Raw genomic sequence first — 57,671 nt, forward strand, 5'->3', positions numbered from 1 at the left:
CACATGGGGACCCCGGATCCACAACTCTCCCACTTCGCCGGGCCCGACGTCGCGATCCTCGCGGACTATTCGAACTTCCACGTGGAAGAGCGGACTGCCCACCGACCCTGGCTTGCGGTGGGTTTTTTCGTCCGGGAGCCAGAAATTATTGGGCCCAGCCTCCGTCAATCCGTAGCCGGTCTTGAAGGGGACGCCTTTTTCAAAGAAGCGCTCGAAAACTGGCATGGGGCATGGAGCGCCGCCGCTGATCACGATGCGGCACCGGGAGAAATCCGATCGCTCCCATCGAGGATGCTGCTGGAGGCGAATGAACATTGTCGGCACGCCGAAGAAGAGCGTGACCCGTTCCCGCTCTAGCAGGTCGAAGACCTGATCGGGATCAAAGGTCGCGCAGAGAATGGAGGTACCGCCGATGTGAACCAGTGGAGTGGTGAAGACATTGAGGCCGCCGGTGTGAAAGAGAGGAGCGTTCAAGATCGCGACATCGTCCGATCGCAGCCCCCAGCTCATCACCGTGTTGATCGCGTTCCAAGTGATGGTGCCGTGCGTGAGGATCGCGGCCTTCGGCAAGCCCGTCGTCCCTCCGGTGTAACACAACACCCATGGATCATCCGGAGCGAGAGAAACTGGAGCCGGAGGCTGATCCGACGCTCGCTCTTGTAGGTCCGACCATCGCTGGTGAGTGCTCCGAACGGGCTCGTCTAAGGCGATCATCACTGGAGCGGCTTCCTCCAATGCCGCGGCTTTCTCCGCGAGATCTCCGCTGTAGATCAGCGCGCGAGGCGGGATGTCCTGCAGCAGGGCTTGGAGTTCAGGAATCGCCAGTCGGAAATTCAGAGCCTGAAGGATCGCGCCGCTCTTCTGGCACGCAAAGAGCACATCCAGATATTCCAGCCGATTGGTCGAAAGGATCGCCAGCAGATCCCACTTGCGAAGTCCTAAGGCTTGCAAAGCATGGGCGGCGCGATTAGCCCGCGCGTTCCACTCGGCATAGGAAATTCGTCGCCCAGTAGCAGCTTCGATCAGAGCGATGCGATTCGGGGAGAGGCTGGCTCGCTTTGCCAGCCAATCAGCGACTCGGATCATGGGGAGATCTCCTCGCCTTTCAGGAACGCGATCGCCATCCGATTGAACGCTTCGGCTCGCTCAATGAAGAAGAGATGACCCGCTTCCGGAACGATCACCAAGCGGCTATGAGGAATGCGGGCGTGAAGACGCCGAGCATTCTCCACTGGGACCACCCGATCCTCCGCTCCATGAGCAATCAAGGTGGGGGCGTGAATCTCGTGAACTCGTCCCTCGAGATCGAAGGCTAGAGCCGCCGCCAATTGGCGTTGATAGGCATGAGGCGACTGTGGGTGAGCCACGCGCCAGGCCACATATTCCTCCAGCACCTCAGGGTGCTCGCGGAGAAATTGCTCCGTCACCGAGACCGTCCACACCCGTCGCAGATCGGTCTCCGGATCGCCGGTCCGATAGGCGAAGACGGCCAAGCTTTCGGGGGGCATAGGAATCACATTCGGACCCCCAAAGGACGTGCCGCAAAGGATCAATCGGTTCAAGCGATGGGGATGGCGCAGGGCGAACATCTGCGCGATGAACCCCCCCATGGAAGCTCCGACGACATGGGATCGCTCGATTCCGAGGGCGTCCAGCAATCCGGCCACATCGTCGGCCATCTGCTCAATCGAGTAGGGGACGTCCGGTTGGTCCGACTGGCCCGCGCCGCGATTGTCCATGGCGATAGCTCGGAAGTGCGCCGCGAAGGCCGGGACCTGGCGGTGCCAGAGAAAGTGATCTCCTCCGAGGCCAGGAAGGAAGACGACCGCCTCTCCGCATCCTTGCTCCATGTAGAAAATCTTGAGGTCGTTCACCGTGACCGTTGGCATCGTCTCGCTCCATAAGCATCGCGTGACACATGAATCGTCTCTCATACTAGAGGCCAAAAAATAGTTTGTCAAGGGGAACGGCGATTATACGGGATGATGAGCAGGCGCACCTCGTTGACCGACGGAAGCGTTTGCAGTCAAAATTTCGTCCTTTGAAAGGCTCTCCTGGAAGGAGGACGCGGAATGCGAACGTTGGAGGAACTGCGGCGATTGCTCAACAGATTGGACGGGCGGGGATACAAGGCGTACGAAGAGATCGAAGGGGCCTACGAGGGATCCGGTTGGGTGCTCTACATCGATCACGTGCAAGGCGATCCGTTCGCTCCTCCCTCGAAGATGCGGGTGCGCGTGGACGGGCGCTGCGCGGGGTTCCCAATGGATCTTTATAGCACGCCGGTTCGCCGCTTAGCGCTTGAGGATTTCCTAGCGCGACGGGTGCGTCAGAGCATTGAGGTGGTGAGTCGCGGGCATCGGGGCTCGGGCAAGAGTGGATTGATTCGGGTGGATGCTGGCGGGCAAGAGGTGTTGGAGCGAACGGCTGTTCGCGTGCGGCCCGAATGGATCGAGTGCCGGTTCCAATTGGGGCTGCCAGCGGCTGGACGCACCGTGCTCGGGCGACAAGCGGAGGAGATGCTCTGTCGCGAAATCCCGGAGATCATGCGGCGGAGCTTGTTCTGGTCGGAGATCCCGCAGTCGGAGTGTCGACGTTTCGTCGAATGCGTGGAGAACCAGGAGGCGATTCGGGCACAACTTCGCGAGCGACGGCTTGTAGCTTTCGTCGCCGATGGATCCATCCTGCCGCGCCGCAGCGGCGTGAGCGAATTGCCTCTTGAACGCGCGGTTCCCTTTCGTTCGCCTGAGTCCTTGCGCGTAACGTTCGCTGTCCCGAATCCCATCTCTCAAGGCGGGCGCGCGCAAGACGTCCTCACGGGGATGGGGATCCCTGAGGGGGTGACATTGATCGTCGGTGGTGGGTATCACGGGAAGTCCACGCTGTTGCGCGCGCTGGAGCGGTGTGTTTATCCGCATATTCCGGGCGATGGGCGCGAATACGTCGTCACACGCGATGACGCCGTTACGATTCGCGCCGAAGATGGACGACGCATTGAGCGTGTAGACCTGACGCCCTTCATCGGTGAGCTGCCCTACGGGCAGCGCACGGATGACTTCTCGACGGAGAATGCGAGCGGGAGTACGAGTCAAGCGGCCAACATCTTGGAAGCGTTGGAAGCTGGAGCGCAATTGCTGCTCATTGATGAGGACACGTCGGCGACGAATTTCATGGTGCGGGATGCGCGGATGCAGGCGCTCGTCGCCAAGGAGTTGGAGCCGATCACGCCATTTGTGGATCGCGTGCGCGAGCTGTACGAGCGATTCGGCGTCTCGACGATCCTCGTCATGGGGGGATCGGGGGATTATCTGGATGTCGCCGATACGGTCATCTTGATGCGAGAGTACGTGCCGGAGGATGTGACGCAGCACGCGCGACGCATTGCGCGCGCGTTTCCCACAGAGCGACGCCGCGAAGTCACGCGGCCCCTTGAGCGACTGATCGAGCGTATTCCTCTAGCTGAGAGTCTCGATCCGTCGCGCGGACGTCGCGAGGTGAAGATCGAAGCGAAGGCCGTGGATCTCATCCTCTTCGGCGAGACGGTCATTGATCTCCGCGCCGTGGAACAAATCGTGGACATCAGCCAGACGCGGGCGATTGGCTATGCGCTGCACTGTGCGGCAGAGCGGTTCATGGATGGGCGTCGCACCGTGCGCGAGATCTTGGATGAATTGGAACAGCTCTTCGAACGCGAGGGATTGGAGGTGCTCGATCCCTTTCGGCGAGGCGATGCTCATCCCGGGAATTTCGCTCGCCCGCGCCGATATGAGATCGCCGCTGCGCTCAATCGCCTTCGGACCGTTCGCATGCGACAGCGGCGCGCGTGATCCTCTCCTGACGCGCGATTTTCAATAACGGTCGCTGAGCCCGCGGCTTTTGATCCAATTCGGCGAAATAGCCGTGTCGTCGCTTCTTCGGATTGCGAGCGAACCATCGCTCGGAATGACCTCTTCCCCTCATGCGTCGGGGGAAAGCGCGTCCTTCTTCATCCCTCGCGGTCAGAAGCGTTCAAAGAAGAAGTGACCTCCATCGTCGAGCTCTGGTGGGGTAAAGACGCTCTCGAGAGGAATCAGCGCGCCGACTCTATCTTGCCCATCTCCCGTAGCCCCCGGCTACGTCAGCCACTCCGAGACCCCTCATTCCGGACATTGCGCTTCTGTGAAGCGAATCCACGAGAGGATGTCCTCGACAGAGGGGAGCGCTCCGCCTTCTTCGATCCTGCTGATGAAGTAAATCTCGCCGTAACGGTCAGCGACGAAGAGCGCTCCGATCGCCATCGCACCGTACAGGCGCTGAGTCCGCCGGTCTTCATCCCACAAGAGGGGGAAGGGGAAGGAGCGCACGCGAGCGAGCGCTTCCATCGCTTCGCGCGGACCGGGGACGATCGCGAGGACCTCGGCCTCTTCTTGACGGACCTCCGCGTACCGATCCGCGAGCGCCATCAGGAGCTCCCGAAGAGCCGCGTTCGGCGACTCGCCGAGCACCACCAAGACGAGCGCGCGACGCCCGCGGTAATCCGAGGGGCTCACCCACTCTCCCGATATGCTCCTCAAGCGGACGTCTGGAAGCATTTCGCCAACGGCTACATTCGCCACGACGCTTCCCTCCTTCGTTCGCCTCGCGTTCGCGCGCTCTCCGGGGTGAGAGAATAACACTGTCTCGAAGCGAACTTCAATGTCGGTTGGCGTGACTCGGCGTCCCTTCGGGTTATGGAACGCCCCCGATAGGGGCTGCTGCGATGTGATTGGATGAACGAACGCCTCATTTGGGCTTGTCGCACACGAGCAGCACTTCTTACCATTCTTCCCTTATGCGGTGGCCGCGATCCAGTGGCATCCTCCTGCACATCACGTCGCTTCCGAGTCGGTGTGGGATCGGAGACCTCGGCCCGGAGGCATATCGGTTCGTGGATTTCCTGGTCGAGACGGGACAGCGCATCTGGGCGATTCTCCCACTCGGTCCGACGGGATATGGGGACTCCCCGTATCAGTGTTTCTCCGCCTTCGCGGGGAATCCTTTGTTGATCAGCCTGGAACGCCTGGTTGAGGAAGGATTCCTCCTGCCCGCAGACATCGAGGGCGCGGATTTCCCGGAGGAGACGGTGGATTACGGGCGCGTGATCCCGTTCAAGATGGCGCGGTTGCGCGCATCCTTCGAGCTATTCCAGGCACGCGCATCGGATCGAGAGCGCGAGGCGTTTGAGGCCTTTTGTCGGGAGAACGCATGGTGGCTTGAGGACTATGCGCTTTTCATGGCCGTTAAAGCCGCTCATGGTGGGGCGATTTGGACCGAGTGGGATCCTCCAATCGCCCATCGAGAGCCGGAGGCTCTGGCGCAATGGCGGGAGGCGTTAGCCGATGAGATCGCGATGCGGAAATATTGGGAGTTTCAATTCTTTCGCCAATGGGACGCGCTGCGCGCCTACTGTCGGGAGCGCGGCATTTGGATCATGGGCGATCTTCCGATTTATGTCGCCCATGACAGTGCCGACGTTTGGGCGCATCGCGAGCTGTTCCATCTGGACGAACGGGGTAATCCCACGGTCGTCGCCGGAGTCCCGCCGGATTATTTCAGCGAGACGGGGCAATTGTGGGGGAACCCCATCTATCGGTGGGACGTCATGGCCCGTTCGGGATACGCGTGGTGGATCGCTCGCGTGCGATGGATGTTGCGACTGGTGGACATCATTCGACTCGATCATTTTCGCGGATTCGAGGCGTATTGGGAGGTTCCGGCGACGGAGCGAACGGCTGCGCGAGGCCGGTGGGTGAAAGGTCCGGCTGAAGCGTTCTTCGAGGCATTAGAGCGCGCTTTGGGCCAATTGCCCATCGTGGCGGAGAATCTCGGCGTGATCACTCCCGAAGTCGAAGCGCTTCGCAAGCGCTTCGGATTCCCTGGTATGGCTGTCCTCCAATTCGCGTTCGGCGGCGATCCGCGCACGTCGTCATTCCTGCCGCATAATCATGAACGCGATCTCGTCGTCTACACGGGCACGCATGATAACAATACGATCCTCGGGTGGTGGAGCGAAGAGGAGAGCACGCTCGCGCCGGAGCAGGCGCAGCGCGAGCGCGAATTCGCCTGCCGGTATCTTGATCTCGACGGTCGGCCTGTGCACTGGGCGTTCATCCGTGCGGCGCTCGGATCGGTGGCCGACATCGCGATCATTCCCCTTCAAGATGTGCTCGGATTGGGAAGCGAGGCGCGCATGAATCGCCCAGCGCGACCGACGGGGAATTGGCGATGGCGATTCCGTCGTGAGGCGTTGACGCGCGAGATTCGTGAGCGGTTGCGGGAGCTGACATGGCTCTATGGCCGGTTCCCCGAGAGTGTTCATTCCTGAGAGTTCGCGGCCATGCGACCGGCGCCCGCCGAGTGAGATCAAGTGATTTCGCCTAGTCCCCTTTTGCCTCCATCCAATTGCGTCCCATGCCGATCTCGACGACGAGGGGGACGGTCAAGCGGTGTACGTTTTCCATCTCGGTCTTGACCAACGATGGGACGATCGTCTGTTCGTCTTCGGGAACCTCAAAGAGCAATTCATCGTGGACCTGGAGCAAGAGGCGGCTCCTCAAGCCATGTCTTCGCAACGCCTGATGGACGCGGATCATCGCGAGTTTCACCAGATCCGCGGCTGTCCCTTGGATCGGAGCGTTGATCGCCTCGCGTTCGGCGCGGGCGCGTAAGCTCGGGTTCTTATTGGCGATATCCGGGATCGGGCGGATGCGCCCGAAGAGCGTGCGCACGTATCCGGTTCGCCGCGCTTGTTCGGGCGTCTCCTCCATGAACCGGCGGACGCCGCGATACGTGCGATAGTAGTTCTCGATCACGCGTTGGGCTTCTCGACGCGAGAGGCCCGTGCGTTGCGCCAAGCCGAAGGCTCCGATGCTGTAGGCGATGCCGAAATTGACGATCTTGGCCAGACGTCGCAGTTCTTGCTCCTGTTCGGGCGTTTGCGCGCCGAAGATCGTTCGAGCGACGTGCGCATGGATGTCGAGGCCGCGCCGGAAGGCTTCCGTCATCTCCGGATCGCCCGTGATGTGAGCCAGGAGGCGCAGTTCGATTTGGGAATAGTCGGCCGAGAGTAGGAACCATCCGGGTTCGGCGATGAAAGCCCGGCGAATGCGACGGCCCAAGGGCGTGCGCACCGGAATGTTCTGCAGATTAGGGGAGGAGGAAGAGAGCCGCCCCGTCGCTGTTCCCGTTTGGTTGAACGTCGTGTGCACGCGCCCGGTCGTGGGATCCACGAGCCGAGGAAGGGCATCAATGTAAGTCCCCTTCAACTTCACCAGCTCGCGATATTCGAGGATCAGGCGGGGCAGTTCGTGCTCCTCGGCCAATTCCTCTAGCACGTCGGCGCTCGTCGAGATACGCCCCGTCTTCTTAGTCCGTCGCGTGACAACCAATCCGAGGGCTTCTAAGACTTCTCCCACCTGTTGCGGCGAATTGATGTTGAACTCGCGTCCCGCCGTGTGATGGATGCGCCGCGTGAGTGCCTCGATCTCGCGCTCCAGCTCTTCCGAAGCTTCTCGGAGCCCCTCGACGTCCACTTTAATGCCGATCCGTTCCATCTCCGCCAGGATCCCGATGAGCGGGAGTTCGATCTCGCGGTAGACGCGCTCAAGCTCCATCTCGGTGAGTTTCTTCATCAGCACGTTCTGCAGGCGAAGGATCACATCCGCTTCCCGAGCCTTCGCTCTCCAAAGTGTGGATTCTTCGTCCCATTCGATGCGCAGGTATTCACGGGCGAGCGCGCGAAGATCATATTTGCCACGATTTGGTTCGAGGAGCCAGGCGGCGATCATGACATCGTCGAGAACGCCCTCCGGCTCGATCCCCTGTGCGGCGAAAACTTTCCATGCCGATTTCGCGTCATGTGTGCTTTTGGCGAGCAATCCATTCTCGAAGATCTCGCGCATGATGTCCCACGCGGCCGGCAACGTCGCGAGATCCACGTAGACGGCCGCATGGGGATCGAGCGCTAGGGCGAGGCCTCGAATGCTCCCCTCCGAAAACGCGAGGGAGAAGGCGAAGCGGTCCACCGCCCACACGCGCTCCATCCATTTTCGAAGTGCGGGTTCGTCCGAAAGCTGGAGATAATCTCCGGCGATCTCTCGGACGACGACTCTCGGGGCTTTCTCGGCGGCGATCTTCTCCGCATCCACGAGGTCTTTGAGCAGAGAGGCGAACTCGAGTTCGGTGAACACCTCATAAGTGCGATGCGCATCGGGACCCCGATACCGCAAATCCTCCAGATCGATCTCCAGGGGGAGATCGGTCCGAATCCTCACCAGCTCGCGCGAGGTGAGGATGAGATCGCGATGGTCGCGAAGCGATTCCCGATAGGACTTCTTCTCGACGTTCTCCCAGTTGGCGAGCGCGCGTTCGAGCGTGCCGAACTGGCGAATGATTTGGATGGCGCCTTTCTCGCCGATGCCTGGAGCTCCGGGGACGTTGTCCGTCGCATCGCCCCAAAGGGCGAGCAGGTCGACGACCTGATCCGGTCTCACCCCTAATCGTTCCTCGACGCCCTTCTCATCGTAGTACACGTAGGTCTGGCGATCGGCCTTGAGGATGCGGATGTTCTTGTCCACCAACTGGCAGAGATCTTTATCGTTGGAGACGATGACGACCTCCATCCCTTGATCCGCGGCGCGTCGGGCGAGCGTGCCGATGACATCGTCGGCTTCGTAACCGGGAATCGCGAGGATGGGAACGCCCAATGCCTCGCACACTTTGTGGATGTACGGGAGTTGCAGCGCGAGATCGTCGGGCATCTCCGCGCGATTGGCTTTATATTGGGGGAAGATCTCGTGTCGGAACGTCGGTTCTCTCGTATCGAAGACGACGGCGAGATAATCGGGCTTCTCCTCGACGATGAGCTTGCGGAGCATGGTCGTGAAGCCGTAGATGGCATTGGTGGGGAGACCGCGCGACGTGGCCAGACCGCGAATCGCGTAGTAAGCGCGAAAGACGTTGGACATGCCATCCACCAGGAAGAGCCGCCGCGCCATAGATCCTTATTGTATCCGCGTCCCTTTTCCCCTCACAATGCGGAAGGCACTTGCCAGAATGTGCATGTCGGTCATATTGACAATGCCCATCGAACCCTGTAAGCTCACCCACCTCACTGAGAACACAAGCGGGGGAGATGAACGCATGTGGAGACAGAAGATCGTTCTGAAAAACGTGCGCGTCTTGTGTCTCATGGGGCTCATGCTTGTTCCACTGCCTTTCCCGAAAGGCGATGAAGCGTCTCGAGCGCAATCGGCGCTTCGACCGATCATCACAGGTCGCAGTCTCGCCTTTTCGCCCGATGGGCGATTCATCGCCACGACGGGAGAGTACGGATGGGCCTTGCTCTTCCGCATCGCGGATGGGAGCTTCGTTCGGTCTTTCTGGGGGCATATTGGTCCGACGGTGTTCGTCGCGTTCTCACCCTCGGGGACATTATTGGCGTCCGGGAGTCTGGACGAAAATTTCCATCTTCATCGAGTCTCCGATGGACAGCTCATCGTGACCAAAGTCGGCCATCAGATGGGGATCAATTCGATCGTCTTCACGGCCGATGAGAAATTGATGGCCTCGGCCAGCTCGGATTACGAGATTCGCATTTGGCGCGTCGGTGAGAACCCTTCACTGCGGATCCTGCGGGGACATCGAGCGCCCGTGGAAGCGCTCGTTCTGACACCGGATGAGCGTGAACTGATCTCGGCGGGCTTCGATGGCTTCATTCGCTTCTGGAGTTTTCCGGATGGGCGCGCGCTCGAGGCACTTCCGGCTCATCGGGATCGCATCTTCGCGCTCGCGCTCTCTCCCGATGGCGAATGGTTGGCTTCGGCGGGAGCGGACCGGGCGATCAAGATTTGGAAACGGCGAGAGCGGACGCTCGTGATGACGCTGGAGGGGCACACGGGGTCGGTGAACGCTCTGGCTTTCTCCCCGGATGGGACGCTCCTGGCTTCCGCCAGTGATGATCGGACGATTCGTCTGTGGCGTCTTTCCGATGGGACGCTCGTTCGAACGATCTCCGCTCATGCGGGTGAGGTGTTCGATGTGGCGTTCTCGCCAGATGGAACCTTCATGGCTTCGAGCGGGAGGGATCGAACGATTCGCCTCTGGAGGGTGGATGACGGGAGCCTCCTCCGCGTGATCACCTCACCGTGAGGCTCGAGGGTCATCTCACTCCCGCGCTGGAAGTGGGGCGTGAGGGTGAGCTCGTCGAGCTTGGAGACGAGATGATGATCTCGACGCGTTGATTGCGGCGATGCGCGCGGGGAGCCGTCCCTTTCTCCAGAGGGGCTTCCGCACCTCGACCGATCGGCTTCAGCAATTCGCTCGGCACGCCTTTGGACATAAGGTAGGCGGCGACGGCCGCGGCGTTTGCCTCCGAGAGCGCCTTGAGTCGCTCCGGCGATCCGGGCCCACTCACGTGTCCTTCGATCACATAGGTCCCCAAGGAGAACGTCGCCAGGATCGTGGCGATGTAATCGAGCTTCGGTAAGACATCCCGCCTGAGCTGCGGTGTACCCGGCGTTCGGGTCGGGACGAAAAGCTCCTCGTTCGGCAAGACGAGGATGAAGCGATCGTCCTCGTCGCGCGTCTCCGCGACGCGCGCGAGGGCCAGTTTCGCGCGATGCTCGTTGATGGAGATGCTGCTCAAGCGCAGGACGCGCAATTCTTCCGCGAGGGTTCTCGCCCGCGTTTGCTCCTCGATGAGCTGTCGAGAGAGTCGCTCGATCTCCTCTCGATAGCGTCTCTCGGATTCGGCACTTTGAGCCGCGCGTCGTTCCGCTTGCGCGAGCGCCGCGCGTACCCCTTCGAGCTGAGCGTGCATGTCGCGGAGGTCGCGCTCGCGCTCCTCCAACTGTCGGCGGAGTTCATCGCGCTCGATGGTGATGCGGTTGAGATTCTCGCGCAGCTCCTTCACCTGATCGTCCAGATCGGCGAGCGCCATCTCGCGCTGTCGTTGTTCGGCAGCTTCTCGCCGTTCGCGAGCGAGTCGGCGCGCGATCTCCGACATGACGATGGCGCGCCGCGCCAGAATGGCTGCCCGCTCGTCGAAACCGCGCTCGAAAGCGCGCTCGGCTTCCTCCAAAAGCGCTTCCGCTCGGCGAGCCTCCTGATCGGCGTGTTCGCTGACTCGGAAGAATCGGATGAGGTCCAACGCGCGCCGCGCTTCGAGCAGCTCGACCGGCATCTCGCGGTCGCGCTCCGTGCTCACGCGCTCCTCTCGCCAGGGAACGCTCTCCATGCCGATATCGCCACGAAAGTGGACTTCTACGGGCTCGGTCTCCAATCCCTCTTTCTCATCGGGAGGGAGGCTCGCCAGCACGACTTCGCGGCTCGGAGCTTCCACGAGGAAATGCGGTTCGGCTGTCATCACCAGACAGAATGTGCGATGCCGCGTCGCCGTCTCGATCGTTCCTCCCCACGAGCGCGCGAAGATGCGAAGGATGCTCGTCTTTCGCGGACGAAATTCTCCGATGTTCTCCACAAGCCCTTCGGGCGTGACGGCCCAGAAGACGTACGTCGTGTATTGTCGATGGGTCGGCGGATCGAGGTCCTTCACTGTGATCGTGAGTCGCGCGATCCCATCCTTATAATGGACTGTCGCCGTGCCCGAGGTGCGACTGTAGCGCGTCGTCCCGCGCAATCTCAGCTCGACCTTGCGATCGGAGGGGAACGTCGCCGCCGTCGCGCGAAAGACGAAGTCGCTCCGCTCTTGGGCGAACGTCCCGGCATGAAGGGGGATCCAGAGAGCCCAGATGATCAATGGCCATCGCGTCATCGCACTGCTCCTTTCCACGCGCTACGGGGCTTTCGGCGCGAAGTATCCCGCGCGATGGCGCACGGTTAGGTTGGGGCGCCCGATGATCTGCACGTGGAGGCGGCGAAAGCTCCCATCGCGCGCGGTGTTCGTCGGATAATAGGCGGCCAGAAACTGACTGCTCAAATCCTCGGCGATACGGTGGAACGCCTCCTCAAGTGCGCGTTCATTCTCCGGATAATACGCGCGTCCGCCCGTCAGCGTGGTGAGGGCATCGAGGGTGCGCGCGTTGACATCCGCGAAGCGGAAGGAATCGCTCAAGCCGATGGCGTAGATCAGAATGCCGGCGCGCTGCGCTCGCGCGATCACTTCTTGTTCGGATCGTCGACTGCTCGTATCGTGACCGTCGGTGATGAGGATGAGAGCGCGCCGAACGCGATGGTCATAGCGATTGAGCAGGCGTCGTCCCATCGTGCCGTCGAGGACTTCCTCGATGGCGATATAGGCCGCGTCGTAGAGAGCCGTCCCCTGACTTGCGTATCCCGTGTCCTCGCGCACGAGCCTTCGCAGGGCCTCTTGCAATCGGCCTTCGTTGCTCGTCAGGCCGCAGTGGAGATACGTCGCGCTGCGGAACGTGAGGAGCGCGGCATAGTCCTTCCCCCAGCGGAAGAATCGGGAGAAAAAGCGCTCGGCTGCCGCCCGCTCTTTTGGCCAATTGAATTCCTGACTCCCGCTGAAATCCACAGCCAGAGCGACGAGCATCGGCAGATCCTGGGTCCGCCCGAAGAATTCGATCCGCTGCTCCACACCATCCTCCAAGATGCGCACGTCATCGCGCGTCAGGTCGGTGATCGGTCGGTTTCGTTCGTCGGTGACGGTGAAGATGACGTCCACCAAGGTGCTCTCCAAAGAGACGGTCGCTTCCTGTTCCGACGGGGGCGGAGTCGGCACGGGAGGCTTTTGCTGCCCCAGCGAAGGGCAGAGAAGATACCCCCAGAGTAGCGCGAGGACAGCGCCGCTCACGCTCCTTTTGTCACGCGCCCGCATCATAAGGGATAGTGTAGCACATTCAGCGGCGCGCGGCGGGTTCATTGGAAGAACGGTTTCCACTTTTCCTCGGGCGGGGGCGGGGTGAGCAGGCTGCCCACGATCAGACCGAGCAGCGAGATCGCTAGCGCCGGATAGATCGTCTCGATCCCCGTCCGCTCGGTGAGGCCAGCGAAATGCCAAATGAGCGTCACGAGCATCCCGCCGAGGATGGAAGCGATGCCACCGGTTGTTGTGGCGCGCTTCCAGAGGAAGCAGGCCAAAAGCGCTGGCGTGATCCCCACGCCGTACATCGTGTAGGAGAAGAGCGCGGCTCGAAGCACGGTCTCGAAAAATTGGATGAGGATGTACCCCGCGACGCCCAAGGCGATGACCGCGAGGCGGGAGTAGAGCACGATCTGCCGCTCGGTCGCGTGCGGATTGAGGAATCGCTGATAGATGTCTCGAACGATATTGGTGGCGGGAACCAGGAGGAAGCTATCCCCGGTGGAGACGATGATGGCGACGGCCGCCGCCAGCAAGACGCAGCCGGCCACCACGGGAAGGCCTTCGCGCGCCGCGTACAGGAGCACTTGCTCGCTTCGTCCCGCCGCCAGCTCGGGGAAAAGGCTCGAGCCGATGACGGCGAGCACGATGATCATCGTCTCGATGAACACCGTCCCGATGATCCATCCGACGACGGCGTGACGAGCGGCGCGAGCATCGCGAGCGGAGAAGAAGCGCTGATACATGTTGGCCAGACCGAGCATCAGTAGCAGCGTTGGCAGCGCATACGCGAGCGCTTCCGTCACGGTGAAGCGCCCCATGAGGCTCAAGCGTTCGGCGGCGATAGCTTCCCCCCAATGGGCCGTCAGACGCTCTCGCACGCCTTCCCATCCGCCCGCGCGAGCGATGAGGAATGGATAGGCGAAGAAGATGCCTCCGAGCATCAAGATGCCGTTGAAGATGTCCGTGTAGGCGATCGAGAGCAAGCCCGCCGTCGCCGTGAACGCCGTCACGAAGAGGAAGGTGATGAGCGTGCCCGTCCCCGGATCGAGGCCGGTGACGATGTTCAGAACTAATCCACCCGCGCGGAATTGATATGAGGCGATCACCGTATAGGCGACGATCGTCACGAGCGTGCCCAGAAGCCGCGCCCATCGGTTGTAGCGCAATTCGAGGACATCGGGGACGGTCAACTGTTCGAGCTTTCGCGCTCGGCCTGCGATGAAGTAGATCACGATGAGGGCGACCCACACGCCCGCGTCAAACCATAGCGCGGCGAAGCCTTCGCGGTAAGCCAAGCCCGCTCCTGCGATGATCGAGCCCGAGCCGATCCACGTCGCCAGCAGCGTGCCGACGAGCACTGGCGCGCTCAGTTTCCGCCCGGCGACCATGAAATCAACCTCAGTCCTGACGATGCGCGAGGCGTAGAGGCTGACGCCGGTCAGAAAAGTCAAATACACTAAGACGACGCCAAGATAGACGTTCATGAGGCGCTGAGAGTAAGGCAGGACGGGAGGATTTGTCAATAGATAGGCATCGAATCAAAACCGGGAATGCGAATCTTCGCGGAGATCGGCATTGTTCGCCGAGCGCTCTACAATCGCGCCAGGAGATTCTCAGAATGCGAGAGCCAGTCGCTTGTTCATCGTTCACCTTCGTGGTGGTGGTTCACGCGCTCCCAGGGGTGGGCACCACGTCACGGGGCATATGCCCTGTGAGCCATCCGGTGTGAGACGACAACAAAATTCGGACTCGAGCTTGGATTGAGAGCCAGTGACCGGCCATTCTCGTGGCGGGTCAGAGATCATGCGGCGTCGTGTCAATGAGCGTAGCATGCTCTCCTCTTGATTAGGGCGGTCAATTCCGCTATAGGGAAGCGGACTCTCTCTCCCTGTCTGTCGAACCCTCGTGATTCTTCAGGGCCAGGGAGCGGTATGGGCGTAGTAGGGAAAGGCAACGATCTTTCTCGGATCTCGCGCCAACGCTGGCGAGGGCATGTCTGGCCGAAAGGCCGTCGCGTCAGACGAGGTGCTCTCAGCGGACTCGCCGAGAGCTTTTGGGGCACATGGCCCATCTTGCGACGGGGATTTTCTTGACAGAGCGGAGATGGAGCTGATATAAGTTTCCCTTGCAAACGAAGGGTTTTGAGGAGGGAGAGAGTGGCGCTGATCATCGTCAACGAAGGAGAGTCCATCGAGAGCGCTCTTCGGCGCTTCAAGCGGAAGGTGCAGCAGGAGGACATCATCAAAGAGATCAAGAAGCATTCCTTCTACCTGAAGCCGGGCGAGAAGCGGCGATTGAAGGAGGCATTGGCGAGAAAGCGGCTGCGCCGTCGCCTGAAGCGCGAGATGGGAGAGTGAGGACACTGCGACGATCGTCGCATTGAGTTTCTTCCCCCGAGTGTCTTCCCGAGCGGCTGCGTGCCGCTTGTTTTGTGGGCTCTTGAATCTCTTCATTCCCGACCCGGGACGACGAGCACGGGGCAGGGCGCATGTCGGGTGACGCGCACGGTCGTCGTCCCGATCACGGTTGCGTCGAAGAAGCGCTTATGATGGGCTCCCAGGACGATCATATCGCTTCCGAGGGCGCGCGCCGTCTCGATGATTTGCTCCGCGGCATTCCCGCGTCGGATGAGCTCTTTCATTTGGCAGTGCGCGCGTACGTCTTCCGGAACCCATTCGCAGAGGCGAGCGAGCGCCTCCCGGTCGGAGGCTTTTTGTGCCTCGTCCTCCAAAACGTGCACGACCGTGAGTTCCGCGTTAAAGCACCGGGCGATGGCGACGGCATGCTGCAGGGCCGTGCGCGCGATGGGCGTGTAATTCACTGGGCATAGGAGATGCCGGACGGAGACGTGGGGGGTCGGCAATGCCTCTGCCTTGTATCGAATGGTCAGCACGGGTCGGTCGCTCTCTCTCAGAACGCGCTCGGTGACCGAACCGAGCATCACGCGGCTCAGTCCGCTGCGTCCATGAGTGCCCATGACGATCAGGTCGGCCTCGCGTTGCCGAGCGGTTTCGAGAATCGCTCGCGCAGGGGTGTCCTCCACGAGCAGGGGTTCCACATCGGGCTCCGTCCCCACGACGTTTCGCACGTATTCGGTGAGATAGCGACGCGTCGCCGCCTTCGTGCGCTCCAGGGCTTGGAGCATTTCCTCGAACTGTCCCGCCGTGAGATAAGGAGGGGGGAGGAAAGGATCGGCATGCATCACCAGTAGCGAGGCCTTCGAGCAGCGGGCTAGTTCCGCCGCGTACCGGAGGGCGAACGTCGCTAGCTCGCTGAAATCCGTCGGACAGAGGATACGTCGTGGGGGAAAGATGGCCGTGGAATCAGTGGTCATAGGTTGCCTCCATTCTCGTCTCGCCAAGCCCCGTGGGCTCTCCCGCCGGTCGCTCAAGCGCGCGCTGCTCGCTCAGGTAATAAAGCACGGGCACGGCCATGCGCGAGAGCAAGAGCGACGCCACCTCGCCGGCCATGAGCGAGAGGGCGAGCCCTTGAAAGATGGGATCGAAGAGAATGACGGCTGAGCCGACGACAACAGCCGCCGCCGTCAACATCATGGGACGGAAGCGCACGGCGCCCGCTTCGATCACGGCTTCGGCTAGGGGGACGCCCTGTCGCCGTCGAAGCTCGATGAAGTCGACGAGGATGATGGAATTCCGCACGACGATACCCGCCCCTGCGATGAAGCCGATCATCGAGGTGGCGGTGAAGAAGGCATTGAGCGCCGCGTGCGCCGGCAAGATCCCCACGAGGGAGAAGGGGATAGCGGCCATGATCGTGAGCGGGGTCTTGAAGGATTGGAACCATCCGACCACGAGGATATAAATGAGCACGAGGACGGCGGCGAAGGCCAAGCCGAGATCGCGGAAGACTTCGTAGGTGATGTGCCATTCTCCATCCCACTTCATCGCGTAGCGATCGGCGAGGAACGGTTGGCGCGCGACGTAACGTTCGAGCCGATATCCTTCGGGGAGACGCAATTCCTCGATGGCGCGGTTGAGCTTCAGGATGGCGTAGACCGGACTCTCCTCTTCGCCCGCCACGTCGGCGGTCACATAGACGACGGGCATCAGGTTCTTATGGTAAATGCTCTTGTCGGCTACGACCTCTTCAACCCGCACCAGTTCGCTGAGGGGAACGAGCCGGCCTGTCGCTCCCGCGAGTTTCAACGAGAGCAAGTCGGTCAAACTGGAGCGCTCCTCGCGAGGCAAACGGAGGACGATCGGCACGTCTTCCTTCTCCGATGCCTGATGGAGCAGGCCGACGGGGAGCCCCTCCAACGCCAATCGCAGGGTTCGCGTGACCTGCTCGGTTGAGATCCCATTGAGGGCCGCTTTCTCTTTGTCCACGACGAAGCGATATTTGGGCTGATCATCCTCGACGAACCAGTCCACATCCACGACGCCCGGCGTGCGCTCGAAGAGTTCGCGGATCTGGCGCGCGATTTCGATCTGGCGCGTGTAATCGGGGCCGTAGACTTCGGCGACGAGCGTTTGCAACACGGGGGGGCCCGGAGGGACTTCGGCGATCTTCACCCGCGCCCCGTATCGCGCGGCGATCTCCTGAATCGGCGGACGTACGCGCCGCGCGATGTCGTGGCTTTGCGCCTCGCGCTCGCCTTTCGGCATGAGGTTCACCTGAATGTCCGCCACGTTCGGCCCTCGCCGGAGGAAATAGTGGCGCACCAGTCCATTGAAATTATGCGGGGCGGCCGTCCCGATATACATCTGCAGATCGGTCACTTCCGGCACCGTGCGCAAGTACTCGCCGATCTCCCGCGTGACGCGAGCCGTGTGTTCCAGCGTCGTCCCCTCTGGCATGTCGATGATGATTTGAAACTCGCTTTTGTTATCGAAGGGGAGCATCTTCACGCGCACGACCTTCAGAGGCAGCAGCGCGAGCGAAGCGAGCAGCAAGACGAGGACGCCGAGGAGAAATCCTATGCGCCAGCGCCGATTGTGGATCAGCGGGGTCATCGCTCGGCGATAGAGGCGCGTCGTCCATCCCTCTTCGTGCGTCGTCACTCCGGCTTCGCGGGGGAGGAAGCGCAAACTCGCCCATGGGGTCACGATGAAGGCCACAAGCAGAGAGAAGAGCATGGCCGCCGAGGCCCCGATCGGGATCGGGCGCATATAAGGCCCCATCAATCCGCGGACGAAGGCCATGGGCAGGATCGCCGCGATCACGGTGAGCGTCGCCAGGATTGTGGGATTTCCCACCTCATCCACGGCCCTCACGATGACCTCGCGGATCGGGCGACCGCGATTCTCCGGCAAGCGGTAGTGGCGAATGATGTTCTCAACGACGACGATCGCATCATCCACCAGGATGCCGATCGAGAAGATGAGGGCGAACAGGGTCACTCGATTGAGCGTGTATCCGGACAGGTAGAAGACGGCGAGCGTGAGCGCGAGCGTCACCGGGATGGCGATGGCGACGATCCCGGCTTCGCGCAGGCCGAGCGCCAGTCCAATGAGCGCGGAGACCGAGAGGACGGCGATCAGCATGTGGAAGAGCAGTTCGTTCGATTTCTCCGTCGCCGTCTCTCCGTAATTGCGCGTGACGGTGATCTGCACATCGTTCGGGATGAGCGTCCCGCGCAACGCCGTGACCTTCGCGAGCACGCGATCCGCGATCTCAATGGCGTTCGTTCCCTTTCGCTTCGCAATGGAGAGCGTGACCGCTGGCCAGATCCCTTCGCGAGGTCCTCCTGTCGTCCCGAGCTGATGACTGAATCGGGCGGCCGGACCATGCGCGAAGAGGACGTAGTCGGCGGGCTCTTCCGGTCCGTCCACGATCCGCGCAACGTCGCGCAGATATACGGGACGATCGCCGAAAACCCCGACGACGATGCGGCTGACGTCCTCGGCGTTTTGCAGGAAGCCGCCCGTTTCGACGAGAAGCTCTCGGTTCCCCGTGGAGAAACTTCCCGCGGGCAGTTGCTGATTCGCTTGCTCCACGCGCCACGCCACGAGCGCGGGATCCAGATGATAAGCCGCCAGGCGCGCCGGATCGAGCAACACGCGCACCTGCCGACGCTGTCCTCCGATGATCTTCACCTCTGAGACGTCTTCGATCTCCTTGATCTGATCATGAAGTTGAGCGGCTAACCGTCGCAGCGTGAAGTGATCGTAGCGTTCGCTCCAGAGCGTGAGCGCCAGGATCGGCACATCATCAATGGAGCGCGGCTTGATGAGCGGCGGGCTCGCTCCTGGGGGGATGAGATCGAAGTTGGCGAACATCTTCTGATTGAGCCGCACGATGCTGCGCTCTTCGTCTTCGCCCACGCGAAACCGAACGATGGCCAGTGCATATCCCGGAGCCGAGGTCGAATAGATGTACTCGACGCCGGGGATCTCCCAGAGCAGTTTCTCCATCGGCTTGGTCACGCGCTCTTCCACTTCGCGCGCGGATGCGCCGGGCATCTGGACGAAGATGTCGATCATGGGGACGACGATCTGCGGCTCCTCTTCGCGGGGCAGAAGCCACGTCGCGCCCGCGCCCAGCAGGATCGCCGCCGCCATCAGCAGCGGAGTGAGTTTAGAATCGCTGAAGGCGTGCGCCAATTTTCCGGCGAGCCCAAGGCCGTTCCTCATCCTTCACCCTCTCCTTACGGTTGCACGCGACTTCCCTCACGAACGACGTGAGGATTTTCTGCGACGATTCGCTCCCCCTCCGTGAGTCCTGAGAGGACTTCCACGCGATCGCCATGGACCTTCCCCAGCGTGATGAGGCGAAATCGCACCTGGTTTGAATCCTCCACGACATACACACCGATCAACTGGCCGCGTTCGAGAACAGCCGCTCGGGGGATCGTGATCGCGCGCCGCTGTCCGATCCGAAATCGCGCCTTTCCATAAAGTCCCGACCGGAGCGCGGCGGCCCTATCGGTCGGCAGATCCACTTTCACCGTGTAGCTGCGACTCATGGGATCAGCCGCGGGGATGATCTCGGCGACGCGCCCGAGAAGCGGAGACGACCCTAAGGCATCAATCTCCACAGGCACGGCGTCTCCTAAGCGCACGGCCGCGATCTGCGACTCGGGGACGGTGACCTCCAAGCGATATCGGGTGTCGTCCTCGATGGTGAGCAGTGGCGTGCCTGGCGTCGCGAGCATGCCCACCTCGATCGACTTCGCCGTGACCAGGCCGGTTATGGGGGCGGTCACGCGCGTGTGGGTGAGAGCGACCTGCGCGGCGGTCAGATCAGCTCGCGCCTGCTCGATCTTGGCCGCGACTTGCTCGCGCTTCGCGCGAAGCGAGCGGAGCAGTTCATCGGCGCGCTCGACCTCAGCCATCGCCGCTCGATAACGCGCCCGCACCTCATCGAACTCTTGTGCGCTCACCGAACGGCGTTCGAGCAAAGCCTCGTAGCGGCGAAATGTCGCCGCGGCCAGATCCGCGTGTGCGCGCGCAGCCTCGCGCGCCGATTCTGCCGCGCGGATGGCGCGTTCGATCTCTTCCCGTGCGTTTTCGGCCTCGCGCCATCCCGCTTCAGCCTTACGCACCTGCGCCTGCGCCTCGCGGTCATCGAGCTGGACGAGGACTTGGCCCGATCGCACTCGATCCCCCTCTCGGACGAGGACGGCGAGGACGTGACCTACGACCTTTGCCGAGAGCACGACCGTCGTTCGGGAGCGCACGGTGCCCACGGCCTCATAGACGTCTTCGATGGGAGTTTTCGTCACCGTCTCCACGCGCGCTTTCACGACGGCAGGTGGGCGATCGGCCGCCGCTTCTTCCCGCTGCCCGCAGGATGCGGCGGCGAGCGCGAGCGCACTTGTGAGGAGCAGAAGTCGCTGCGGATGTCTCTTCATGATGTCCTTCCTCCTCAGATGAACGGTCGGATGTCGGTCAATCGTCCGGTGGCCAACAACACGGTAGCATACCCGACGACGTACTCGTATCGCGCCGTGAGCGCGTTCATCCGGGCGCGGACGAGCGCCGTCTGCGCCCGCAGCACTTCGGTGATCGTCGTCAGCCCTTCCTGGTGCCGATCTTGGACGATCCGGAGCGCTTCTTCGGCCTGTTGAACGGCCCGCGCCGCGACCACCAATCGTTCGCGCGCCGAACGATAGTGTTCGAATGCGCGCACGACGTCCAGGCGAATTTGGTTGACGAGTTGTTCCGTCTCCGCTTCGGTCAGTGCGAGCGCGGCGCGCGCCTGTCGCACGCGAGCCGCGCGCCCCCCATCGAACACCTCGAACGTGAGGCTCGCACCTATCGTGTAATCGGCGCTTCCGCTCAGCAGCCCGCGCCCGGTCGCGCCCACGGTGGCGAAGAGGTCAAGTCGTGGGAGATATTGCCCGAGAGCGCCGCGCACGCCGTGCTCGCGGGAGCGCACGGCCAACCGAGCCCGCACGAGGTCGGGGCGGTGCTGCAGGGCGAGACGCATCAGCTCCTCTGGCCCCTCCACTTCGAACGTGCGCTCGATCAGCTGTCCTACCACGCGGTGTGGGGCAGTCACCGGAAGTCCCAACGCCGTATTCAGCCCCGCGCGCGCCGTCACCACATCTCCATCGGCCTGGATCAGCTGTTGGCGAAATTCGGCCAGTTGCACTTCCGCCGCCAAGACGTCTGAGATGACGACCAATCCCGCCTCGAACATAGCGCGAATGCGTTGCACATCGGCTTCGGCCATGCGCACGGCCTCATCAGCTACGCGCTGGCGTGCCTCGGCCGAGAGCACGTTATAGTAGGCTCGAATCACCTCGAAGCGGATCTGCTGCTCGATCCAGGCCGCTTGGGCGTCCGCGCGGCGCACCTCCTCTTCGGCTTGCGCGTGGCGCGTCTCCGTCTGCCAACGGTCGAAGAGAGGGACGCGCAGCGTCAGCGCTGTGCGAAAGACATTGAGCGACGGAGGGTGATTCAAAAAGCGGAGATCGAAATTCGCTGGCCCAAAACGCGCTTGCTCCAGGAGCGAGCCGAAGACAAAAACGGGGTTGTTCCCGTTGGAGAACGTCTCGCTGAACTGCACGATGGGGAATCGAGCGGCGCGCGCTTCTGCGATTTGGGCGTCGGCGATCTCACGCCCGGCGATCGCCATCCGCGCTAGCGGGTTCCGCTGTAGCGCGATCTCCACGGCGCGTGGCAGCGTCAGCTCCTCCTCTCCGCCTTGCGCGCGGATCGCTTGGGACGAAGTCACGCTCACGAGCCCCGCGAGGATGCTCGTTCCGATCCGTCTCCACCGCCTCATGCGTCTCCTCCCCAAGTCGTGCTCACGAGCTGCTCCTCACGCCGAGCCGCCGGAGGAATGTCATCATCGGGCACCAATTGGTGAACGCCGACTGAATCAAATTGAGCGCCACGAAGCCGGTGAAGAGAAACCAGTAAGGGCTGTGAACGTAGCCCAGAAGCAGGCTCGCGAGCACGAAACTGCCCGCGATCAGACGCAGATACCGTTCGACGGTCATGGCGGTCTCCCTCCTTCCCGATTGATCGTTCACGCTCTGAATGATCCAAAACAGGGCGAGAGGTTTCAGCGAGGTGGGGAATGGCGGTGCGCTGCCGTGCGTGGCTTGACTTTCCCGAAGGCCTCTGGGATCATGAAGGCCATCCGAAGCCGAGCTGAATCGCGGGAAATCCAAAGGGACGGAGGGAGGCGATGAAGTGCGCGAGCTATGCGATCCTCCTCCTGTTTGGGGGAGGCGGTTTAGTTTTCGCTCATGACCTTTTCTTGAAGCTGGACGCCTACGTCCTGGCGCCACGCGCCCGAGCGCGGGTGTGGGTCTTCAACGGGACGTTCGAGCGGAGCGAAGCGACCGTCGCGCGCAATCGTGTCGTCGAGATCGCTCTGCTCACGCCTGGAGGCAGGCGACATGTTTCGGTGGAGAAGTGGCAAGAGGAAAGCGTGCATTCGCTGTTCGAGATAGAGACGGAGGAAGCGGGCACGTATGTGGTGGGTGTGGCGCTGGCGCCTCGAGAGATCACGCTGACGGCTGAACAATTCAATGCCTACCTCGAACATGAAGGACTTTTGGACGTGCTCGCCTGGCGCCGTCAAAGAGGAGAACTGAACAAAGGGGCGCGCGAGCGTTACACGAAATACGCGAAGATGATCTTCCAAGTGGGCGAGCGGCGGACGGACACCTTCCGGCAACCGTTCGGTTATCCGGTGGAGATTCTGTTGGAAGGACATCCGTCGGATTTGCGAGTGGGAGGAGTACTGAGGGTGAGGTGTCTGAAAGACGGACGACCGCTTCCGCAGCAAGTAGTGCTGGCCGGATGGGAAGGCGGGCAGCCGCTGAGCGCGCGGACGGATGCCGAGGGGATCGCCCGTTTTGAAATCAAAAAGGCCGGAAAGTGGTACGTCAAATTCATTCACATCGTGCCCATCTCCGAGGCCAATCTCGATTACGAATCCTGGTGGGCGACGTTGACGTTTGAGGTCAGGCCGCGATCGTGAGGTGAAGGTCCTTCCTCGGCCTCACGATATTGGGAGAGCGACGAGGGGCCAAGAGACAGCTTCGGCGCGCGAGGTTTACCCCAGTTCCCAAAATGTCGGGAAGAAGGCTCACTTTGGACGAGTTCGACCCGTTCTCTAGCGAGGTTTCGGTGGAAGCGATGGCGTTTTGAAGAGACGTCACATCCGGGGATGGGGGGGACGCGCGTCCATGAGGTCGGCCTCCGCGCGGACAGACTCTGCCTCCGGTTCTGTCACCTCCGAACGGAGCCGATGTTGATAAGCCGTCCGCACGAAGCTCACAAACAGCGGATGCGGCTGCAAAGGCTTCGACTTGTATTCCGGATGGAATTGGCAACCGAGGAACCACGGATGATCCGGCAGCTCGATGATCTCCACAAAGCGTCCATCGGGGGATTTGCCGGAGAAGACCATCCCGTGGGCGGCGAAGAGGTCCTCGTATTCGGGATTGAACTCATAGCGATGGCGATGGCGCTCGCTGATCTCCTCCTGTCCGTAGATGCGGGCGGCCAGCGTACCAGGGCGCAAGCGGCACGGGTAGGCGCCCAAGCGCATTGTGCCCCCCATCTGCTCTACGCCGAGCAGATCGCGCAGCTTATAGAAGATGCGATGCGGGGTCTCGGGATTGAACTCCGTGCTATCGGCATCCTCCAAGCCGCAAACGTTCCGCGCGAATTCGATGCAGGCGCACTGCATGCCCAGGCAGATGCCAAAAAAGGGCGTCTTCGTCCGCCGCGCGTAGGTGATGGCTTTGAGCATCCCAGCGATGCCCCGCTTACCGAAGCCCCCGGGGACGAGGATCCCATCCACATCGCGCAACCGATCTTCCCACTGCTCATCGGCGACGAGATGTTCCGCTTCGATCCAGCGGATGTTCACGCGCAGGTTATTGGCCACGCCTCCGTGTACGAGCGCCTCGCGTAAGCTCTTGTAGGAATCTTCCAATTGTACGTATTTGCCCACGATGCCGATGGTCACGCTGTCGGCCGGATGCTTGATCGCCTCGACCAGTTTCACCCACTCGCGCAGATCGCTCTCGCCGGCCGGCAGCTTCAGCATGCGGAGGATCAGATCGTCCAGGCCTTGCTTAGCGAATTCCAGAGGAACTTCGTAGATGGATTCTACGTCGAGCGCCGCGATCACCGCTTCTTCTGAGACGTTGCAGAAGAGGGCGATCTTCGACTTCACGTCGGGGGGCAGCGGACGACTCGTGCGGCAGAGGAGGATATCGGGCTGAATACCGATGGCGCGCAGCTCCTTGACCGAATGCTGCGTGGGCTTGGTCTTCAGTTCTCCAGCCGTGCGAATATACGGGACGAGCGTCAAGTGCACGAAGATGGCATTCGAGCGTCCGACCTCGTTGCCCAATTGGCGGATCGCTTCTAAGAAAGGTTGCGATTCGATGTCGCCCACTGTGCCACCGATCTCGACGATGACGACGTCTGCGCCTTCGGAGATCTGTCGGATCGCCCCTTTGATCTCGTCGGTGATATGGGGGATGACCTGCACGGTCTTGCCGAGGAAGTCGCCGCGTCGCTCCTTCTCGATGACCGACAGGTAGATGCGCCCGGTCGTCCAGTTGTTCGCCTGCGTCATGCGAGCGCTGGTGAATCGTTCGTAGTGGCCGAGGTCGAGATCGGTTTCTGCCCCGTCATCGGTGACGTAGACTTCGCCATGCTGAAAGGGCGACATGGTGCCGGCATCCACATTGATATAGGGGTCGAACTTTTGCAGCGTCACGCGCAATCCCCGTGCCTCCAGCAAGCGCCCGATCGAAGCGGCCGCGATCCCTTTCCCCAAGCTCGAAACGACCCCGCCCGTGACGAAGATGTATTTCGCCATAGCGTCGTCCTCCTCTCATTCTACAGGCCGCGACCAGCCTGTCAAGAATCTGGAAGGGTGTGCGGCTTTCTGCTGAAGGGGCGTTTCCCCACCGGTCGGTCCGAAGGCCAAGCTATTCCTCCTCTCACTCCCGGCGAGCGACGTCCTTCATAGTTCGAGGAGAGGAGCGCTCAATCGCGCTGGAGCGCGACTGGGACGCCTTCATTGAATTCGAAGAATCGGTAGTCCTCCTCCGGCTCACGTATTCGAATTGTGGTCGTTTGTCCAACTGTCATCCCAACTTTTGCATATCCCGTGAGGGATGGGGCGCCGCGTGACTTGAGCCCTGGAGTTGTCTCCGCTGCCTGAATGCCATCCGTAAGGCCTCTGGCAAAGACGTTCGCCATCGGTTCTGGCGAGAGGGCGGGGATATAATACCGTCCTTCGGGGGAGAATCTCGCGGAGGGATGAGAAAATGATGCGCCAACGGATGATTCGACTTTGGACTTCGGTCCGGCACGGGACCTTCGCCATTACGCTGGTCCTCATCGGATTTCCGATTCAGCACGAGAATGTGAAGATCGTTCGCGAAAAGACCGAGGCGCGGCTTCGGGAGATCGTTGCCAGTGCACGCGGGGCAATGGGGCTTGTCGCGGTGGACCTGATGAGCGGAGAGCGGCTGGCCATCAACGAGAACCTCGCGTTTCCGCAGGGGAGTGCGATCAAGATCCCCATTCTCATGGAGGTCTACAAACAGGCGCACGAAGGGCGCTTCCGATTGGCGGATCGACGGCGTATCGAGAAAGCACAGATGGTCGGTGGAAGCGGAATCCTGAAGGAATTCGGCGATGGGATGTCGGAGTTGAGCATCTACGACCTGTGCGTGCTCATGATCGTATTGAGCGACAATACGGCGACCAATATGCTCATTGACCTCGTCGGGATGGAGAACGTCAATCGGACCATGGCCTCCTTGGGACTCGTACGAACGCGTCTGCAGCGGAAGATGATCGACCCGGCGGCGTCGGCGCGCGGTGAGGAGAATCTCTCGACGCCGGCCGAAGCAGCGCGCTTGATGGAGATCCTCTATCGCGGCGAGTTCGTCAGTCGCGAGGTTTGCGAGCAGATTCTCGCCATCTTGAAGAAACCGAAGCGAACGGCCGTGAGTTCGGGATTGCCCTCCGAAGTACCCGTGGCCTCGAAGCCAGGGGGCATCCCCGGTGTCTCGACCGAATGGGCGATCGTCTATCTCAAAGAACGCCCCTACGTGCTCGTCATCATGGAGAATTATGGGATGGGCGACGAGGCCTCTACGGCCTTCCGAGACATCTCGCGAACCGTGTACGAGTATTTCTGGCGATTGGGAAGAGCGACGCGCTACGGGACGTATGTGGATCCGGCGCTCTTGAAACGAGAAGGTCAGAAGGATTGAGCCTTACCGGTTTTCCGTTCAGATCTTAATGAAGATGCGCTTGCGGTAGAGGAAGGCCATCGGCGCGAGCCAAGCCATCGTATAGGCCAATGCGAAGAAGAGCGATCCTTGCCAGGGGCCAGCCCACGAGGCGAAGAGAGTTTCGTACAGGTAGGTTTTCAGGGGGACGGAGGTGCCATCCGGTCGAGTGACCTTGTACAATACCATTAAACGTGCCACCAGCCCTGAGAGCACGAAGACAGTGATTGGATTCATCCCGAAGATGAGGAACGGAACGAGCGGTCGGCGAATCCCTCTCACTTCGACCAACCAGACACAGGCAGCGAGGAAGAGCAACGCCATCCCCGCAGTGAAGAGGGCATAAGAGCTGGTCCAGAGGTTCTTGTTGATCGGAAACCACAGGTTCACCACCTGTCCGAGAACGATGCCGATGATTCCTGCGCCGATGAGTCCGAGCACCTTCTTCGGCATCGTCCTGGGCGAAGTGAGCCAGTGGGCGGTCAAAACGCCAAGGAGCGTCGTGGCGATGGCTGGGATCGTGCTCAAGATCCCCTCGGGATCCCAGGTCGGCCGATAGAGGTGCCCAGAGAGGAGCCGGGAATCCAAATAGGACGCGAGATTCATCTCTTTTTCGAGAATGCCCGCTCCGTATCCAGGGACCGGCACGAGCTTCATGATTGCCCAATAGGCAGCAAGCAGTGCGACGGCCGCGATGGCTTGTCCTTTGACCTTCGTCTTCATGACGATAAGGGCAGCGAAGAAGTAGCACAAAGCGATGCGTTGCAGGACGCCGGGGATGCGAATCCGCGAGAGATCGAAATGGGGAAAACCGTTCAGCAACAGGCCAAGAGCGAACAGAATGACCGTGCGGCGGACGATGTGCCCCCAAATCGCCCACTGGCTCTCGCTGCGAGCCAGGCGCCGTCTAATTGCCAGTGGGATGGCCACGCCCATGATGAAGAGGAAGAAGGGGAAGATCAAATCCGTTGGCGTCCATCCGTGCCATTCGGCATGCGCTAGCGGCGGATAGACGTAGTTCCAACTTCCCGGATTGTTCACCACAATCATACCCGCAATGGTGATTCCACGAAAGACGTCGAGCGAGATCATCCGTTCGCCCGTCGAGGCGATCACAGGCGAGTCAAAAGGCTGGGATGCCGACTGAATATCTCCCAAGGCTCATCATCCTCGCTGTCACTGTTTCAACGCGGGGATATCTTACGCGAGAGCTTCAGGGGAAATCAAGAGAGGGCCGTTCTCCTTGGCAGTTCGGAGATTGATTTAGGAAAGCCAACCACGGGGCCAATATGCGATTTCTCACCGTTGGAGGATTCTCGAGTCTGATAATGGTCAATGAAGCTTTTGGTTTGGATCGCGGATCTCCTTAGGGGGAGGAAGAGGGAGAGCTATCGCTCATCTCTTGGTAATCGCCGCTTTTGTCTAGTAACACGAAGAGCAACGGCGATCGGTAGATCAAAGCGGCAAGATCCAAGCATTGGGCCCACCACTATTGTGCCCACTCAACTACAGATCCGAACATAGGGCGTCTTAGGGTCGTCTTAGGGTCGTCTTCACCAACAGCAGCGGCAGTGATGCCTCCAGCTCCACCGCGGTTGAGGCACAGGTTGAACGCTGTCTGAACGCTGCCCGCGGCTCACGGTCACGGGTTCCGACTGCTTCTCCTGCATCGCATGGATGACGTCCTCTGGCACGTTAGCCTTCTTCAGAGCGATCAAACCATCCGTGCTGAGATCGAAATCAACCCGTGAGGCTTCGATCTTTCGGATGATCGTTTCCGCGGTCAGCCCGGCGTTCACCATCTTGATGATACTTTCGTTAGTCAGCACTTCCTGTTGCTGCCCCGACGAGTTCCTGGATTGACCGAGAAGAGCCGGAGGCAAAAGTGCCAGGAATAATATGAGAGCGACGAATGACCTTCGCTTCGTAATCATGGTTCTTCCTCCTTACTTAACTTAGAATTTGACGAATTCGATCTTTTTCGTCAAGCTGCCCGGCATCACGTGAGTCTCGGCGCTTGGTCGAATCTCCGGGCGACTACTGTCCAATCAATGGCCTTGAAGAACGCCTCGATATAGTCGGCCCGCCGGAGATCATAATCAACCATGTAGGCGTGCTCGAAGACATCCATGACGAGCAAGGGAATCGTCCCGGCGAGATGACCCACATCATGCTCATTGATCCACGTATTGAACGTTCGGTTGGCCATCGGATCAAGAGCCAGAACGACCCAACCGATACCTCTCATGGTGCCTGTGGCTTTGAAATCCCGTTCCCAGTTTTCGTATGAACCGAAATCTTCGACGAGTTTTTTCCAGAGCGTGGAATCTCGCTCGAGCGCCCGGCCACCCTTGACCATGTTACCGAAATAATATTCGTGCCATCGCATACCGTTGAACTCCCAGCCGAACCGGCGTTTCAATTCAGCATATTCGGGCGTCCCGGTTTTTCCTTCTTTCGACAGGGCGCTCAGAGCTTCAGCGAGCTTATTGGTATTGGCCACATACCCCTGATAAAGGGCGAAGTGATTTTTCAAGAGCCGGTCACTGAATCCCGGCGTCCCCAGCAGATGATCGAAGTTTTTCGCTTGGTAAGCCATAGTCGCCTCCCGAGTCAAGTTTCTTGCTGGATCGACTTTGAGAACGTCGATCCCAGGAAGTGAGATCAACAAAGCTGAGCCACATTTGAGAAATTCGCGTCGGGTCGTCATCATAGCAACCTCCCTTTGGGCTTCGAAGGTGGAACCGACACCCAGGGACGTGATTCAAGACATGCGGGATTGATCCCCGAGGCATTGCTCCCCAAAGGGAGCTCCCGGCCGAGTAGATCAAGCAAGGTGGTAAAGAGAGGTGAATCTTCCTCGAAGAGGGTGAGAGCAGCCTGGCGAAGCCAGTGGTCATGACGTTGCCCAACACAACCCAACATAGCAGAGCCAACGATTCATGCTAACACCATTTTCTCAGTAGCACAAAAAGTGGATCGGTCGGTGCTGCCGATCTCTTATGTAAGAAGGGATCAAGTAAGGTCACTGGTCAGCTTCGCTCGCTCCATTTATGGTTGATCACCCTCACGATGACCAGCTGCGTTTCTGGGAGGATGAAAAGATGGCATCTCGGAGGTGAGGAGGTGGCGAAGGGTAATCTTCTGCTTCCGGTCCTGCTTCCACTTCGGGTAAGACTCTTAATTTTACCTTTGGTGATGAGGCGTTCGATGGAAAGATTCGCAACGGATTTTGTGATAGATGTGGTCGAGCTTTGGAGAGCGCAGATCGGCTGGGCGCAGCTGGTTGCCGTAATCAGCAGCGGCATCGCCCTCTTCAACGTCACCAAGGTATTCATGCCGCACCCGCATAACAGCATAACAGATTTGCACTGTGTTCACGCGTCCGAGATGTAGCCCCAGGAGCCTCGAAAGGTCAAGATATACCGATAGGGAGGGCCGAGGGACTCGACGTATTGAGTCCGATAATGAATCTTACGATACCATAGCCCTCCACACCCACTTGAAACCAGCCAACAAACTTCGGAACCATGGGAACAATCTAACCTGAATACACAAGACTCGATCTTACAACTTCACGGTCAGGTACCGTATTCCCAAGCGGTGAGATACCGCCGTTGCTCTTCCGTCAACTCGTCGATTTGAATCCCCATTGCTTGCAGCTTCAAGTGAGCAATTTCGCGATCGATCTCAATAGGGAGCACATGGATTCCAGGCGGGATTGTTCCTCGCCGCTTCACCAAGTACTCGACAGCAAGGGCTTGATTGGCAAAGCTCAGATCCATGACGGCCGGCGGGTGCCCTTCAGCTGCGGCGAGATTCACCAATCGTCCTTCGGCCAAGAGCAAGAGACGATGTCCAGTGTGACGAATTCGATATTCCTCGACGAAATCCCGAATCTTGCGCGGCCCTTCAGCGATCTCTCGCAAGGCATCTAGATTGATCTCCACGTCGAAGTGTCCAGCGTTACACAGGATGGCTCCGTCTTTCATCGCAAGCAAATGTTCTCGATCAATGACGTGGCGATTCCCAGTAACTGTCACAAAAATATCCCCGAGGCGCGCGGCCTCGCGGATGGGCATGACGTCATAGCCGTCCATCAGGGCCTCGATCGCGCGAATTGGATCGACCTCGGTGACGATTACACGGGCGCCTAGTCCTCGCGCTCTCATCGCGACGCCGCGCCCACACATCCCGTAGCCGACGACGACAACGCGCTTTCCCGCCACAAGGACGTTCGTCGCCCGGAGGATCCCGTCCCAGGTGCTTTGTCCAGTTCCGTACCGGTTGTCAAAGAGGTGTTTTGTTCTCGAGTCATTGACAGCGATCACCGGGAATCTCAACAATCCTTCGGCCGCCATGGCTCGCAAGCGAATCACCCCTGTTGTCGTCTCCTCCGTTGTTCCGATCACCTGCTCGGCCAGGGAGGGACGTTCGCGAAGCAAGGTGGCTACTAAATCGGCCCCATCGTCGATGAGCACCTGGGGGTTTGCCTCCAGGGCGATTTTCACGTGCCGGCGGTATGTCTCTATGGATTCGCCTTTGATAGCGAAAACTGAGATATTGAGTTCCTTAACCAAGGCGGCAGCTATGTCATCTTGAGTGGAGAGTGGGTTTGAAGCTATTATTATCAGACGCGCACCACCAGAAACTAACGTTCGCGCCAGATTCCCACTTTCAGCCGTCACGTGCACGCAAGCCGCTATTTGTACTCCTTCCAGAGGTCGTTCTCGCGCAAATCGCTCCCGAATCGCTCGCAGCACGGGCATCTCCCGATCCGCCCACTCTAAACGGGACATTCCAGAAGCTGCTAATCCCAAATCCCTAACCTCGTATCCCCTCACCCCGCCCCTCCGATGGCTTCTCGTAAAAGCTCAGCCTTGTCCGTCCGCTCCCAGGTGAACTCTGGCTCCTGTCTTCCAAAGTGCCCATAGACGGCCGTCTTCCGATAAATCGGCCGCTGCAATTGCAGTGCCTTGATGATCCCGCGTGGTGTTAAATCGAACAACTCGCGCACAACACCGACCAAGCGTTCCTCACTCACCTTCCCTGTCCCAAACGTATCAATAGAGACGGAGACAGGGTCGGCGACGCCAATGGCATAGGCGAGTTGAATCAAGCAGCGATCGGCAATCCCAGCGGCGACGATGTTCTTCGCGATATATCTCGCCATGTAGGATGCCGAGCGATCCACCTTCGTCGGATCTTTCCCTGAAAAGGCTCCTCCTCCATGCGGAGCTGCCCCTCCATAGGTGTCCACGATGATTTTTCGTCCGGTCAACCCCGAATCTCCTTGTGGCCCTCCGATGACGAATCGCCCGGTTGGATTCACATAGTACTTCGTCTTACTGGTGATCAACTCTTCGGGAATGGCCACCTTCACCACGTGTTCGATCACATCCTCGCGCACCGTCCGCGCCTCCACGCGGTCACTGTGTTGTGCGGCGACGACGACCGTGTCCACGTAGAGCGGGCGTGCTCCTTCGTAGACGACCGTCACTTGCGATTTCCCATCTGGTCTGAGATAGGGCAAGATTCCTTGCTTCCGCACTTCGGCCAACCGCCGCGTGATGCGATGCGCCAGTTGAATGGGCAGAGGCATGAGTTCTGGTGTCTCGCGGACGGCATATCCGAACATCAGCCCTTGATCCCCGGCTCCTCCAGTATCCACACCCACGGCAATATCCGGGGACTGCGTGACGATCGAGACCATAACACCGCAGGTCTCCCCATCCAACCCATATTTGGCGCGCGTGTATCCGATGTCGCAAATCACCTGACGCGCGACGCGAGCGTAATCCACATCCGCCGTCGTGGTGATCTCCCCGGCGACGAGCACAAGCCCTGTCGTCAAGAGGACCTCGCAGGCGACGCGACCGTCTTCATCCTGACGCAGGACTTCATCCAAAACAGCATCGGCGATCTGATCTGCGATCTTATCAGGATGCCCCTCAGTTACCGATTCCGACGTGAAGTACCGGATGTTCGCCACTTCATGCCTCCCCTTTTAGATTCGCAGGCGCGAGACTGTAGCACACCGATGATCGGCATGTCAAGAAAATGTTCCTTCACGCCCGGGGGTGACAGTGATCGTAGATCTGCCGAAGCCGTTCGTTAGTGATGTAGGTGTACACTTGCGTGGTGCTCAGATCCGAATGGCCGAGCATCATCTGAACCGATCTCAGATCGGCTCCGTGCTCCAGAAGGTGCGTGGCGAAGGTATGCCGCAACATATGCGGCATGACTTGTCCCAGTCCGGCCGCACGTCCATATCGAGCGACCAACTTCCACAAAGCCTGACGCGTCAGGGGCCGCCCCCGTGGCGAGATGAAAAGCCACGGCGATGTCTTCTGGCCAAGCCATCGTTGTCGTATGGGAAGATATTTCAACACCCACTCAATGGCCGACCGCCCAAGGGGAACCAAGCGTTCTTTGCTCCCCTTGCCAAGGCACACTAGGACGCCTTTGTCTACATCGACATCCCCCAGTCGAAGAACGACCAACTCAGAGGCCCTCACCCCCGTTGCATAGAGGACTTCGAGAATCGCTCGATCGCGAACCCCGATATCACGAGTAACATCGGGTTGTTCAAGGAGACGATTAACCTCCTCGATCGTAAGGAATCTCGGGAGCGTTTGCCATGACCTTGGTGTTTGAAGACTTATCGTCGGATCGCTTTTCAAAAAGCCGTCGAGGATCAGAAACCTAAAGAAATTTCTCAAGGTCACAATACAACGCGTCACGCTCCCGACCTCGAACCCCTGCTCGCTCATCCACCGCAGGAATTCTCGGAGATCCTCCCGCGAGAGGCTCAAAAGATCCTTCTGACGCTCTGTCTGAGCCCACGTTGCCACTCGCTCCAGGTCACGGCGGTAGGCTTCGATGGTATTAGCCGAGAGCCCGCGTTCGATTCGAAGGTATGTCAAAAATTCTCGCACAAGATCGCGCGGCATGGCTCGCCCTCCATCTTGACTCTCGGGCCGAGTCCATTTAGATTTCTTCAGCCATGAGGCTTTCCGACATCGCCCGACATATCGGCGCTCGGCTCGACGGCGAAGACCTCGAGATTACTGGCATCGCCCCCATCGCGGAGGCCCAACCCGGAGAATTGACCTTCATCGCTAATCCCAAATATGCCCCACTGATCAAGACGACGCGCGCCTCGGCCGTGATCGTCGCCGAGGACTTCGCCCCATTCCCCATCGCCTTGCTCCGGACGCCCCATCCGTACTTCGCCTTCGCCAAGGCCTTGGAGCTCTTCTACCAGGCCCCGCAACCGGAGCCCGGAATCCACCCGACGGCCATCATCCATCCGACGGTGAAACTCGGCGCCCATGTCACGATCGGCGCCTACACGGTCATCGCTGCCGAGTGCGAGATCGGCGACCACGTGACGATCTATCCCCACTGCATGATTTACCCGAACGTCCGCATCGGCGCGCATACGATCATCCACTCCCAGGTGACCGTGCGCGAGCATACAATCATCGGCGCCCACGTCATCATCCATAACGGAGCCCGCATTGGCACCGATGGTTTCGGATATGCCCGCGATCCCGAAGGGCGTTGGTATAAGATCCCTCAAGCGGGGCGAGTGATCATCCACGATGGGGTCGAAATCGGCGCCAATACCACCATCGATCGAGCGGCCATCGGCGAGACGGTCATCGCCCGTGATGTGAAGATCGATAACTTGGTGCAGATCGGCCACGGATCGAAAGTCGGCGAGAACTCGCTTTTGTGCGCTCAGGTCGGCCTGGCCGGGAGCACCGAGATCGGACGCAACGTGATGTTGGCCGGCCAGGTCGGCGTCGCCGGCCACCTCCGCATCGGCGACAATGTGATCGCGACGGCGCAAACGGGCATCCCCTCCTCGGTCGAAGCCAATCGCGTCGTCTCCGGCTATCCGGCCATTGAGAACAAGCTCTGGCTGCGCGCTTCGGCCATTTTCGCCCGCTTGCCCGAGATGTATCGCCAGCTGCGCGAGATGAGACAGCGGCTTGAACGCCTCGAACGAGGATCCGAGTGAGCGATGAAGATCGAAAATCGAGCGACGGTGAATCTCAATTACCAAAAGCTGATGACGCACATCCACTCCGTTCTGGAGATCATCCCCAAAGAACACGTGCGAGGCCTGAGCAAACTCATCTTGGTGGACTACGTCACGGATTCGCGCGTGGATCCGCAGATGCGCCGACAACTCCCCGGGCTCTATCATCCGAAGATGCCCGGCTCGCCACAAGCGTGGATGGAGATCGCTCTGAAACCCCTCACCCCCGAGGGATCGTTCTGGAAGCGCCTCTCGGCGCGTTTGGCCCTGCGGGCCAACGTGACGGCCACACTGCTGTCGCTCATCGCACAGCATTATTATCTGACGCTCTCGCACGGCATCCGAAAGGAGCAATACGAGCAGGCCGTCCGAAGCTACGTAGACAGACACCTCGCACTCTACGCGCGCACGCGCAAGGGGATTCGGGCGCGGCTGATTCGCCCTTTCCTCCCTTGGCTCGAACGACTCGCTCGTTGGCTACAAAGGCAACAGCGCCGGAGATCACGCTGAGCCCTCCGATCGCTCGATCTCCTCGGCCACCTGGCGCAGACAGCCGATCAATTCCTCGCGAGTCACATCGGCCTTCTTGAACCGCACTTCCAACCGAAACTCGGCCGCGCGATATCGATAGACGAAGGGCCGAGGTCGGCGGTGCGTCGTCTTCTTCTCCCGCCGCACGTCATCTCGACGCAACCCTTCGCGGCGGATGCGCTCGATGAGCGCCCGCATTTGATCCGCATCCTTGAGTCGAGCAATCTGCAAGAGCACGGACTTCGATTGAATGTCGGCGCGCCGACACAGCTCCTTGATCTCCTCCGGCATCTCGGCCAAAGCCAAGGTCTCCGTCACCGAGGATCGCGACTTCCCGATCTTGCGCGCGATCTCCTCGTGCGTATAGCCGAAGCGCTCGACCAACATTTTGAACCCTTGCGCCTCTTCAAATGGCGTCAGGTCCTTGCGTTGCAGATTCTCGATCAAACTGATCTCAGCGACCGCTTGATCATCTACGTCCATCTCGATGCAAGGGACCTCGCGGAGACCGACGATCAACGCGGCTCGATACCGACGCTCGCCGCTGATGATCAGGAAGCGCCCGTTCTCCTGCGGCCGCACAAGGAGCGGCTCCAAGATGCCCTTCTCCCGAATCGAGGCGACCAGATCCGAGAGATCGCCGATCTCCACACGGGGTTGCTCCGGATTCAAATCGAGCCGATCAATGGGGATCATCCGCCCAATCGGCGCCCCCGTGCGCGAAGCGAGCAACTCGACAAAGTGCGCGTCATGCCGCAACCGGAGATTCGCCGGAAGTCCTCGCTTAGACACGCTCGATCACCTCCTCGCAGAGTTGGTCGTACTCCAGCGCCGCCGTCGACTGGGGCGCGAAAGTGAAGATCGACTCCCGATACGCCGGACTCTCCTCCAAGCGCACCGAGCGCGAGATCACCGTCCGAAAGACCTGCGGACCAAAGACCTGCCGGATCTGCTCCAACGAATCGCGGGCGATGGCCGTCCGCCGATCATACAGCGTCACGACGACCCCCAGCAAAAGCAGGTTCGGATTCGGCCGCGCCTTGATCTTCTCCACCGTCTCCAACAAATCGTCGGTCCCCTCCAAAGCGAAATACGAGGACTGAATCGGGATGATCAAATGCGAGGCGGCCACTAGGGCATTCACCGTGAGTAGGCCGAGCGTCGGTGGCGTGTCCACGATCACGAAGTGATACCGCCCCTTGATCGGATCCAACCGATCCTTCACCCGATAAGGAGCGTCGAACTCTCCAAGCAGTAGGCTCTCGAACTTGGCCAAGTTGATGCGGGAGGGCAAGACCTCCAGATTCGGGACCGACGTCGCGTAGATCACCTGCTCGGCCGTCACCGAACGATCCATGAGCCAATCGAAGATCGAGACCTCAACCTCGCGCAGATCCAAATAGGAGAGCGAACTGTTGGCTTGCGGATCCAGATCCACGAGTAGGACGCGATACCCCCGACGGGCCAATCCTGCCGAGAGGTTGATCGCCGTGGTCGTCTTCCCCACGCCCCCCTTCTGATTCGCGATCGCGATGACGACCGATCGAACCGCCTTCTCCGCGCCGCCCACTGCGGGCCTCCTCAGTACGACCTGCCGCTCGATTCATCCCCGAGGTCTTCGGGCCATTCTTCCTCCTCCACCTCGCGGCTGGAGATCACGCTGCGCGAGCTGCGCAAGACATGCTCGGCGACGAAGATCGGACTGTCCGTCCGAAGCGCTAAGGCAATGGCATCGCTCGGACGCGAATCCACGATGATCTTCTCTCCGCTGACGTCCAAGACGATGATGGCGTAGAAGGTGCTGTCGATGAGATCGGTGATGACGACCCGTTCGACGCTTGCCCCGAGCTGAGCGATGACATTCTTCAACAAATCGTGCGTCATCGGCCGCTGCGGCACGGCCTTCTCGATCTCCATAGCGATGGCATTGGCTTCGAAAACCCCGATCCAGATCGGCAGCATCGCCTCGGAGGCGACATCCTTGAGGATGACCACTGGCGAATTGTTCGCCGGGTCGAGGATGAGCCCGCGCACTTTCACTTCGCGTTCCATAACAGGTCCCTCGCCAGTTAACGGAGAACCTCGAGGCTCCGCCCGAAGAGACTGTGCGGATTCGCTCTCGTGATCTCAACCTTCACGAGAGCTCCTTCGATGTTCTCTCTTGAATCTTCAAAGTTTACGACGATATTGTCCGTCGTGTGGCCGGCCCAGTGAATTTCTGACTTAACACTCTTTCCTTCGACCAAAACTTCAACAATGCGGCCGACATATCGCTGCAGCCTCCGAAGCTGAATCTCTCGCTGCCGCTCTTCCAAACGCATCAGCCGCTCCGTCTTCACCTCATCCGGCACTTGATCCGGGAGCCGCGCCGCCGGCGTCCCCGGCCTCGGCGAGTACTTGAAGAGGTACAAGCCATCGAACTCCACTTCCTCGATCAGACGCAGCGTCTCCTGAAAATCGCGCTCGGTCTCCCCGGGGAATCCCACGATGATATCCCCCGTGAGGGTGATCTCTCGCTTCGCCGATCGAATCCACTCGACGCGACGCATATAATCGGCCCGCGTGTACCCACGGTTCATGCGAGCTAAAATCCGATCCGATCCCGCCTGCGGCGGCAAATGGATCCAATTGCAGAGATTCGGATAGGCTTCGATGGCGCGCACAATTTCCGGCGTGAAGTCTTTCGGATGCGACGTCGTGAACTTGATGCGAGGAAGGCCCGATTGCTCGGCCACAAGCCGCAGGAGATCGGAGAAGGCCAAAGGTCGGTCGCCTTCGATCCGCTCGCTCAAGCCATAGCTATTGACGTTTTGTCCGAGCAGATGGACCTCTCGATAGCCGGCCTGGGCCAGCGCTCGCAACTCAGTCAAGATCCGAATGGGCGAGCGGCTGCGTTCGCGCCCGCGCGTGAAGGGGACGATGCAAAAAGAACAGAACTTGTCGCACCCCTCCATGATCGTCACATAGGCGACATGACGCTGGCGCCGCTCGGCCGGGGAGATCTCCAAGAACTCGGCCCGGTTCGGTGTGCGCGTTTGAACGACCGCTGGCTCACCCCGAGCGCGCAGGCGCTCGATGATTTGCGGCAACTCGGCGAGCGCCTGCGTTCCCACGACGAAATCCACGCCCGGCACCCGTTCGAGCAACTTGCGCCCGTACAACTGCGCCACGCATCCCATGACGCCAATGAGCACGCGATCTCCTCGACGACGACGAAGCTGCCGAATCCGAGTGTAGACCTTCTCCTCGGGCTTCTCGCGCACCGAACAGGTGTTGAGCACGATGACCTCGGCCTGCTCCGGGTCATCAGTCCACTCATAGCCGAGACGCTCCAGCAGCGCCGCCGCCTTCTCCGAATCCACGACGTTCATTTGACAGCCGAAGGTCTCGATGAAGAAGCGCCTCATCGTCGGCCCGCCGACATTGAAATTAAGATTCGAAAAATCAAGGAATTAGTCACGAATCAACTCGCGCGCATGTCGGCGCACGACCTCGGTGATCTCCCGCCCACCGAGCATCCGCGCCAACTCCTCCACGCGTTCCCTCTGGCTGAGCCGCTCCACTCGAACGTGCGTTCGACCACCGACGACCTCCTTCACCACGCGATAGTGGGCATCGGCGAAGCGCGCAATCTGCGGCTGGTGCGTCACGCATAAGACCTGATACCGCTCCCCTAACTGTTTGAGCCGCTCCCCGACGATCTCGGCCACACGCCCCCCAATCCCCACGTCGATCTCGTCGAAGATCAACGTGCGCGGTCCCCACCACTGCGAGACCACCGTCTTGAGCGCGAGCATGATCCGAGAAAGTTCCCCCCCGGAGGCGACCTTCGCCACCGGCCTCGGCTCCTCCCCGACATTCAAAGCCACGAGAAATTGCACTCGCTCCATTCCCTCCGGGCCCGGAAATTCCTCGACCGGCGTGAACGCCACCTGAAACCGCCCTCGCTCAAACGCCAACGCCCGCAACTCGGCCGTCACCGCCTGCTCCAACGTCCGAGCCGCTCGCTCTCGCTTCCGACTCAATTCGCCCGCTACGTGGCGATACTCTGCCCCCAAACGCTTCCGCCGCTCCTCCAACTCTTCACGTCGCACATCGGCGCCAGCCAGCTCTTCGTACTTCGTCTTCAACTGAGCCAACGTCTCCAACACCTCGCGGAGCGTCGGTCCATATTTTCGCTTCAGCCGCTCCAACTCCGCCAACCGCCCTTCGACCTCAGCTAGTCGTTCGGGGGAGAACCGGATCCCTTCCCGATAGTCCCGCAAGAAGTAGGCAACCTCTTCCAGAAGGATTCGCGCTCGCTCGAGAAGCTCCAGCGCGCTCGCAGCGCGTTCGTCCAGTTCCCGCAACTGTTCGAGTCTCCGATACACCCGCGCTCCTTGGCGGAGCATCGAATCATCGGCCTCGTAAAGCTCCGCATAAGCCTCTTGCGCCAGTTGAAAGAGCTTCTCGGCATTGGCCAGCAGTGCCCGTTCGCGCCCCAGCTCCTCATCCTCACCAAGCGTCGGACGAACCCGCTCGATCTCCCGAATCTGAAACTGGTAGATATCCAGAAGCCGAAGGCGCTCGGCCTCAGCTCGAGAGAGTTCGTCCAAAATTCGCTCGGTCTCTCGATAGGCCGCCGCCAGCTCTTCCACCCGTCGCCGCAGATCATCCGCTCGCGCATAGCTGTCGAGCAACCGGAGCGGTCGCCCCCCAACGAGCGCCATCGGCGCTTCGCCCTGGCTGTAGATGTCCACCAAATGCGGGCGCACAGCGCGGACGAACGCTTGCGTCACCAAACGATCGTTGGCGAAGATCCGACTCCGCCCAGAGGCCGAGATCTCCCGTCGCAGGATGATCTCCTCTTCCACATCGATGCCCGCCTCGTGAAAGAGAGCCAGGAGTTCTTCCGGCCACGCCTCCCCGCGAAAGACGCCCTCGATATATCCTCTCGCCTCCCCTGAACGCAGCACATCCGCCCCCGCTCGCTCTCCCAACAGCATCGTGACGGCGTCCACCAGCAGGGATTTCCCCGAGCCTGTCTCTCCCGTTAGCAGATTCAACCCCGGCTCGAACTCCACCTCCACGTTCTCGATCACGGCGATGTTGACGACCTTCAGAAACCTCAACATCGGATGCAAGTGTATCATAGATCGCCCTTGCTGTCATCATCTTTTCCCCGCGTCGAATTGACAGTCGAACGATTCGATCAGTACAATCATGACTCTCGCGGGTGAACATCTCAGTGAGGGAGATCGAATGCTCGTGCAGGCAGCGACGTTCGACATCTATCGGCTCATCGCGCACGCCTCGCTTCCGGCGAAGCTCGTCCTGGCGTTGCTCGTGCTGCTCTCGATCTATTCTTGGGCGCTCATCCTGAGGAAGTACGTCCTCTTTCGCCGCCTCGCGCGACAATCGGCGGCCTTCCTGGAGTTGTTCCGGACGACGAGCGATCCCCATCACGTCTACAAAGCGAGTTCGCGCTATCGCCCGAGTCCGCTCGTGGAGATCTTTCGGGCAGGCTACGAGAGTCTGCGCGAGCAGATGGCCGGAGACGGTCGCTCGCTTGAACGCCTCTCGATCGAGCGCGCGCTCAAGCGCGCCGCCTTAGCTGAGATGGCCGGTTTAGAGGAGGGTATCAGCGGACTCGCCTCCATCGCAACGTCGGCTCCCTTTATCGGTCTGTTCGGCACTGTCGTGGGCATCATCCTCGCCTTCCAAGGTCTCTCCACCCAAGCGCAGACCTCGATCCAGGCCGTCGCCCCTGGCATCGCCGAAGCTTTGGTGGCCACGGCCCTTGGACTTTTCGTCGCCGTCCCGGCGTACATGGCGTACAATTATTTCGTGAGCCGATTGCGCGCGGTCTCGACACTGATGGAGGACTTCACGCTGGAATTCCTCGAGATCGCCGAAAGGAGTGCGGCCCAATATGGCGTTTATCGGTCCTGACCGGCAGGTGCACTCATCGCTCTCGGAGATCAACGTGACGCCCCTTGTGGACGTCATGCTCGTCCTGTTGGTGATCTTCATGGTGACGGCTCCGCTTCTGCAGACGGGCATTCACGTGAATCTCCCCCGCACGCGGACGGCCGAGCCGCATGCGCTCTCGGCTCACGCCATCCTCGTGACAGTGGACCGCGATGGGAATATTTATCTCGGCGCCGGCGGACGCGCGGCTCAAAAGCCGGTCAACGTGAACGAGTTGCCGCGACGATTGCGCGAAGAGTTGGCCGGGTTCGCGGAGAAGCGCGTCTACGTCCGCGGCGATGGCGATACCCCATACCGGGTCATCGCCTACGTCCTCAGCTTGTGCAAGGAGGCCGGCGCTTCGGTGAGTCTCGTCACGGATGTCGAGCGATGACGTGGCGACTTGATCGGTGGCTCGCGCTCTCGGTGGCTGGACACATGGCCCTTGGCCTCGCGCTCGCCCTGTTGCGTCTGGGCGGCTCGACGGCCGATTTCCTCGTGATCGCTGGCCCCGAAGGCAAAGGAGGTAGAGGGTCCGCCATTGAGGTCGGTCTCGCCGAAGGATGGGAGATCGCCCGACTCTTCCCCCAACTGCCCGCAGGAGCCCTCGGAGAGACGCCTGGCCTCTCGACGGTTCGAATCGAGAAAAAGAGCGAAGCTGATGCTCAACCCGATCTGGTCCTCCCCGGCCGTAAGCCCCAACCTCCCGAACCAGGGGCGATCCTGACCGATCGCCCGGTCCGACAGGGCCCGCGTCCCTACACAGGACGTCAGGAGATCGGGGGGACGACGAACACCAGCGCGCTCGTCGGTCCGACGCTTCCCCTGGCTGGAGGTGTTGGTCTCGGGACAGGCCCCGGAGGCGGCTCGGGGATCCCGGGCGGGTCCGACTATGGTCGGCGACTCCAACAGGCCTTGAGCACCTACTACCGCCTCACGCCGACAGCTGCCCTCGGTCAACGCTTCGTCATCGTCCGCGTTCGAATCGCTCGTGATGGGCGGATTCTCTCGATCGTGAACGGGCGTTTGGATCCGGCGGCCTTCATCCGCTCCAGCGGCAATCCCATCGTGGACACTCGTGTGGAAGCCGCGCTTCTGGAATTGAATCGGCATCCCATTCCGTTCCCACCGGATTTCCTTCCCGGTGTTCGCGAAGCCATTGCCGAGATCTACTTCCAATACTAGGCTTATGCGCATGACCAGGACATCGTGGCTCACGCTGTTGCTGATCGGCACCTTCGTATTCGCCCAACAGCCGTCTGATCTTCGTCAGGAGATCGGCAAAATCATCGTCGCTCCGGGACGCGGTCCGTCGCTGGCCATCGCTGATCTCGTGCCTCGCAATGAACCGGCCGTTCCGGCTGCCGCCCTCATCCGCCAGGTCCTTATGCAAGACCTCGACTTCGCTCGCGTAGCGAATCTCGTCGGTCCGAGCCTCCACCCCTCGAATCGGCCGGCCGATCCCGAGCAGGTCGATTTCGCCGCTTGGAGCGGCGATCCCACCCGCGCCGATTACCTGGTCTTCGGCAACGTGACGCTCATCGGCCAAGAGTTGATCATCGAAACCTACCTCTACGATGTCCAAGCCCGACAGCGACTCTACGCCCGACAACACCGCTTTCCGGTCGAGCAAGCCCGCCGGGCCGCTCACCTGATCGCCGATGAGATCGTTAAGACCCTCACGGGGCTTGACGGCATCGCCACAAGTCGCATTGCCTTCGTCTCCGGCGAAGGACGCCAAAGCGAGATCTACGTCATGGATTACGACGGCGCCAACGTTCGCCCCTTCACGCGCGACGGCTCGACCGCCCTCTTCCCCTCCTGGTCTCCCGATGGGCGCAAGATCGCCTACGTCTCGCTCCTCAGCGGCGTTCCCAACATCCACATTCGGTCTTATCCGGATGGCATCCCCCTTCCCTTCCCGCACTTTCCGCAGGGGACGACGATCTCTCCCGTCTTCTCGCCGGATGGACGATGGATCGCCTTCTGTTCGAGCAAAGACAGCAACAGCACGCAGCTTTATGTCGCTTCGGCCGACGGTTCCGTCATCCGGCAACTCACCAACGAGCGCGGCGTGATCCACTCCTCGCCACGATGGAATCCGCGCACCGGGCGTGAGATCGCCTTCATTTCGAATCGGAGTGGAACCCCGCAGATTTATATCATCGACGTAGACGGCGCTAACCTGCGCCGTGTGCTCGATCGCGGAGGCTTCGCGGACTCGCCCGCCTGGTCTCCCGACGGGCGATTCCTCGCCTTCGCATGGCGACCTCCGCAAGCCTCGCGGTTCGACATCTTCCTCATGGACATCGCCACGCGAGAGATCGTCCAGCTGACCGATGGTCCCGGCAGCAATGAGAGCCCAAGTTGGGCCCCCAACGGACGACATCTCGCCTTCCAATCGAATCGAACGGGCCGTTTCGAAGTGTATCTCATGCACATTGACGGCACAGGCGTTCGACAGATCACTCAGATGGGAGGACGTTCACCCGCATGGACGCGGTAAGCAGTGCATCTCACCGGAAGGAGAAAGACGCCATGAGACGATACCTCTGGATCCTCATCCCACTTTCGCTCATCGTCTTCGGGTCGGCGTGCCGGCCGCAGATCTCGCTCACGGCCTCGCGCGACCGCATCAATCGCGGCGAGGAAGTTGAGTTGAGCTGGACGTCGAAGCACGCGCAGACGGTGACGATCAATGCCCGGCCGGTGGCCAAATCCGGGACGATGAAAGTCACGCCGACAGAGACGACCACCTACGAAGCCGTCGCTCGACGCGGCAAACGCGAAGCCCGAGCGCTGGCCCGCGTCGAGGTCATCCAACCTCGCCCGACTATTTCCCTCTCCGTCGAACCCGCGCGCATCGAGCGCGGTCAACGAGCGACGCTTCGGTGGTCGAGCACCGATGCTCAAACGGTAGAGATTACGGGAGTGGGGCCCGTCGAACCGAGCGGGAGCCGCGTCGTCTCTCCCCCGCAGACGACGACCTATACGGCTATTGCTCGCGGCCCAGGCGGCGAAGCCACGGCGAGCGCGACGCTCACGGTCACCGAACCACCTCCACCGCCACCTCCACCGCCTCCGCCACCGGCACCTCCGCGTAACCTCTCGGCCGAGTTCACCGACGCGGTCAAGACCATTTACTTCGCCTTCGATAGCGCGGAGCTGGACGAGGAAGCTCAAGCTCGGCTGCGGCGCGCGGCCGAATGGCTGAATCGTCCAGAGAATCGCACGATCATCTTCCGCATCGAAGGTCACTGCGACGAACGGGGCACGGAAGAGTACAACATGGCCTTGGGGGATCGCCGCGCCAATGCGGCCCGCGATTTCCTCATCAGCCTCGGCATTGCTCCGGAGCGCATTCAGACGGTCAGCTTCGGAGAGACGCGCCCCGCCGTTCCCGAGAGCAACGAGCGCGCTTGGGCCTTGAATCGGCGCGATGAGTTCGTCTATATCCAGGGCGGTGATCCCACGCCCCCAAGACGCTAAGCATCGGCGAAGGCTCTTCGCCGAAGGGCCTTCGCCGATCTTGCCTTCACCCTACACCTGTCGTACCATCTGGCGTTGGGCGTGGCCGCCATCGCAGCGGACCACGTAGAAGGAGGGATGATGATGCGACGATCGGGTCTCTCGCCTGGCCTCGTCCTGGCGGCGATCGCTTTGCTTCTTCTCTCCTCTCCATCTCAAGCTGGGAAGAAGGAGCTCGAGGCGATCGCCAAACTCCAGGCCGAGGTCCTCATCCTTCAACGGCAGCTTCGCGATTTGCAGGAGTCCTTCGACCGCAGCAATGGACAATGGCTCGCGCTTCTGGGACAGATCGGCGAGAACGTCGCCGCCTTGCAGCGCACGCTCTCGGCGCTACAGCAAACGCTCGGGGAGACGCAGACGCGCACAACGGGCCTCTTCGCTCAAATGGACTCCCGCCTCACAGTCCTCGAAACGAATCTGCGCATGGCCTCCGAACGCCTCGTCCAACTCCATGATCGCATCGCCACGCTCTCGGAGAATCTCGCCCAGGCGCAACGCCGAGCGACGGCTATTGATCCCACCGATCCGATCCAACTCTTCAGCGCCGCTTATGGCGAGTATCTCAAGGGGAACTACGAACTGGCTCTCGATCAATTTCGACAGTACATGCAACGCTTCCCCTCGCTGGAGACGACCGACAACGCCCAATATTGGATCGGGGAGTGCCTCTATAGTCTCGGTCGCTATGAGGATGCCGTGGCCGAATTCGATGCGCTTTTGCGCACCTATCCGCAAAGCGATAAGGCGCTGGCCGCTCGCCTGAAGAAGGCGCTCGCGCTTCTGGAGTTGGGCCGCCGTGAGGAGGCCATCGCCGAACTACGCGCCGTCGCGCGCCACCCCGTTCCCTCAAGCGAAGTGAACGCCGCTCGTCAAAAACTCCAACAGCTCGGCGTTCCCCTCGAGGAGCCCCGTCCGACGACGCCCCGTCGTCGCCGGTGATCTCGCCAAGGAGAGGGCTATGTCGTTCAACAAGATCATCATCATCGGAAATCTCGGACGCGATCCGGAGCTTCGCTATACCCCTCAAGGGATCCCTGTATGCACTTTCTCCGTCGCGACCAATGAACGAAGGCGCGACAGCACGGGAGAGCTTCAAGAGCGAACCCTCTGGTTCCGCGTGACGGCCTGGCGCCGATTGGCCGAGCTCGCCAATCAGTATCTCAAGAAGGGAAGCCTGGTCTACGTCGAGGGACGATTGTATCTGGACGAATACACGGACCGAGAGGGGTTGCCCCGAACGCAGTTGCGCATCGAGGCTTCGGACGTGCGCTTCCTCGATCGAAAGCCCGTGGAGGAGGGAGGAGTCGCTGAGGAACCCCTCAGCTCGATCTCTGGCTTCGAGCCCGGCGATGAGGATGTCCCCTTCTAGGGATCACGCGCGGGCCCGGCTCGTCGGCCTTAAGAGTGCACTCGAAATCCGCTCCATCAACTCATCCTCGGCGCTGCCCTTCACCCTCTTTGTGAACCTCATGGCCTGAAATCGACTTTCGAAATCCCGCCGACTTCAAGTGATGCTTCATCAGAGATCAGCTGAAGAGCGCCAGCATCCTCTGCCTTGAGAAACGAGGTGAGCTCGATGAGCGACCGAGCAACCGGAAGTGCTCCAGGATCGGCCGTTGGAAGAGGGAGCCGGACCTCAGTCGTGAACAGCTCACGCTCTGGCGCGCGCTTGGCCGAACTCCCCAGACGTCCCACAGGCTTCGTCACTGGTTTTTCCTCAAACCGAGCGACGAGCTTCTCCATGCCCATACCGACCGCCCGCAGCGGAATCGAGAGCACTCCAGAAGGTGCATCACTCACGATGAGCAACCGATCCGTCGCTGCCCCCGGTCCAGCAGGAGCAAAGGCCACGTTCAATCTCACTCCGACGCCTGGACCAATCCGCGCCGGCAGCAATGGCGCTCGAACGAGTGAGAAACGTCCCTCGGTCCGAATCTCCACGAGTCGCAACGGCGCCGTCCCCACATTGGTCAGCAACAGCGAGGCTTCGCGAACGCTGCCCAAGGGGACTGCTCCAAAATCAATCTCGGAAGCTGAGATCTGAAGCGCCGGCGTTCCCGCAGCGTGAGATCGCTCCCCCGAGGATCGAGCGATCTGGCCATTAAGGGGAAAGAACGACCACCATCGAACGGCCCATGCTCCAGCAACCACGACCACGGCAACTCCCACAAGCGCAAGATGTCGCACGCGCATCGTCATCCCTCCTTCGCCACAAGATCATTCGCTTGTGCCGCCACATCCACATCTGTCCGCGAGCATCTTGCTCAAATCTCGCCAAAAAGTCAAGGGGAATTTTCTCGTTCGACGAGTTGCACCGAACGCCGCCCCACATAAATCCCCATCCCCCGCGAGCCGACGAAAATCCGCTCTCCATCATGAGGATCGAAAGCCCCGCCCCATGCCCGTGCTCCCACCGCCCCATCAATCCGCCGCCATGTTTCCCCACGATCCGAAGAGAGATAGACCGCTCCCGTGCGATAGTCCGTGATCAACATCCATCGCGGATCACGTGGATGAACGGCGATCGCCGCAACATCCGCATGAGGAAGTCCATGAGCACACCGCTCCCAACTCCTTCCTCCATCGCGAGAACGATAGAGACCGAACGATGTCCCAATGAAGAGAAGGTCGGAATCGCTCGGATGTTCAAGAATCACATGAACTCTTCCCATGCGATCCGGTAATGCTCGCTCCGCCCATGAGCCCCCATCCTCGCTCACCCAAAGCCGCCCCTCACCCACAAGCCATATCCTCCGACCAACGTGCAACGCTGCCAAGGATTGTCCCTCAACCGCGCGTATGAGCTCCCATCGTCCCCGCGACTCCTCATATCGAAGGAGCGCCTTCGAGGTGAGGGCCAAAAGCTTACCATCGCTCGCTTCAGCGATCTGCAGGACGCTTTCCGCCAAAGATGGCCCTTTCCGCCAACTCTCCCCGCGATCCTCCGAGAAGAAGATCCCCCCATCGGTCACCACGAAGAGTCGCCGCCCATCCCGTCGCGATTGAAGGATCGCCTTCACTCCCCCGAGAGGACGCACCCGCCAACTCTGTCCCCCGTCTTCGCTGAGGAAGAACCCCCCCTCAAGTCCCCCTTTCAGCACTCCGCAGTAGATGCGCTCGGGAATTTCCCGATCCGGAAGGACATCGGTGATCACCCAGCTCGAAAACCCACGATTCGCGGGACGGAATGTCATCCCCCCATCTTGGCTGAGCCAGACGCCTCCTTCCTCGGTCGCAATCAGCACCCGCGACGGTCGCTGCGGATGAAGGGCGATGTCTTGCACGGTCAACCTTCTATTTGTTATCAGACGCCATGTCGCCCCACCATCCCCCGTCCTCCATAATCCCTCCGTCGTCCCCGCGAAGAGCACATCCCTCTGACCTGCCAGCTTCGCCAATGCCAATACGCGCCGGCTTCGCGACGGCAGTCCCGTCATCCGCCGCCAACTTCGTCCCCCGTCCGTCGAACGATAGACCCCTGTGCACGCGCTCAACCACAGAAGGTTCGGATCCCGTTCGTCAATGAGGATGTTGAAGACTTCAGAATCGTCAATGATCCCTGTCTCTCGACTTCCCGCTCGCGTCCATGTTCGTCCCCCGTCGGTGGTCTTCCACGGCAAGTGCCATGTCCCCACATAGAGCGTTCGATCCGAGCGCGGATCAATGGCAACGGACTCCACGTTCCGAATCTCCGGATCCTCGGCCGGCGAGATGCGTCGCCATGACTCTCCCCGATCCTCGCTGCGAAAAACCCCATCCAATGCCGTGAAAATCAAAACACGGGGATCGCTCGGCGCTTGCGCCAAAGCTCGCACCGAATGCCCCTCGGTCCCGGGCAGCAATGCCCACGTCCGCCCACCATCGCGGCTCCGGTAAATCCCCCCTCCTCGTTCGGCGAGCACCTGCCACCCGGCTACATAGATGGTTTTCGAATCTTCAGCGTCCACGAGAATTCGAGAGACGCAGAATCCCGGGCGATGGAATCCAGTGAGCTTCGTCCAGCTCTCCCCCCCATCTTCGGAGAGATAGAGCTGCCCATCGCAAGTCCCGACGAAAACTCGATCCGGATGCCGCGGATCAACAGCCAGTCGCCGCGCCTCTCCCCCATAGGGCCCGATCAAATGCCATTGCCAGTCGCGTTCCACCTCCGCTTGCCCGCTCATCGCCATCCCCATCGCGAGCAGCCCCCCCATGATGCCCAGTGCGAGTCTCCGTCGCATCTCCCCTCCGCCGGCTCTGGAATCAGGCGTAGATCCCGCGCATGCGCACGTCATAGGCCACGCGATCAATCGCCAGCATGTACGCTGCCGTCCGCATGCTCACTCCGTAGCGCGTCGCATAGGCGAGCACATCGCGAAAGCTGTTGGTCATGACCTCCTTCAGCCGATGGTTCACAACCCGTTCGTTCCAGTAATAGCCCATTCGATTCTGCACCCACTCGAAATAGCTCACCGTCACCCCGCCGGCATTGGCCAAGATGTCCGGCAGCACGAAGATCCCTCGCTCTTGGAGAATCCGATCGGCCTGTGCCGTCGTCGGCCCGTTCGCCCCCTCGCAGAGGATCCGACACCGCAGGCGCTCGGCATTGCGCGAGGTGATCTGGTTCTCGACGGCCGCCGGAATCAAGATCTCACATTCCAGTTCCAACAACTCCGCATTGGTGATCGGCTCTGCATTCGGATACCCGCGGAAGCTCTTCTCCGAACGGTGGTATTCCAAGACCTCGGGAATGTTCAAGCCTTGAGCGTTGAAAATCCCCCCGTGCACGTCCGAGATGGCGATCACTGTGTATCCGGCTTCATGGAAGAGCCGGGCCGCCACCCCCCCCACATTGCCCGCTCCTTGAATGACAACTCGCGCCCCCTTGGGCGAGAGCCCCAGATGCCGAAAAGCTTCGTTGGCGACGATCAAAAGCCCGCGCCCGGTCGCCTCGCGCCGTCCCGCCGATCCCCCCAATCCGATCGGTTTGCCCGTCACCGAGGCTGTCACCACATGCCGCGCGTGCATCGAATAGGTGTCCATGATCCATGCCATGACCTGCTCGTCCGTGTTCAAATCCGGCGCCGGAACATCCCGCTCCGGTCCCAAGATATCCAGAAGCTGCGCCGTATACCGCCGCGTCAACCGCTCCAATTCCCCCCGCGATAATTCGGCCGGATTGCACACGACTCCTCCCTTTGCGCCCCCGAACGGGATGTTCACGACCGCACACTTCCACGTCATCCACGCCGCCAGCGCCCGAATCTCGTCCAGCGTCACATCGGGCGCGAAGCGAATCCCCCCTTTGGCCGGCCCTCGCGCGAAATTGTGCTGCACGCGATATCCGACGAACACTTCCAAATGCCCATCGTCCATGATCACGGGGATGTAAATGGTCACCTCCAAGCTCGGATATCGCATGAACGTGTACAGATCCGGTTCCAAACGAAGGAGCCGCGCCGCCTGATCGAAATGATAGAGCATCGAGTCAAGCGGATTCTCCTCCTTCACCTCCTCGACTCTCTCGAATTCCCTCATCGGTCCCTCCCTTGCGGTGAAACGTCATCCCTCTTCGCGCAAGATTTTAACACACTCGCTGGTCAAGACAATGCTCCGCCCTCGCGTTGCCCATGGACATGGGAGCGATCTATACTTTCTCGGTTATGGGCGAGCACACGACGCTCCTTGTGCGCGGCGCGCGCGTACACAATCTCAAGAACATCACCTGCGAGATCCCGCACGGGAGCCTCACCGTCATCACCGGTGTCTCCGGTTCGGGGAAATCGAGCTTGGCCTTCGACACGATCTACGCCGAAGGTCAACGCCGATACGTGGAGTCTCTTTCGGCCTACGCCCGTCAGTTCCTCGAACGCATGAGGAAACCGGACGTGGATGAGATCACGGGCCTCTGCCCGGCAATCGCCATCCAACAGAAACCCCTCAGCCGCAACCCGCGCTCCATCGTTGCCACGCAGACGGAGATCTACGACTATTTGCGATTGCTGTTCGCCCGCATCGGCCGCGTCTATTGCCTGACGTGCCAGAGCGAGGTCATTCGCCAAACTCCGGACACGATCGCCGATCACCTCTTACAACTGCCCGAAGGACTCCGCTTCTACGTCCTCTTCCCACTCTCCCGCAAAGTCGAAAACGGACGCTCCCGCCGCGAGGCGCTCTCGCCGAAGGCACGGTTGCTCGCCTTGCAGCAACGAGGGTTCACGCGCCTTTACGTGCATGGCCAGGTCGTGGAGATCACCGATCTCCAAACTCTTCCCGCTCTCGATGAGACGAGCGTCCTCGTGGATCGCCTCGTCCTCCGTCCCGATATCCGATCCCGCTTGATCGATTCGCTGGAACTCTGCTATCGCGAAGGCGATGGCGTCGCCGAGATTGTGCTCCTTAGCGATCCCCCGCAGAAACTCACCTTCACCGCGCATCTGACCTGCCCGCGCTGTCAAACTCGATATATCGAGCCCGAGCCGCAGCTCTTCAGCTTCAACAGCGCCCACGGCGCCTGTCCCAACTGCCAGGGCTTCGGGAATCTCATCGGGCTCGATCTGAATCTGGTCATCCCCGATCGCGAGCGCTCGCTGCAAGAGGGAGCCATCGAACCCTGGACGAAACCTCAATTCGAATGGGCGCAGGAGGAACTGCTCGCCTTCTGCCGCCGCATGAGAATCCCAACCGATGTCCCTTTCTCCCAACTCTCCCGAGAGCACCAACGCTGGATCATCCAAGGAAAAGGCGATTTCCCCGGTATCCGCGGCTTCTTCGAGTGGCTGGAGACGAAGAAGTACAAACTGCATGTGCGCGTCTTCCTGAGCAAATATCGTGGCTATACGACTTGCTCCTCCTGCAAAGGCACGCGCTTGAGACTCGAGGCCTTGGCCGTGCGCGTCGGTGGGAAGACGCTCCCGGAGATCTGCGCCATGAGCATCGGTGAATGCGCCGCCTTTTTCGCCTCGCTCACGCTCACCCCTCAAGAAGAGGCGATTGCTGGCCGGTTGTTGCAGGAGATCCGCCAGCGTCTCGCTTTCCTCGTGGATGTTGGTTTGGACTACCTGACACTCGATCGGCACACTTTCACCCTTTCTGGCGGCGAAGCCCAACGCATTCAATTGGCGACGAATCTCGGGGCCTCTTTGGTCGGCACCCTCTACGTCTTGGATGAGCCGAGCATCGGCCTGCATCCCCGCGACACGCAGCGCCTCATCCGCTTGCTCAAGCATTTGCGCGATCTCGGAAATACGGTGCTCGTCGTCGAGCACGATCGAGAGATGATCCTGGCCGCCGATCACATCATTGATCTGGGACCGGGCGCCGGCGAACATGGGGGTGAGGTCGTCTTCCAAGGGACGCCTGAAGAGTTGCTTCGCGCCCCCTCTTCGCTGACCGGGAAGTACCTGCGCGGAGAACTGAGCATCCCCATTCCCCCGCAGCGTCTCTCTCCGACTGGGCGTCGCCTCGCGATCCGCGGCGCACGCGCTCACAACCTCAAGGACATTGATGTGGACATCCCCTTGGAGATGATGGTCTGCATCACGGGCGTCTCCGGCTCCGGCAAATCGACCCTCGTCTACGATGTCCTCTACGCCAATCTCAAGAAGCAACGCGGAGAATGGAATCACCCCGTCGGCGCCGTCCGTCGGATCGAAGGCGGCGAATGGCTCGATGACGTCATCCTGGTGGACCAATCTCCGATCGGGCGCACGCCTCGTTCCAATCCGGCGACCTATTTGAAAGTCTTCGATGCTATCCGTGAACTCTTCGCCTCCACGCGCGAGGCTCAAATGCGCGGCCTTACCCCAGCGCACTTCTCCTTCAACGTGCCCGGCGGCCGCTGCGAAGCATGCGAGGGCAACGGCGTCGTGACCGTGGAGATGCAATTCCTGGCCGATGTCGAACTCGTCTGCGAGCAGTGTCAAGGGATGCGTTTTCAACCCGCTCTGCTAGAGATCCGCTACCGAGGGAAGTCCATCCACGAGGTCCTCAATATGACCGTTCGCGAAGCCCTTCACTTTTTCGCCGATGTGCCGAAGATCACGCGACGATTGGAGATCCTCGATCAAATCGGCCTCGGGTACATCCGCTTGGGACAGTCGGCGACGACCCTCTCCGGTGGCGAAGCCCAACGCCTCAAGCTCGCCGCCCACCTCGCCAAAGAGACCAGTGCCCGCACGCTCTATCTCTTCGATGAGCCGACGACCGGCCTTCACTTCGACGACATCCAAAAGTTGATTGCCGCCTTTCGCCGCTTGATCGCCGCTGGAGGCTCAGTCGTCATCATCGAGCATAATCTGGATGTCGTCAAATGCGCCGACTGGATCATCGATCTCGGCCCCGAAGGTGGAGAGCACGGCGGATACCTCGTCGCCCAAGGCCCCCCAGAAGAGATCATGCGCGTCCCCGAGTCCTACACGGGGCAATTTCTCGCGGCTCATCTTCGTCGCGAGGGGAAACTCCTTCGATGACGTCTCCTCCCTTTTCGGAAAATGCCCCGTGTGGTAAAGTACGTCTCTCAGGAGATGACGCCCATGAGAAAGATCTTCGCGCTCGCTCTGGTCGTCCTCGCCCTCTATGGGGCGCTCGCGCAGAAACGATCCTCTCTGTTTCAACTCTCCGCGCTCGATGGGCGGACAGTGGACTTGACGCGCTATCGCGGACAGGTCGTCGTCCTCTCCTTTGGCGCCACGTGGTGCCCGCCTTGCCGAGAGGAGCTGCCCGTCTTGCAAAAGATCGCCGATCAATACGCAGGACGCCCCGTCGCTTTCTTCTGGGTCAGCATTGACGATCCCGAGGTTTCTAACGATCAGCTTCGACAGTTCGTCGCTCGTCTTGGGGTGCGCCTGCCCGTGCTCCGCGATCCTGAGGCCCGCATCTTACAGGAGTTCAAGGCCGAGGGCGTCCCCGCCCTACTCGTCCTCGATCGCAACGGAGAGCCCGTCGGTGCTCCGCATGTGGGATTCGCTGACCCGGAGAACTACACGAACGAGTTGAGGAAGACGCTCGACGCGTTGCTCAAGCCATGAGCTTCCCATCTGTCGTCTGGGAGACGAATCTCACCGCTTATCCCCTTCTCCGACGGGGAAAAGTTCGCGATATCTACGCTGTCGGAGATGACCGCCTCCTGATCGTCACAACCGATCGCATCTCGGCCTTCGACGTCGTCCTGCCCGATGGGATCCCCGGCAAAGGAGCCGTTCTCACCCAACTCTCAGCGTTCTGGTTTCGACAACTAGCGTCTCTCACCCCCCATCACCTGATCACGACCGATGTCCAAGCGCTCGACGAACTCACGGAGACCGAACGCACCACACTTCGTTCTCGGAGCATGCTCGTGTATCGCGCGCATCCGATCCCGATCGAGTGCGTCGTGCGCGGGTATTTGGCCGGATCGGCGTGGAGAGAATATCAACAGTCGCGAACCGTCGGCGGACTCCGCTTGCCTCCGGGCTTCGTCGAAGGAGAGCGACTCCCGGAGCCAATCTTCACTCCCGCAATCAAGGCCACCGAGGGACACGACGTGAACATCTCCGAGGCTGAGATGGCTGATCGCATTGGAACTGAGTTGACTCATCGGCTGAAGGAGCTGAGCCTCGCTCTATATATGCGGGCCTCCGAGTACGCGCTCGCTCGAGGCCTCATCCTCGCTGATACGAAGTTCGAATTCGGTTGGCGAGATCAGACGCTTTTGTGGATCGACGAGGCGCTCACGCCAGATTCCTCCCGCTTTTGGGCTGCCGATCAGTACGCTCCCGGACGCCCGCAACCTTCCTTCGACAAGCAATTCCTCCGCGACTATTTGGAGTCCATCGGGTGGGACAAAAAGCCCCCAGCGCCTCATCTCCCCGAATCCATCATCACCCAAACGGCCCAGCGGTATTTGATGGCGTACCATCTTTTGACCGGCGAGGATTTGACGCCATGACGGTCGTGGACGCTATTGTCCTGTTCGCGATCGGTCTCTCGACGCTCAGAGGGCTCTCGCGGGGATTCGCGCGAAGCGTCGTCACAACGGCTGCTGCTATCGTGGGATTCTTCCTCGCTAGCTCTTCCTATCGCGGGATCGTTCCACTTGTCCGACCGCTCGTCGAATCGGAGACGATGGCGCATCTGCTCGCCTTCCTCAGCATGTACCTTGTGATGCTCCTCATCGGCTTTATGCTCGCGCGCGCACTTCACTCGAGCCTACGCCGCGCTCACCTGAGCTGGCTTGATCACGGGATGGGGGGGCTTTTCGGGCTCTTGCGCGGATGGATCCTGTGTTCGGTCGTTTATCTTGCCCTGAGCGTCTTCCCATGGCGTCTTGATCTGTTGCAAGAGGGCTTCACATCCCCCTATCTCGCGCGCGGCGCCGCCCTCATCAGCCGACTGGCCGCCCAACATTTCCCCCGCTTTCAACCCGTTCTCCCCGAGCTGAAAGAGTAAGGCGCTTCCAAGAGTACGGTGCTTCCGATATGCTCACCCCTGGGAACCTCCCCAGTCATTTCGCGACGCTACTCCTTGGAAGAATTGATGAGAGGAAAAGGCGTTCAACTGCCGCACTCAGACCCACCGCCCCCCTGCTCGCCTCGCTCGACAGTACGAGAACGAAGCCCCATTACCAATCTGCATCCGAACCCCGCGAACACAGGGATTCGGCCACTGAGGAATCAGCGAGAGAAAATTCGTTATCAGACGTAGATTGACCGCTCAACCGGATTCCAAGAACGACCCATTCGCCCCGGGTTTCCGAAAAGGCCCCCCAAATGGCCCCCTTATCCCCATGTGGAAGGTTGAGGCGAAGCCAGGCCCATAAGGCGATCAAAGAGCTGATCAAGAGTCAAAGGGAAAGCCATCCAGACTGAGATCCCGTGACGCCAGAGCGCGCGCTGGCGATCCCACAATTCCAACGCATCCAACGGAGTCAGATGCACGGCCTTCGTCCACGAACAGCACAACAGCCCCCAACGAGGGGGTTCTCGATCCTCCAGGAAATCCACTAAGTCCCCCCGATACCGGCATCCCATCCGATACCGAAGTCCCCGCCGCTCCAGCTCTAGAATAATCCGCTCAGTGAAAGGATCTCGTTCTACGTCCACAGCTCCGAGGACCATAGGCATTGCTTGAAAGAGCTGCTTGGTTAAGACCAATCGGCGTTCGAACTCAGGGCTGATCAAAATCAGAAGCTGTCGCCGTGCCCGCGTAATTGCAACATTGAACAGATTCGGGGACTCAATCCACTGACGGTGTTGATCCGTTGCATTGTCTCCGGCGACGGTGGCGAAGACCAAATAATCCACTTCACTGCCTTGGAACCGATGGGCGGTACCGATGATGAGTTGTTGCTCATCGCGCTTTTTCCGCAGTTGATCCAGGGCTTGATCATTCTGCAGCCGCTCCAATACGTTGTCCACGAACGCTCGATATGGCGCGACGAGTCCCAACGATTGCTCGGGATATCGTTCCGCCCATTCGACCAAGATGGCCAATGCCTCCTGCATCTGCGCCTGATTGGTGAGGCTGCGCGTCACGCCATGCGTCCGATGCGGGCCAGTCACTCGCCGCACCAAGATCGGCTGCGACTCTTGCTCAACGGTGTGAATCCGCAATCGGCCACCATAAAAGGTTTCGTTGGCGAAAGCGATGATCGGTGGCGGGCATCGGAAATGATCGGCCAGCCAGAAGGTCTCTCCATCCAAGAGCTGGTGCATGAGCGCGAAAGCGGAAACGCCGAAAGACGCCTCGATCCGCTTTCCCCCGACCGAGCGAAGATGCGGTACCGATGCGATCCGTTTCCATCGTTCGCGCGTCACGTGATCGAGCTGCTTCGGATCCCCCACGATGACGGCTCGCCGAGCCCGATACAGCAGTGGTAGCAACGAAGCCGGATCACACGAAGAGGCTTCATCTACGATGAGGGTGTCGAAGAGGCCTGGCGAAAGTGGAAGGTTCTGTCCGATCGAGAGCGTAGTGACAGCAACCGGGAACCCGAATTGGACCACTTTCTCAAAGGCCCGCAATCGCTCTCGCGGGTCGGTCATCGCTGTCATCAGCTCCCGGAGCATCGGTCCCCCACGGTCGAACATTTCTTCAAGACGCCTCCGTAGAGCGAGCGTTCGCGCCTGTCGCGCGGCCGGGAGCACACGCCGATCCAGCTCGTCAAAGATTCGGATTATCTCCTCCCACGCCTCACTCAGCTCGCGCACGCGCCGTTCCCCATTTTGGAGCCACCAGCGGATACGCCACCACAGGCGCGTCCACCAATCGCCTTCTGGTCCCATGCCGAGCGTCTGCAGCCGATGCGCTTGACCGTTGAGCCGATGGCATAAGCGAGCGATTCGCTCGCCATAGGACCGCAGGTCTTCACTCGCTCGATGAACGAGCCGCCCATCCGCTGTAGAGGAGCACGCGCGATCTTTCGAAAGCGAAGCGAACAGCTCACCTTCCGCCTCCCAGTGCGAGCGTCCGGTCAATTCTCCTAACGTCTCGACAAGTTGCGTCCGCATGTGCTCGTTACCCGTGCGCAGAATGCCGCCCTTCCCGATCAAGCGCTCGGTCAATTCCACCGCGGCATCCACGGCTCGATTCACGCGACTGGCCAAAAGCACCGATCGGCCAGCGAGCAAATGATGGATGATGAGCCCCACGATCAGGCGCGTTTTCCCGGTGCCGGGCGGACCGGTGATCACCGTCAACGGATAACGCGTCGCCGCCGCGAGTGCGATCGCCTGACTCAACGTCGGACAGATAGGATTGGCCAACGCCGACAGCACATCATCGAAATCCGGATGGCCGGCCGCTGGCGGTCGCAGTAAAAACGAAAGCGCCGTGTTTGAAACCGTTGATCGGCGCAATCCCTCTAGTTCCTCAAGGAGCGCACGATCATACGAAGGTTGACCAACGACCCAAAACCCCGCGCACTGAACGATGGCCGGCGGCACGATGTCCGAGTATTCCGTCGCCGTCGAGATCGGAAGCTCGTGCCGCTGAAGAAGCTCCCGTAGCGTGCGTTCCAAGGCCAGCGGACTTTGGCGCGCGGCCTCTTCAATCGCTGCCCGCACGGCGGCGAGATCCTCCGCACTGATTTCCTCTCCCAAAGGACGTCCGATGAAGAGATCAGCGGGATCCACACGCTTTCCCTGCGCATCGTGAAAACA

General features: G+C 60.5%; 48 protein-coding genes (1 of these 48 running past the window's edge). 20 read left to right on the forward strand and 28 right to left on the reverse strand.

Annotated features, from left to right (window positions below; translation table 11 throughout):
- Both NZ746_07370 and NZ746_07375 read right to left on the reverse strand, forming a co-directional pair.
- Window positions 1–1,086: AMP-binding protein (locus NZ746_07370; GenBank protein MCS6817183.1), on the reverse strand; the 1,086-nt coding region annotated here is incomplete at its 3' end.
- Window positions 1,083–1,889: an alpha/beta fold hydrolase gene (locus tag NZ746_07375; GenBank protein MCS6817184.1), complete on the reverse strand. Its 807-nt coding sequence runs from the start codon at window positions 1,887–1,889 to the stop codon at window positions 1,083–1,085. The genes NZ746_07370 and NZ746_07375, both read right to left, overlap by 4 nt.
- A gap of 183 nt (window positions 1,890–2,072) precedes the next feature.
- Here NZ746_07375 and NZ746_07380 point away from each other — a divergent pair, with 183 nt between their 5' ends.
- Window positions 2,073–3,827, forward strand: coding sequence for an ABC-ATPase domain-containing protein (locus tag NZ746_07380; GenBank protein ID MCS6817185.1), 1,755 nt, complete (start codon window positions 2,073–2,075; stop codon window positions 3,825–3,827).
- 309 nt (window positions 3,828–4,136) lie between these two features.
- Here NZ746_07380 and NZ746_07385 read toward each other — a convergent pair whose 3' ends face one another.
- Window positions 4,137–4,595: a peroxiredoxin family protein gene (locus NZ746_07385; protein MCS6817186.1), complete on the reverse strand. Its 459-nt coding sequence runs from the start codon at window positions 4,593–4,595 to the stop codon at window positions 4,137–4,139.
- A gap of 215 nt (window positions 4,596–4,810) precedes the next feature.
- Here NZ746_07385 and malQ point away from each other — a divergent pair, with 215 nt between their 5' ends.
- Window positions 4,811–6,343: a 4-alpha-glucanotransferase gene (gene malQ / locus NZ746_07390; GenBank protein ID MCS6817187.1), complete on the forward strand. Its 1,533-nt coding sequence runs from the start codon at window positions 4,811–4,813 to the stop codon at window positions 6,341–6,343.
- Window positions 6,344–6,395: 52 nt separating this feature from the next.
- Here malQ and polA read toward each other — a convergent pair whose 3' ends face one another.
- A complete protein-coding gene (gene polA, locus NZ746_07395) occupies window positions 6,396–9,014 on the reverse strand; it encodes a DNA polymerase I (protein MCS6817188.1) in 2,619 nt (872 codons plus the stop codon).
- Between the two features lie 145 nt (window positions 9,015–9,159).
- On the opposite strand from polA, the gene NZ746_07400 reads away from it, so the two are divergent.
- Window positions 9,160–10,167 (forward strand): WD40 repeat domain-containing protein, encoded by a 1,008-nt coding sequence (locus NZ746_07400; GenBank protein MCS6817189.1) that lies wholly within the window; start codon window positions 9,160–9,162, stop codon window positions 10,165–10,167.
- Window positions 10,168–10,177: 10 nt separating this feature from the next.
- Here NZ746_07400 and NZ746_07405 read toward each other — a convergent pair whose 3' ends face one another.
- The 3 genes from NZ746_07405 to NZ746_07415 form a co-directional block, all read right to left on the reverse strand.
- Entirely contained in the window at window positions 10,178–11,791 is a 1,614-nt protein-coding gene (locus NZ746_07405; protein MCS6817190.1) for an OmpA family protein, read from the reverse strand.
- A 21-nt stretch (window positions 11,792–11,812) separates the two neighbouring features.
- Window positions 11,813–12,793, reverse strand: coding sequence for a VWA domain-containing protein (locus NZ746_07410; GenBank protein ID MCS6817191.1), 981 nt, complete (start codon window positions 12,791–12,793; stop codon window positions 11,813–11,815).
- A gap of 65 nt (window positions 12,794–12,858) precedes the next feature.
- Complete coding sequence (locus NZ746_07415) at window positions 12,859–14,289, reverse strand: sodium:solute symporter family protein (protein ID MCS6817192.1); 1,431 nt, start codon at window positions 14,287–14,289, stop codon at window positions 12,859–12,861.
- A 672-nt stretch (window positions 14,290–14,961) separates the two neighbouring features.
- Here NZ746_07415 and rpsU point away from each other — a divergent pair.
- Window positions 14,962–15,162: a 30S ribosomal protein S21 gene (gene rpsU / locus NZ746_07420; protein MCS6817193.1), complete on the forward strand. Its 201-nt coding sequence runs from the start codon at window positions 14,962–14,964 to the stop codon at window positions 15,160–15,162.
- A 92-nt stretch (window positions 15,163–15,254) separates the two neighbouring features.
- On the opposite strand, the gene NZ746_07425 is transcribed toward rpsU, so the two are convergent.
- Genes NZ746_07425 through NZ746_07445 form a run of 5 tightly spaced genes read right to left on the reverse strand, consistent with a single transcriptional unit; the run spans window position 15,255 to window position 22,214 of the window.
- Window positions 15,255–16,139 (reverse strand): universal stress protein, encoded by an 885-nt coding sequence (locus NZ746_07425; protein ID MCS6817194.1) that lies wholly within the window; start codon window positions 16,137–16,139, stop codon window positions 15,255–15,257.
- Complete coding sequence (locus NZ746_07430; GenBank protein MCS6817195.1) at window positions 16,129–19,398, reverse strand: efflux RND transporter permease subunit; 3,270 nt, start codon at window positions 19,396–19,398, stop codon at window positions 16,129–16,131. Before NZ746_07430 ends, NZ746_07425 begins: the two co-directional genes overlap by 11 nt.
- A gap of 14 nt (window positions 19,399–19,412) precedes the next feature.
- Window positions 19,413–20,618, reverse strand: coding sequence for an efflux RND transporter periplasmic adaptor subunit (locus tag NZ746_07435; protein ID MCS6817196.1), 1,206 nt, complete (start codon window positions 20,616–20,618; stop codon window positions 19,413–19,415).
- Between the two features lie 14 nt (window positions 20,619–20,632).
- Window positions 20,633–21,997, reverse strand: a complete 1,365-nt coding sequence (locus tag NZ746_07440) for a TolC family protein (protein MCS6817197.1) — start codon at window positions 21,995–21,997, stop codon at window positions 20,633–20,635.
- A gap of 22 nt (window positions 21,998–22,019) precedes the next feature.
- Window positions 22,020–22,214 carry a DUF2892 domain-containing protein gene (locus NZ746_07445; GenBank protein MCS6817198.1) on the reverse strand — a complete coding sequence of 65 codons (195 nt, stop codon included), beginning with the start codon at window positions 22,212–22,214 and terminating at the stop codon, window positions 22,020–22,022.
- A gap of 191 nt (window positions 22,215–22,405) precedes the next feature.
- On the opposite strand from NZ746_07445, the gene NZ746_07450 reads away from it, so the two are divergent.
- Window positions 22,406–23,206 carry a DUF4198 domain-containing protein gene (locus tag NZ746_07450; GenBank protein MCS6817199.1) on the forward strand — a complete coding sequence of 267 codons (801 nt, stop codon included), beginning with the start codon at window positions 22,406–22,408 and terminating at the stop codon, window positions 23,204–23,206.
- A 177-nt stretch (window positions 23,207–23,383) separates the two neighbouring features.
- On the opposite strand, the gene NZ746_07455 is transcribed toward NZ746_07450, so the two are convergent.
- Complete coding sequence (locus NZ746_07455; protein MCS6817200.1) at window positions 23,384–25,066, reverse strand: CTP synthase; 1,683 nt, start codon at window positions 25,064–25,066, stop codon at window positions 23,384–23,386.
- A 454-nt stretch (window positions 25,067–25,520) separates the two neighbouring features.
- On the opposite strand from NZ746_07455, the gene NZ746_07460 reads away from it, so the two are divergent.
- Window positions 25,521–26,477 carry a class A beta-lactamase-related serine hydrolase gene (locus tag NZ746_07460; protein ID MCS6817201.1) on the forward strand — a complete coding sequence of 319 codons (957 nt, stop codon included), beginning with the start codon at window positions 25,521–25,523 and terminating at the stop codon, window positions 26,475–26,477.
- An 18-nt stretch (window positions 26,478–26,495) separates the two neighbouring features.
- Here NZ746_07460 and NZ746_07465 read toward each other — a convergent pair whose 3' ends face one another.
- From NZ746_07465 to NZ746_07475, 3 genes are all read right to left on the reverse strand, one after another.
- Window positions 26,496–27,653, reverse strand: coding sequence for a DUF5009 domain-containing protein (locus tag NZ746_07465; GenBank protein ID MCS6817202.1), 1,158 nt, complete (start codon window positions 27,651–27,653; stop codon window positions 26,496–26,498).
- A gap of 395 nt (window positions 27,654–28,048) precedes the next feature.
- Window positions 28,049–28,429 carry a hypothetical protein gene (locus NZ746_07470; protein ID MCS6817203.1) on the reverse strand — a complete coding sequence of 127 codons (381 nt, stop codon included), beginning with the start codon at window positions 28,427–28,429 and terminating at the stop codon, window positions 28,049–28,051.
- A 65-nt stretch (window positions 28,430–28,494) separates the two neighbouring features.
- Window positions 28,495–29,094, reverse strand: coding sequence for a Fe-Mn family superoxide dismutase (locus NZ746_07475; GenBank protein MCS6817204.1), 600 nt, complete (start codon window positions 29,092–29,094; stop codon window positions 28,495–28,497).
- A gap of 611 nt (window positions 29,095–29,705) precedes the next feature.
- Here NZ746_07475 and NZ746_07480 point away from each other — a divergent pair.
- Complete coding sequence (locus tag NZ746_07480) at window positions 29,706–29,891, forward strand: hypothetical protein (GenBank protein ID MCS6817205.1); 186 nt, start codon at window positions 29,706–29,708, stop codon at window positions 29,889–29,891.
- Window positions 29,892–30,076: 185 nt separating this feature from the next.
- Here the strand turns inward: NZ746_07480 and ahcY are convergent, their stop codons facing one another.
- The 3 genes from ahcY to xerD all read right to left on the reverse strand — a co-directional run bounded on the left by ahcY (window position 30,077) and on the right by xerD (window position 33,448).
- Entirely contained in the window at window positions 30,077–31,339 is a 1,263-nt protein-coding gene (gene ahcY / locus NZ746_07485; protein ID MCS6817206.1) for an adenosylhomocysteinase, read from the reverse strand.
- Entirely contained in the window at window positions 31,336–32,487 is a 1,152-nt protein-coding gene (metK, locus tag NZ746_07490) for a methionine adenosyltransferase (protein ID MCS6817207.1), read from the reverse strand. The genes ahcY and metK overlap by 4 nt, the downstream gene beginning before the upstream one ends.
- 76 nt (window positions 32,488–32,563) lie before the next feature.
- Window positions 32,564–33,448, reverse strand: a complete 885-nt coding sequence (gene xerD, locus NZ746_07495) for a site-specific tyrosine recombinase XerD (protein MCS6817208.1) — start codon at window positions 33,446–33,448, stop codon at window positions 32,564–32,566.
- A 53-nt stretch (window positions 33,449–33,501) separates the two neighbouring features.
- Here xerD and lpxD point away from each other — a divergent pair, with 53 nt between their 5' ends.
- Together lpxD and NZ746_07505 are read left to right on the forward strand one after the other, a co-directional pair.
- Window positions 33,502–34,524, forward strand: coding sequence for a UDP-3-O-(3-hydroxymyristoyl)glucosamine N-acyltransferase (lpxD, locus tag NZ746_07500; protein ID MCS6817209.1), 1,023 nt, complete (start codon window positions 33,502–33,504; stop codon window positions 34,522–34,524).
- A gap of 3 nt (window positions 34,525–34,527) precedes the next feature.
- On the forward strand, window positions 34,528–35,055 hold the full coding sequence (locus NZ746_07505) for a hypothetical protein (protein ID MCS6817210.1): 528 nt from the start codon (window positions 34,528–34,530) through the stop codon (window positions 35,053–35,055).
- Here NZ746_07505 and NZ746_07510 read toward each other — a convergent pair.
- The 5 genes from NZ746_07510 to recN are packed head-to-tail and all read right to left on the reverse strand — an operon-like array spanning window position 35,047 to window position 40,208.
- Window positions 35,047–35,868 carry a ParB/RepB/Spo0J family partition protein gene (locus NZ746_07510; protein MCS6817211.1) on the reverse strand — a complete coding sequence of 274 codons (822 nt, stop codon included), beginning with the start codon at window positions 35,866–35,868 and terminating at the stop codon, window positions 35,047–35,049. The genes NZ746_07505 and NZ746_07510 overlap by 9 nt on opposite strands.
- A complete protein-coding gene (locus NZ746_07515) occupies window positions 35,861–36,646 on the reverse strand; it encodes an AAA family ATPase (protein ID MCS6817212.1) in 786 nt (261 codons plus the stop codon). The genes NZ746_07510 and NZ746_07515 overlap by 8 nt, the downstream gene beginning before the upstream one ends.
- 11 nt (window positions 36,647–36,657) lie before the next feature.
- On the reverse strand, window positions 36,658–37,128 hold the full coding sequence (locus NZ746_07520; protein ID MCS6817213.1) for a bifunctional nuclease family protein: 471 nt from the start codon (window positions 37,126–37,128) through the stop codon (window positions 36,658–36,660).
- Between the two features lie 17 nt (window positions 37,129–37,145).
- Window positions 37,146–38,483 (reverse strand): tRNA (N6-isopentenyl adenosine(37)-C2)-methylthiotransferase MiaB, encoded by a 1,338-nt coding sequence (gene miaB / locus NZ746_07525; protein MCS6817214.1) that lies wholly within the window; start codon window positions 38,481–38,483, stop codon window positions 37,146–37,148.
- A gap of 45 nt (window positions 38,484–38,528) precedes the next feature.
- On the reverse strand, window positions 38,529–40,208 hold the full coding sequence (gene recN / locus NZ746_07530; protein ID MCS6817215.1) for a DNA repair protein RecN: 1,680 nt from the start codon (window positions 40,206–40,208) through the stop codon (window positions 38,529–38,531).
- Window positions 40,209–40,317: 109 nt separating this feature from the next.
- Between recN and NZ746_07535 the strand changes: the two genes are divergently transcribed.
- The 7 genes from NZ746_07535 (at window position 40,318) to ssb (ending at window position 45,922) form a co-directional block, all read left to right on the forward strand.
- On the forward strand, window positions 40,318–41,007 hold the full coding sequence (locus NZ746_07535) for a MotA/TolQ/ExbB proton channel family protein (protein MCS6817216.1): 690 nt from the start codon (window positions 40,318–40,320) through the stop codon (window positions 41,005–41,007).
- Entirely contained in the window at window positions 40,988–41,419 is a 432-nt protein-coding gene (locus tag NZ746_07540) for a biopolymer transporter ExbD (GenBank protein ID MCS6817217.1), read from the forward strand. The genes NZ746_07535 and NZ746_07540 overlap by 20 nt, the downstream gene beginning before the upstream one ends.
- Window positions 41,416–42,210 carry a TonB C-terminal domain-containing protein gene (locus NZ746_07545; GenBank protein MCS6817218.1) on the forward strand — a complete coding sequence of 265 codons (795 nt, stop codon included), beginning with the start codon at window positions 41,416–41,418 and terminating at the stop codon, window positions 42,208–42,210. Before NZ746_07540 ends, NZ746_07545 begins: the two co-directional genes overlap by 4 nt.
- A 10-nt stretch (window positions 42,211–42,220) precedes the next feature.
- On the forward strand, window positions 42,221–43,531 hold the full coding sequence (locus tag NZ746_07550) for a translocation protein TolB (GenBank protein MCS6817219.1): 1,311 nt from the start codon (window positions 42,221–42,223) through the stop codon (window positions 43,529–43,531).
- Between the two features lie 32 nt (window positions 43,532–43,563).
- Window positions 43,564–44,514, forward strand: a complete 951-nt coding sequence (locus NZ746_07555) for an OmpA family protein (protein MCS6817220.1) — start codon at window positions 43,564–43,566, stop codon at window positions 44,512–44,514.
- 120 nt (window positions 44,515–44,634) lie between these two features.
- Window positions 44,635–45,492: a tetratricopeptide repeat protein gene (locus NZ746_07560; protein MCS6817221.1), complete on the forward strand. Its 858-nt coding sequence runs from the start codon at window positions 44,635–44,637 to the stop codon at window positions 45,490–45,492.
- A 19-nt stretch (window positions 45,493–45,511) separates the two neighbouring features.
- A complete protein-coding gene (gene ssb / locus NZ746_07565; protein ID MCS6817222.1) occupies window positions 45,512–45,922 on the forward strand; it encodes a single-stranded DNA-binding protein in 411 nt (136 codons plus the stop codon).
- Between the two features lie 98 nt (window positions 45,923–46,020).
- On the opposite strand, the gene NZ746_07570 is transcribed toward ssb, so the two are convergent.
- The 3 genes from NZ746_07570 to NZ746_07580 form a co-directional block, all read right to left on the reverse strand.
- A complete protein-coding gene (locus tag NZ746_07570) occupies window positions 46,021–46,746 on the reverse strand; it encodes a hypothetical protein (GenBank protein MCS6817223.1) in 726 nt (241 codons plus the stop codon).
- A gap of 89 nt (window positions 46,747–46,835) precedes the next feature.
- Window positions 46,836–48,773 carry a hypothetical protein gene (locus NZ746_07575; GenBank protein ID MCS6817224.1) on the reverse strand — a complete coding sequence of 646 codons (1,938 nt, stop codon included), beginning with the start codon at window positions 48,771–48,773 and terminating at the stop codon, window positions 46,836–46,838.
- A 22-nt stretch (window positions 48,774–48,795) separates the two neighbouring features.
- The gene (locus NZ746_07580) at window positions 48,796–50,070 is read right to left on the reverse strand and encodes a Glu/Leu/Phe/Val dehydrogenase (protein ID MCS6817225.1); all 1,275 of its coding nucleotides are present in this window, start codon (window positions 50,068–50,070) and stop codon (window positions 48,796–48,798) included.
- Window positions 50,071–50,162: 92 nt separating this feature from the next.
- Between NZ746_07580 and uvrA the strand changes: the two genes are divergently transcribed.
- The 4 genes from uvrA to NZ746_07600 all read left to right on the forward strand — a co-directional run bounded on the left by uvrA (window position 50,163) and on the right by NZ746_07600 (window position 54,960).
- A complete protein-coding gene (gene uvrA, locus NZ746_07585; GenBank protein ID MCS6817226.1) occupies window positions 50,163–53,003 on the forward strand; it encodes an excinuclease ABC subunit UvrA in 2,841 nt (946 codons plus the stop codon).
- Between the two features lie 63 nt (window positions 53,004–53,066).
- Window positions 53,067–53,561, forward strand: a complete 495-nt coding sequence (locus NZ746_07590) for a TlpA family protein disulfide reductase (GenBank protein MCS6817227.1) — start codon at window positions 53,067–53,069, stop codon at window positions 53,559–53,561.
- The gene (locus NZ746_07595; GenBank protein MCS6817228.1) at window positions 53,558–54,460 is read left to right on the forward strand and encodes a phosphoribosylaminoimidazolesuccinocarboxamide synthase; all 903 of its coding nucleotides are present in this window, start codon (window positions 53,558–53,560) and stop codon (window positions 54,458–54,460) included. Before NZ746_07590 ends, NZ746_07595 begins: the two co-directional genes overlap by 4 nt.
- On the forward strand, window positions 54,457–54,960 hold the full coding sequence (locus tag NZ746_07600) for a CvpA family protein (protein MCS6817229.1): 504 nt from the start codon (window positions 54,457–54,459) through the stop codon (window positions 54,958–54,960). The genes NZ746_07595 and NZ746_07600 overlap by 4 nt, the downstream gene beginning before the upstream one ends.
- A gap of 329 nt (window positions 54,961–55,289) precedes the next feature.
- On the opposite strand, the gene NZ746_07605 is transcribed toward NZ746_07600, so the two are convergent.
- Window positions 55,290–57,671, reverse strand: partial view of an AAA domain-containing protein gene (locus tag NZ746_07605; GenBank protein MCS6817230.1) — the 3' portion only. It continues 318 nt past the right edge of the window; only the last 2,382 of its 2,700 coding nucleotides appear in the window; its start codon lies off the right edge, out of view — the gene reads right to left on this strand; it ends in the stop codon at window positions 55,290–55,292.

The organism is Blastocatellia bacterium, assembly GCA_025055075.1.
In the GTDB taxonomy this organism is placed as follows: domain Bacteria; phylum Acidobacteriota; class Blastocatellia; order HR10; family HR10; genus HR10.

What these genes read in the sequence shown, in the direction of transcription:
- NZ746_07440 (MCS6817197.1), bottom strand. Translation starts at nt 21,997, where the DNA reads ATGAGGCGGTGGAGACGGATCGGAACGAGCATCCTCGCGGGGCTCGTG.
- miaB (MCS6817214.1), bottom strand. Translation starts at nt 38,483, where the DNA reads ATGAGGCGCTTCTTCATCGAGACCTTCGGCTGTCAAATGAACGTCGTG.
- polA (MCS6817188.1), bottom strand. Translation starts at nt 9,014, where the DNA reads ATGGCGCGGCGGCTCTTCCTGGTGGATGGCATGTCCAACGTCTTTCGC.
- NZ746_07450 (MCS6817199.1), top strand. Translation starts at nt 22,406, where the DNA reads ATGAAGTGCGCGAGCTATGCGATCCTCCTCCTGTTTGGGGGAGGCGGT.
- NZ746_07560 (MCS6817221.1), top strand. Translation starts at nt 44,635, where the DNA reads ATGATGCGACGATCGGGTCTCTCGCCTGGCCTCGTCCTGGCGGCGATC.
- NZ746_07590 (MCS6817227.1), top strand. Translation starts at nt 53,067, where the DNA reads ATGAGAAAGATCTTCGCGCTCGCTCTGGTCGTCCTCGCCCTCTATGGG.
- ssb (MCS6817222.1), top strand. Translation starts at nt 45,512, where the DNA reads ATGTCGTTCAACAAGATCATCATCATCGGAAATCTCGGACGCGATCCG.
- NZ746_07555 (MCS6817220.1), top strand. Translation starts at nt 43,564, where the DNA reads ATGAGACGATACCTCTGGATCCTCATCCCACTTTCGCTCATCGTCTTC.
- NZ746_07505 (MCS6817210.1), top strand. Translation starts at nt 34,528, where the DNA reads ATGAAGATCGAAAATCGAGCGACGGTGAATCTCAATTACCAAAAGCTG.
- NZ746_07375 (MCS6817184.1), bottom strand. Translation starts at nt 1,889, where the DNA reads ATGCCAACGGTCACGGTGAACGACCTCAAGATTTTCTACATGGAGCAA.
- NZ746_07600 (MCS6817229.1), top strand. Translation starts at nt 54,457, where the DNA reads ATGACGGTCGTGGACGCTATTGTCCTGTTCGCGATCGGTCTCTCGACG.
- NZ746_07425 (MCS6817194.1), bottom strand. Translation starts at nt 16,139, where the DNA reads ATGACCACTGATTCCACGGCCATCTTTCCCCCACGACGTATCCTCTGT.
- NZ746_07455 (MCS6817200.1), bottom strand. Translation starts at nt 25,066, where the DNA reads ATGGCGAAATACATCTTCGTCACGGGCGGGGTCGTTTCGAGCTTGGGG.
- NZ746_07475 (MCS6817204.1), bottom strand. Translation starts at nt 29,094, where the DNA reads ATGGCTTACCAAGCGAAAAACTTCGATCATCTGCTGGGGACGCCGGGA.
- NZ746_07435 (MCS6817196.1), bottom strand. Translation starts at nt 20,618, where the DNA reads ATGAAGAGACATCCGCAGCGACTTCTGCTCCTCACAAGTGCGCTCGCG.
- NZ746_07540 (MCS6817217.1), top strand. Translation starts at nt 40,988, where the DNA reads ATGGCGTTTATCGGTCCTGACCGGCAGGTGCACTCATCGCTCTCGGAG.
- NZ746_07535 (MCS6817216.1), top strand. Translation starts at nt 40,318, where the DNA reads ATGCTCGTGCAGGCAGCGACGTTCGACATCTATCGGCTCATCGCGCAC.
- NZ746_07380 (MCS6817185.1), top strand. Translation starts at nt 2,073, where the DNA reads ATGCGAACGTTGGAGGAACTGCGGCGATTGCTCAACAGATTGGACGGG.
- NZ746_07445 (MCS6817198.1), bottom strand. Translation starts at nt 22,214, where the DNA reads ATGACCGTCGAACGGTATCTGCGTCTGATCGCGGGCAGTTTCGTGCTC.
- NZ746_07580 (MCS6817225.1), bottom strand. Translation starts at nt 50,070, where the DNA reads ATGAGGGAATTCGAGAGAGTCGAGGAGGTGAAGGAGGAGAATCCGCTT.
- NZ746_07415 (MCS6817192.1), bottom strand. Translation starts at nt 14,289, where the DNA reads ATGAACGTCTATCTTGGCGTCGTCTTAGTGTATTTGACTTTTCTGACC.
- xerD (MCS6817208.1), bottom strand. Translation starts at nt 33,448, where the DNA reads ATGCCGCGCGATCTTGTGCGAGAATTTTTGACATACCTTCGAATCGAA.
- NZ746_07430 (MCS6817195.1), bottom strand. Translation starts at nt 19,398, where the DNA reads ATGAGGAACGGCCTTGGGCTCGCCGGAAAATTGGCGCACGCCTTCAGC.
- malQ (MCS6817187.1), top strand. Translation starts at nt 4,811, where the DNA reads ATGCGGTGGCCGCGATCCAGTGGCATCCTCCTGCACATCACGTCGCTT.
- NZ746_07400 (MCS6817189.1), top strand. Translation starts at nt 9,160, where the DNA reads ATGTGGAGACAGAAGATCGTTCTGAAAAACGTGCGCGTCTTGTGTCTC.
- NZ746_07460 (MCS6817201.1), top strand. Translation starts at nt 25,521, where the DNA reads ATGATGCGCCAACGGATGATTCGACTTTGGACTTCGGTCCGGCACGGG.
- NZ746_07575 (MCS6817224.1), bottom strand. Translation starts at nt 48,773, where the DNA reads ATGCGACGGAGACTCGCACTGGGCATCATGGGGGGGCTGCTCGCGATG.
- NZ746_07570 (MCS6817223.1), bottom strand. Translation starts at nt 46,746, where the DNA reads ATGCGCGTGCGACATCTTGCGCTTGTGGGAGTTGCCGTGGTCGTGGTT.
- NZ746_07595 (MCS6817228.1), top strand. Translation starts at nt 53,558, where the DNA reads ATGAGCTTCCCATCTGTCGTCTGGGAGACGAATCTCACCGCTTATCCC.
- NZ746_07545 (MCS6817218.1), top strand. Translation starts at nt 41,416, where the DNA reads ATGACGTGGCGACTTGATCGGTGGCTCGCGCTCTCGGTGGCTGGACAC.
- lpxD (MCS6817209.1), top strand. Translation starts at nt 33,502, where the DNA reads ATGAGGCTTTCCGACATCGCCCGACATATCGGCGCTCGGCTCGACGGC.
- NZ746_07520 (MCS6817213.1), bottom strand. Translation starts at nt 37,128, where the DNA reads ATGGAACGCGAAGTGAAAGTGCGCGGGCTCATCCTCGACCCGGCGAAC.
- recN (MCS6817215.1), bottom strand. Translation starts at nt 40,208, where the DNA reads ATGATACACTTGCATCCGATGTTGAGGTTTCTGAAGGTCGTCAACATC.
- uvrA (MCS6817226.1), top strand. Translation starts at nt 50,163, where the DNA reads ATGGACATGGGAGCGATCTATACTTTCTCGGTTATGGGCGAGCACACG.
- NZ746_07480 (MCS6817205.1), top strand. Translation starts at nt 29,706, where the DNA reads ATGGAAAGATTCGCAACGGATTTTGTGATAGATGTGGTCGAGCTTTGG.
- NZ746_07405 (MCS6817190.1), bottom strand. Translation starts at nt 11,791, where the DNA reads ATGACGCGATGGCCATTGATCATCTGGGCTCTCTGGATCCCCCTTCAT.
- NZ746_07550 (MCS6817219.1), top strand. Translation starts at nt 42,221, where the DNA reads ATGACCAGGACATCGTGGCTCACGCTGTTGCTGATCGGCACCTTCGTA.
- NZ746_07470 (MCS6817203.1), bottom strand. Translation starts at nt 28,429, where the DNA reads ATGATTACGAAGCGAAGGTCATTCGTCGCTCTCATATTATTCCTGGCA.